Genomic DNA, 57,012 nt, shown 5'->3' with positions numbered 1-57,012 from the left:
CGTACCCGAGCAGCCAGGCCACGGGGAAGATGCGGCGGTGGTCGTAGGTGTCGGTGACGGAGTACGCGAGCGACGCCATGAGGAACCCGAGGAAGGTCATCGGCCCGACGAGCGACGTGCTCATCGCCATGAGCACCGACACGAGCGTGAGCATGACCATGACCTGGCGCCTGTGGTTGACCCCGAGGTTCGTGCTGATGTCGCTGCCGAGCGCGATCGTGTTGAGGCGGCGGGCCATGATCCAGATCGCGCCGCCGACGAGCGCGCAGACCGGGATCACGAACCACAGGAAGTCGGTGGTCGCGTTGCCGATGTTGCCGAAGAGCTTCGCGCGGAGCACGTCGAACTCGTTCGGGTCGAGCATCTGCTGCAGGAACGTGGAGAGCGCCCCCATGCCCACGCCGATGATGATGCCCACGAGCAGCATGACGTGCAGGTTGCCGAAGCGGCCCGACAGCAGCCACGAGTAGAGCAGCACCGCGAACAGCACCATCATCGCGACCTGCACGACGAAGCGCGCGAACGGCGGCATGTCGATGAGGCCGCCGGACCCGAAGAAGAACACGATCGCGGTCTGGATCAGGATGTACAGCGACTCGAACCCCATGATCGAGGGGGTGATGATGCGGTTGTTCGTGACGGTCTGGAAGGTGACGGTCGCGAGCCCCTGGCAGAACGTGACGACCGCGATCACGATGATCGAGGTCACCCGCATCGTGGTGATCCGCCACCACCGGTCGGAGAACGCCTCGAACGGGTTGTCCCAGCTCAGGAGCAGCACCGTGAGCAGGATCGCGGCCGCGATGAGCGCGGCGAGGATCAGTCGGTAGCGCACCTGGTGGGCGCGGTCGGGGAACGGGCCGACGCGGCGGGCGGCGGGTGGGGGAGGCGTGGTGCGCGATCCCGCAACCGGAGACACTGGCTCAGTGGGCACTGGTCCTCCGTGCGCGCAGCAGCATGAAGATGAACACGGCCGCTCCGATGATCCCGAGCACGAGTGAGATCGGCACCTCGAACGGCATGATGACCGTGCGCGAGATGAGGTCGCACACCGTGACGACCCAGATGCCGGTGAGGAACACCCACGGGATGTTCGAGCGGAGGTTGTCGCCTCGGATCATCGACACGAGGTTCGGCACGATGAGGCCGAGGAACGGGAGCGATCCGATGACCACCGTGACGACGCCGGTCACGAGCGCGACGAGGCCGACGCCGAGCAGCACCACGCGCTCGTAGTTGAGCCCGACCGTGGTCGCGATGTCCTTGCCGAGCCCCGCCACCGTGAACCGGTCGGCGACCACGACGACCGCGACCGCCGCGATCAGCACGACCCAGAGCGGCTCGTAGCGGCCGATCTCGATGTGGGTGAAGCTGCCCATGAACCAGCCGCCGAGCACCTGGAGCAGGTCGAACTGCAGGGCGAGGAACGTGGTGATCGAGCTGATGACCGCGCCGAACATGATGCCGACGATCGGTACGATGAGCGACGACTTCAGCGTGACGCGTCGCAGGAACGCGAAGAAGACGAGGGTGCCGAGGAACGCGAAGACGATCGCGATGAGCATCTTCACGAACACGCTCGACACCGGGAAGAGGATGTAGCAGAGCAACAACCCGAGACCGGCCCACTCGGTGGTGCCGACGGTGGTCGGTTCGACGAAGCGGTTCTGGGTCATGAGCTGCATCACGAGGCCGGCCATCGCCATGCTCGCGCCGGCCAGCACGAGGGCGATCGTGCGCGGGATCCGGGTGATGAAGAGGAATTCGGCGCCGCCGCTCGTGTCGGTGATGTCGGCGACGCCGACGAGCAGGGAGGCGGCGATCAGGCCGAGGGTGAGCAGGATCGCGAGCGCGAGCGGCCACGCGCGCGTCTTCGTGCGCGCCGCCGAGCGGGTGCGGGCTGCGGCACCGAGGGGATCGGTGCGGGTGACGCGGCGGGCTTGAGTGTGCACGCTACTTCGCGGGGAAGCTCTCGGCCAGTCCGTCGAGCACGGCGATGTAGGCGAAGACGTCCTCGGTGAGGTAGTAGTCGCCGGGCATCACGTAAATGGCGTCGTTGACGACGGCGGGCACGTTCGCGAGCGACGGCGACGCGGTGATGAGCTCGAGCGCGGACTGATCCTCCGCGCTCTCCGAGACGGCCGCCGAGCGGTCGAGCACCAGGAAGAAGTCGGCGTTCGCGCCGGCGATGGCCTCCAGGGAGATGTCGTCGCCCATGTGCCCCTCGGAGCCGCTCGCGTCGAGCGCCGGGGTCAGGTCGAGCAGGTCGAAGAAGATGCTCGAGCCGCGGCCGTCGGTCGGGTTCGAGTAGTTGATCTCCTTGCCGGTGGTCACGAGGCCCATCACGGTCGTCTCGGGATCGTACGAGGCCTTCGCGTCGTCGACGGCGGTGTGGAAGTCCTCGATGAGCGCCTCGGCCTCGTCCTGCTTGTTGAAGACCTCGCCCATCAGGGTGAGGCTCTCCGTCACGTACTCGTCGACCGGCTGCCCCTCGGGGCCGTTCATGTCCACGAAGGCGGCGTCGGGGGCGGCGTCCTGCATGCCGTCGGCGTTCTCCTCGCTGAAGCGGTAGCCGTTGATGATCAGATCGGGATCCGCCGCCACGACCTGCTCGAAGTCGGGCTCGCTGTGGGTGCCGATGTTCAGGATGTCCGTGGACTCGGCGAGGGGGTTCTGCGGGCTGAAGAGGTCGAGGGGTGCGGCCGTGACGGGCACGTCCCAGTCGGCGGCGACCTGGAAGAACCGGTTGTCGGTGATCGCGACGCTGTCGGCGCTCTCGATCGTGACCTCGTTGCCGGCCATATCGGTCACGGTGACCGGGTAGTAGTCGGCGTTCGCGGTGCCAGACGCGGCGGACGAGGAGTCTTCGGTCGTGGATCCGGAGCACCCGGCGAGGGTGATCGCGGTAGCAATGGCCAGGGAGCACGCAGCGAGAAGCCGTCGCGAAGTCATGGAGTTCTCCTCAGGAAATCGGGGATTGGTGGTGGCGAAGAACAGCGGCCTAACCATCAGATGATAGTTAGGCTGCCCTTAGCCGCTGCCCAGTATACCCAGACGCCTCGGAATAGGCGGGGTGGCGTCGTGGGTCGCCGAATCCTCGCGATCTCGCCGAGCGCCTGCGATCTCGCCGAGCGCTCGCCAAATCGCCGCCTGCAGCGTGGCATCTCGGCGAGATGAGAGGATCTCGGCGGGGTGCGGTGCGCGAGGTCAGTGTGGGTCCGCGGACCAGCGCGGGACGGCGCGGGCCCACCCACCTCACAGCAGGTCGAGCCGCTGCGCCGTCTCCTCGATGTGAGCGATGCGATCCCGCGCCGGATCGCCGATGCGCACGAGCAGCGCCTCGAACAGCGCCTCGATCATCGCCATCACCGGCACGACCGAGTCGAACGGTCCCCGCTCCGAGGCGACGCTCGTGAGCACCGCGTCGGCGTCCGGCGCGCAGGGGGAGAGCCACTGGTCGGTCACGACCACGACGCTCGCGCGCCGGGCCTTCGCGAGCTGCACGAGCTCGCGGGTCGCCGCCTCGTAGCGCCGGAAGTCGAAGGCGATGAGCACGTCCTTCGCGTCGAAATCAGTGAGTGCGGCCGCGCGGAGGCTCGCCATTTCCGGCACCATGCGCACGCCGGAGCGCAGCTGCTGCAGGCTGGCAGCGAGGTACTGGGCGAGGAACCCGCTGTACCGCCCGCCGACGATCCAGATCCGGTTGCGCGGCGCCGCCAGCGCGTCGAGCGTGGTGTTGAAGTCGTGCTCGGAGAGGCCGGCGAACGTCGTCTTCAGGTCCTCCGCCGGTGCGAACGCGAGATCGGCCAGCCGGTCGCCCCGTGCGGAGCGGCGCGCCGAGCTCGTGCGCTCGTAGAGCGCCGTCGGGGACGCGCCGCGCTGCTCGAGTTCGACGCGCAGCGCTCGCTGGAAGTCGGGGAAGCCCCGGTATCCGAGCCTGGTGGTGAAGCGCACCACGGTCGCCCCGCTCACGCCCGCGATCTCGGCGAGGCCGGCGACGGTCTCGAACCCGGCGCCGGGGTACGTCGCGAGGAGCGCCCGCGCCACCTTGCGTTCCGACGGGGTGCACTCGCCCATCCGCTCGCGGATGCGCGTGGCGACCGAATCCTCGGACTCCCGCTGCGCCGACGCGCGATGCGGTTCTGGGTTCACAGGGCGACCTCCGGGTGCGACAAGCGCGATCACTCCGACGCGACGGCGCGACGGGCCCCGACCGCTGCGGTGCCGACGGGGATCGCTGCGCCGAGTGTATCAATCAGCGCGGCCAGGAAGGCGACCCGCTGCGGCACGGTCGAGAGATCCAACCATTCCCCGGGGGTGTGATCGCCGCCCCCGACGGGGCCGAGGCCGTCGAGGGTGGGGATCCCGAGCGCCGACACCCGATTGGCATCGGAGACGCCCCCGTCGCTGCGAGGTGCGCCGTGAACCCGAGGGATGCCGCGACCTCCGTCGCGAGCGCTCCGATCCGGTCGCCCGCCGCCGTACGCTCCATCGGCGGGCACTCCTCGCGCTGGATGATCCGAGTGGACGTGCCGGTGACCACGGGCGCGGCGATGCGATCCCGGATCGTGGCCATCAGGTCGGTCAGCTGATCCTGCCGCGGCGCACGCATCTCGACCGAGAGCCGCGCGCGGTCGGGCACGATGTTGAGACGGTCGCCGGCGCGCAGGACCCCGACGTTCACCGTCACCCCCGCGGGCGGGTCGGCCAGTGACTGCAGAAAGACGGTGAGGTGCGCGGACTCGAGTCCGGCGTGGGCCCCGCGCTCGGGCTCGATCCCCGAGTGCGCGGCGACGCCCTGCACCTCGAGCTCGAGGTCGATCACGCCCTTGCGCGAACCGACGAGGTCGCCGTTTTCCCGGGCGCACTCGAGGCAGAGGGCGGCGTCGGCGTCGCGGACGGCGTCCTGCAGCACCCGACGGCCGAACGGCGACCCGATCTCCTCGTCGGGCGTGCACACGAGCACGAGCTCTCCGTAGCGCTCGCTCCCCTCGGAGATCAGGTGCTCGGCCGCGTGGATCCCGGCGACGAGGCCCGCCTTGTCGTCGGTGACCCCGGGGCCGTGGGCGAGTCCGGCGTCGTCGATCGAGAACGGCCGCGCCGCCGCGTCGCCCGCCGTGAACACCGTGTCCATGTGGGCGAAGATCGCGATCCGACCCCGTCCCGATCCCTTCCGTCGCGCGACGAGGGCATCGCCGACCAGCGCCGCCGTGCCGAGGTCCCCGGCGCCCGGGCTGTGCCGCGCCACGTCGAACCCGATGCTCCGAAGCCGGTCCGCGACCCAGTCGGCGACCCGGTTCACGCCCGCGCGGTCGTCGGAACCGGAGTCGATCCCGACGAGGGCACTCAGATCACTGATGTACCGCCCCTGGCCCTCGCTGGCCCGGCGTGACATCTCCTGTGCGAAATCCACATTGCTCCTTCACGTGACAGATTGCAACGAACATTACAGCTTTCGCATTCAGGTTTCCACGGGAAATGTTTATTGCAATTGACCATAACGGGCGTGATCCCTGTCAGGCATTGGTGTTCGAGGGGATCGAGGGCGACGAAACGCCGAAGAAACGAGCGTTTCACCAATTGCAGTTGCTCGGAAGTTGTGTAATGATTCGATCACTTCATCGAGGAGGATACCGTGGCCCGAACGCCGTCGCACGACCCCCGGACCCCGTCACGCCGTGACGCGGCGGCCGAGGGGTCGCTCGTGCTGATCGGCGGCGCCCTCGACGAGGATCCCGGGATCCTGCGACGCATCGTTGCGCTCGCGGCGGGCGAGAACGATCCGAGCCGCGCACCGCGCATCGCGATCCTCACCACCGCCTCGGAGCCCGCCGCCTCCGCCTCGGCCGCTGCATCGGCCTCCGAGGAGAACGATGAGGCCGACGGTCGCTACTACGCCGAGCTGTTCGCCCGGCACGGAGCCGTCGGCGTACCGATCCCGATCGGCGTCGCGCCGGAGCCGCTCTTCGCTGACGCGAGCTACCACCGCGGCGCAGCGGACGACCCGCGCATCGCGGAGCTCGTGCACTCCTGCGACGGGGTGTTCCTCGGGGCGGCGACCAGACGCACTACGTGCTGGCGCTCTTCCGCAGCGAGGATCCGGCGCGGCCGCCGTTCGAAGCGCGGCACGACACCGCCGTACTGACCGCGATCCGCGAGATCCTGGATCGCGGCGGGGTCGTGGCGGGCACGAGCGCCGGGCTCGCGGTGCAGCAGGCCGCGCCGATGGTGAGCGGCGGGACGAGCCGGGAGGCCTGGGCTCGCGATGCAGCAGCGGGCTACGCCGACGACGATGCGCTGCGGTACATTCCGGCGGGAGGCCTCGGCTTCTTCAGTGAGGCGCTGCTCGATTCCCACTTCACCGAGTGGGGTCGGGTGCCTCGGGCGATCCGTCTGGCGCAGGCGACCGGTGAGCGCCTCGCGATCGGTGTGGACGAGCACACCGCGCTCGTGGTCCGACGTACCGAGCGCACCGGTGAGGTCATCGGGACGGGCGGCGTGCACCTGCTGGATCTCGCGGAGGCGGAGTTCGCCGAGGGCACGAGCGGCCCCGGCGCGACCGGCGTGCGCTGGACCCACCTCACCGCGGGCGACCGTATCGACTTCGCTCGGGGCGTTACCACTCGTGCCGCCTCGATCCACGTCGCACCGGGCGACGGTCCGGCTCCAGAACGGGCGAACGATCTCTGGGGCGACACGGGCGGCCCGGTTCTGCTCGCGCTCGCGCAACGTCTGCTCGCCTCCCCGGAGCGGCTCGCGACCGCCGACACGAGCCGTTCGACCGCCGGCACCGGCGACGCTTCGGACCCCGCGCCCGGCCCCCGGTTCCGCCTCTCCCTGCACCGGGACGAGCGCACCACGTGGACGGATCCCGGTGGGTTCACCGATCTCCGTCTCTCGATCACCCCACTTCCATCCGCAGCTTAGAAAGGCACAGTATGCCCACCCCACACGCCAGTACCCCGGGCGCCCCCGCCCGGCACTCCCGACGCACGGGACGCCGTGTCGCCTCGGCGACCGCGCTCCTCGCCGCAGGTGCGCTGCTGCTCGCCGGCTGCGCCTCGGGCGGTGACTCGGGCGGCGGCGACGCGAGCAAGAACATCGTGAATCTCGTCACCCCCGCGCAGCCCGAGAGCATGGATCCGCAGATCTCGACGGACTCGATCATGGGCGAGATCGCCAGCCCGATCTTCGAGACCCTCGTGACCACGGACGAGAACCTGCAGGTCACGCCGATGCTGGCCGAGTCGTTCGAGGCCAACGCCGACAACACGGAGTACACCTTCGTGCTGCGCGAGGGCGTGACGTTCCAGGACGGCAGCGAGATGGACGCCGACGACGTCGTCGCGTCGATGAACCGCTGGCTGCGCGTCTCCGTGGCCGCGGTCGACGCGTTCGCGGGCGCCGAGTGGACGAAGGTCGACGACCGCACCGTCAAGCTGACGACGGCGTCCCCGAGCTTCCTGCACCTGCTCTACCTCGCCCAGGTCGGCACGGCGTTCCCGGCGGTGCTCCCGCTCGAGGTCGTCGAGAAGGTCGGCGACGCTCCGATCCAGGACGTCGAGGACATCATCGGCACCGGGCCCTACACGTTCGCCGAGTGGGAGGCGGACCAGAAGATCGTGATCGAGAAGTGGGACGACTACCAGTCGGTCGACGCGCCCTCGAGCGGTCGCAGCGGCGCGAAGGACGCGCAGCTCGACCAGGTCGTCTTCAATTTCGTCGCCGACGCCTCGACCCGCACCCTGGGCCTGCAGTCGGGCCAGTACGACGCCACGACCGAGCTGCCCTTCGACAGCCTCGACCAGTTCCAGGACGATCCGAACCTGGTGCTCGACACCTACATGGTCGGCCCGATCAACCTGGTCTATAGCGATGACCCGTCGAGCCCGTTCTCGAACGTGATCAACCGCCAGGCGATCAACACCGGCATCGACCGCGACCCGATCATGCTCGCGGCCGTGGGGTCGGAGGATCTCTACGACCTGGTGCACCACAACATGACCCTCGGCCAGAAGGCCATCTGGGACACCGAGGTCGGCAAGGCCGACTTCAACCAGGCCGATGTGGACGCGGCGAAGGAGATGCTCGCCGAGGGCGGCTACGACGGCAGCCCGGTGGTCGTGCTCGCGAACAAGGACTACTCCGAGGCCTACAATGCCGCGGTCGTGGTGGTCGAGCAACTGAAGGCCATGGGCGTCGAGGCGACGCTCGACGCGTACGAGTGGGGCGCCTTCAGCGAGAAGTACCGCGAGAACCGCGACGAGTGGGACCTCGTGGTCTTCCCGTTCGGTACGGAGCTCGATCCGACGCAGACGATCGGCTTCCTGCCGACGCGCGCCGGCTACTTCGACGGCCCGGAGCTGCAGGCGCTGCTCGCGAAGTTCCGCAGCGCCCCCACGCAGGCGGACGCCAGCGCGATCTACGATGAGATGCAGGAGTGGATCGAGGAGACCCGGCCCATGACCCGCATCGGCGACGCGCACAACGTGTACGCCGCGAACAAGGATCTGGAGCTGCCCTGGTTCGAGGGCCGCTTCGTCTGGTGGAACGCCCACTGGAAGTAGTCGTGCCACACCCCGGTGCGCGCCCGTGTCGTTGACACCAGCGCGCCCCGGGGCCCTGCACTGCCCCTCCACCCCGCCCGCTCGACGACCGGAAGTCCGATGCTCAGATTCATCCTCCGCAGACTGCTCAGCCTGATCCCCGTGCTGTTCGTGGTGTCCGTGGTGATCTTCTCGCTCATCCACCTGACCCCGGGCGATCCGGCGCGCCGCATCCTGGGGGAGAAGGCCTCGGACGAGGCCGTCGCCGCCCTGCACGCGAGCATGGGCCTCGACGCCCCCGTCGTCATCCAGTACCTGAACTGGGTCGGGGGTGTCTTCACCGGCAACCTCGGCAACTCCTACTTCCTGAACAAGACCGTGGTCGAGGCGATCGGCGACAACGCCGTGCCGACGATCCAGCTCGCGATCATCGCGATGCTCGTCGCCGTGCTGCTGGCCGTGCCCTTCGGCACGATCGCGGCCCGCTACCGCGACGGCGCCATCGACCGCTCCGTCACCGCCTTCACCCTCATCGGCATGACCGTGCCGAGCTTCGTGCTCGCACTCGCCATGATGCTGATCTTCGGGCTCAGCCTGCGGTGGCTGCCGATCTCGGGCTACATCAACCCCTTCGAGGACCTCGGGGAGGGGCTGCGGACCCTCCTCATGCCCGGCATCGCACTCGGCGCCATCACCGCGGCCCTCATCGCCCGGACCACGCGGGCCTCCGTGCTCGACGTGCTGAACGCGGACTACATCGACGCCGCCCGCTCGCGCGGGGTCACCGAGAAGCGGCTGCTCTTCGCGCACACCATCAAAAACGCCAGCCTGCCGGTGCTCACGATCGTCGGGCTCTCGCTCGGCTCGCTCGTCACCGGCGCCGCGGTCACCGAGACGATCTTCAACATCCCAGGGCTCGGACAGCTCCTCATCAACGCCATCTCCCGCCGCGACTATCCGGTGATCCAGGGGGTCATCCTCTTCATCACGCTCATCTACCTGCTCACCAACCTGCTCATCGACCTGCTCTACGGGATCGTCGATCCACGGGTCCGCGTCGGAAAGGCTCGCTAATGCCCCGCTCTGAGTCGCCGGCACCCGACGTGCCGAGCACCCACACGATCTCGATGCGCCCCGCGACCGCGTACCGGCGCGAAAGCCTCTGGCAGCGCATGCTCGGGAACACCCAGCTGATGGTCGGCACCCTCATCATCCTCGTGATCGTGGTCGTGTCGTACGTGATTCCGCCGCTCCTCCACCTCGACCCGCTCGCGGTCGATCCGGTGAACCGACTCGCGCCCCCGTCGGGGGAGCACATCTTCGGCACCGACCCCTTCGGGCGCGATCTGTTCGCCCGCATCGTCTCGGGCGCCTCGACCTCGCTGATCGTCGGGTTCGTGGTAGCCGCGGTGAGCGGGGTGCTCGGCACCATCATCGGGGTCGCCGCGGTGTTCAACAGCGCCCTCGACGCGGTACTCATGCGCATCTGCGACGGCCTGATGGCGATCCCGGCGATCCTGCTCGCGGTCGCGCTCGCCGCAGCCCTCGGGCCGAGCGTGACGAACCTGATCATCGCGCTCACCATCGTCTACACCCCGGGGCTCGCGCGCCTCGTGCGGTCCCGGGCGCTGGCGATCACGCAGGAGACGTTCGTCACCGCGAGCACCATGCAGGGCGCGGGCATGTTCCACATCATGTGGAAGCACATCCTGCCGAACACCCTCTCGGTGCTCGTGGTGCAGAGCACGTTCACCTTCGCGGAGTCGGTCATCACGGAGGCCGCCATGAGTTTCCTCGGGGCCGGCGTGCCCGCGCCCCAGGCCAGCTGGGGCAACATCCTCTACGACGGCAAAGCCGTGATCATGCAGTCGCCGCAGATGATCGTGCTCACGAGCATCTTCCTCATCGTGACCGTGCTGGCGCTCAACATGATCGGCGATGGCCTCCGCGACCTGGTCGACCAGCGCTCGCGAGCCCTGCTCGGCAAGCCCGGCATCTTCGCCCGCCTGTTCAGCACGATCGGTCCGCGCACCGTGGGAAAGGACACCCGCCGATGACCACGCACACGACCGAGCCGCTGCCGATCCGGATCGAGCGCCTCACGCTCGACATCGATACGCCGCAGGGCACCGTGCACGCGGTCACCGGGGTGAGCCTCGAGCTGCGCCCGCGCGAGATCCTCGCGGTGGTGGGCGAGTCGGGATCGGGCAAGACGCTGACCGCGCGCGCCGTGCTCGGCCTGCTGCCGCCGCGCACGACCACCGGTGGAGCCGTGCTGCTCTCCGGCACCGACGTGCTCACCGCCGATGCGAAGTCCCTGCGCGCGATGCGGGGCAGCGAGGCGGCGATGATCTTCCAGGAGCCGTCGACGGCCCTGAACCCGGTGTTCCGCGTGGGGTGGCAGATCGAGGAGGGCCTCCGCGCCCACGGCATGAGCCGCAAGGCCGAGCGGCGCCGGGTGGCGATCGACATGCTCCGCGCGGTCGGGATCCCGGACCCCGAGGTGCGCATCGACCACTACCCGCACCAGTTCTCCGGCGGGCAGAAGCAGCGCATCGTCATCGCGATGGCGCTCGCGCTGCGCCCCGAGGTGATCATCGCCGATGAGCCGACCACCGCGCTCGACGTCACGGTGCAGGCGGAGATCCTGCAGCTCCTGCGCGAGTGCCGGGATCGATTCGGCGCGTCGATCCTGCTCATCACGCACAACATGGGGGTCGTCGCCGACCTCGCCGACCGGGTCGCCGTGATGTACCGCGGCGATCTCGTCGAGGAAGCGCCGGTCGAGGAGCTCTTCCGCGCGCCCCGCGAGACCTACACGCAGGAGTTGCTCGCGGCCGTGCCGCGTCTCGGCAGCGGCCGCCAGGCCGGCGAGCGCACCGAGGTCCGCGTGGCTGAAGACCTCGAGATCGCGCCGGGCGAACCCGCGGCGGCCGACGCGTCCCCCGCGACCGTGCGGGTGGCCGACCTCGACATCGTCTACCGCTCCGGATTCGGCACGGACCCGGTGCACGCGGTGCGCTCGGTCAGTCTCGACATCGCTCCGGGTGAGGTCGTGGGGCTTGTCGGCGAGTCGGGATCCGGCAAGTCGACGATCGGCCGCGCGATCGGCGGCCTCGAACCCATCGCGAGCGGCACCCTCGAGGTGTTCGGGGAGGATCTCCGGAAGCTGCGCGGGCGTCGGCTGCGCGACCTCCGGCGCCGGATCGGGTTCGTGTTCCAGGATCCCGCGGCGTCGTTCAACTCGTTCATGACGGTCGAGGAGTGCATCGCCGAGCCGATGGGGATCCACCGCCTGCCGGGCGGCAAGGCCGCGTACCGGCGCCGCGCCGCCGAGCTGCTCGACGCGGTGGAGCTGCCCGCCTCGTACGCGCACCGCTACCCGTTCGAGCTCTCCGGTGGCCAGCGCCAGCGCGTCGGCCTCGCCCGAGCGCTCGCGCTCTCACCCGAACTGGTGATCGCCGACGAGCCGACCAGCGCGCTCGACGTCTCGGTGCAGGCCCGGGTGCTCGATCTGTTCGGGGCGCTGCAGCGCGAACTGGGCTTCGCATCGCTCTTCATCAGCCACGACCTCGCCGTCGTGGAGATGCTCGCGGACCGTGTGGGCGTGCTGTGCCAGGGGGAGCTCGTGGAGCTGGGCGAGACGGAGGCGGTGCTGCACGCACCTCGCCACCCGTACACGCAGCGCCTCATCGCCGCCGTGCCGGTGCCCGATCCCGAGATCCAGCGGCTCCGTCGCGAGCAGGCGGGCTCCGCGACCTCGCCGATCCTGATGCCGGAGGAGGCGCGGTGATGCGGCAGGGCGCGACCGCCGCGTCGCCGTTCGACCCCGCGGCCGTCCGTGCCGACCTCGTGCTGCTCGCCGGGCGCGTGCGCACCGGGCTCCCACGCGACGAGTCGCGGTCCGCGGACCCGGTCGGCGCCGACGTCGTGCCGACCGCGGTGGCCGTGAGCGGACGTCGCATCGTCGCCGTCGGTACCCGTGAGGACGCTGCGGCGTGGGACACGCGCGACGCCGAGGTGATCGAGCTCGGCGACGCGACCGTCACGGCCGGGTTCGTCGACGCGCACGTGCACCCGCTCTCGGGTGCGGAGTCGCGCCACCGGGCCCTCATGCTGCACGACTGCACCACGGTCGAGCAGGTGGCCGAGCGCATCGCGACGTTCGCGGCGGATCGCGGGCCCGACGAGTGGATCCGCGGCTTCGGGCTCTCCTTCGACATGTTCGTGGGCGCCGAGGTCAGCAACGCCCCGTTCGAGCGCGCATTCGGCGGCCGCCCCGGCTACCTGCTGCTCTTCGACGGCCACTCGGTCATCGCGAGCGACCGTGCGCTGGAGCTCGCGGGCATCGACGGGCCGCGCGACTTCGGCAACAACTCGTCGATCGAGGTCGATGCCGACGGTCGGCCGACCGGGTACCTCATCGAGAGCGACGCCGAGATGCTCGTCACCGAACTCTACCCCCGCATGCCATTCGCGCAGCGGGTCGCCGCGGTGCGCGACAAGCTCGTGGAGTTCGCGGCCAGCGGCTACACCTCGCTGCACCAGATGAACATGGAGGCCGGGGATCTCGACGTGCTGCGCGCCTTGGAGACGGAGGGAGAGTTGCCGGTGCGGATCCGGGTCTCGCCGATCTGGCGGGCGACCGACCCATGGGCGGAGACGCTGCAGCGCATGATCGCGCTGCAGGGCGTCGGCGGTCGGCGGTGGCGGGTCGAGGGTGTGAAGTTCATGCTCGACGGCAGCATCGACAACGGCTCCGCCTGGCTGTTCGACGCCGACACGCGCGGAGGCGGACTCGAGCCGTACTGGGTGCCGAGCGACACGTTCACGCGTACGATCCACGCGCTCTCGGAGAGCGGGGTGCCGACGGCGACGCACGCGATCGGCGACCGCGCGGTCGAGTTCGTGCTCGACACCGTGGCGTCGATCCCGAATCGAGCACCGCATGCAGCCCGGGCCAGCCGGGTGACGCACCGCATCGAGCACATCGAGACGATCCCGGATCACCTGATCCCTCGCTTCGCGGAGCTCGGGGTGCCCGCGAGCATGCAGCCGATCCACGCGTTCGCGCAGCGGCCCGACGGGCGCGACATGTGGACGACGCTCCTCGGGCGCGACTCCGAGCGTGCGCGGCACGGCTGGCGCATCGCCGACCTCGATGCCGCGGGCGCCTGCGTGGCGCTCGGCTCGGACTGGCCCGTCGAGGAGTTCGATGCGCGGCACGTGTTCGCCGCAAACGTCACCCGGCGACGGCACGGCAGTGCGGCCCCGGCCGTCGACCCGCACCAGGCCCTCCCGCCGGAGCGCACCCTCGCAGCGCTCACCCGTAATTGCTGGGACGCGATCGATCGCCCGGGGGAGGGGATGGTCGCCGTGGGGGCGCTCGCCGACCTCGCCGTCTTCGCCGACGACCCGGTGACGAGCGACCCCGACCGCTTCGCCGACACCGCCGTGCTGCTCACCGTGGTGAACGGGCGCGTCGCCCACCGCGCATGATCCGGAGGATCGAGCACGCGCGGTGCCTCGGGTCAAACGCGCTGGTTTCCATTGTCATTGCCGAAGATGGAACGATCGCCGAGGTCACTGTCGAGGGCGGGGCCGGTGCGGTCGGTGTATCCGGTGAGCTTCATGCTGCCGACACCATCGACGCCGCCGGACGGATCGTGACGTCCGGCCTGTGGGACGAGCACGTGCACTTCGGGCAGTGGGCGCAGCAGGCCTCACGGCTCGACTGCGGCGACTTGACGGACCCCGACGCCGTGCTCGAGCGGGTTCGGAGCGCGTGCGTCGACGGCGCGACCGAGGTGATCGCCGTGCGCGTGCGGGGCAGCGCCTGGGGACGGTCGCTCACCCGCGAACGGCTCGATGCCGCAGGCGGCGCGGTGCCCGTGGTGCTGATCGGGATCGATCTGCACGGCGCCTGGCTGAACACCGCCGCATTGCGCCGGTACGGTCACGACCCGGCCGGATCGTCGCACGTCGTCGAGGACGACTGCTTCGCGCTCGTGCGCGAACTCGATCGCATCTCCGACGCAGAACTCGATGTCCGCGTTGCCGACGCCGCGGCGGCCGCGGCCGCGCGAGGGGTCGTGGGGATCGTCGACTTCGAAATGCGCTGGGGCATCGAGGACTGGGTGCGCCGCGAGCGCTCGGGGTTCGACACGCTCCGCGTCGAGACCGCGGTCTATCCGCAGCACCTCGACCGGGCGATCGCCGAGGGCCTGCGCACCGGCGACGCCCTCGGAACGGGCGGTCGGCTGCGCGTCGGACCGCTGAAGATCATCACCGACGGGTCGCTCGGCACGCACACCGCCTGGTGCTGCGACCCGTACCCCGACGGTGACCACGGCCGCTCGCTCGTCGGGCCGGACGATCTCATCGCCCTGCTCGGGCGGGCGCGCGACGCCGGTTTCTCCGCGGCCGTGCACGCGATCGGCGATCGGGCGGGAGCCGCCGCGCTCGACGCCTTCGACGCCGTCGGTGTCGGCGGGCGGATCGAGCACGCGCAGTTGCTCCGCACTGCGGACCTCGCCCGGTTCGCCCGGCTCGGCGTCGAGGCGAGTGTGCAGCCGGAGCACCTCCTCGACGATCGTGAGGCCGTCGCCCGGCTGTGGCCGGGCCGAGCCGAGCGGACGTTCCCGTTCGCGTCCCTCTTGCGCAGCGGCGCCCGGCTCCGCTTCGGCTCCGACGCGCCGGTCGCGCCGCTCGATCCCTGGCGCGGGATCGCCGCCGCTGTGCACCGGTCGCTGCCCGGCGAGGCCGCGTGGGTGCCCGCGGAGCGGATCGGTGTCGAGGAGGCGCTGCGCTCGAGCATGCGGGGGTCGGTGCGACCGGCAGTCGGCGCCCCGGCGGATCTGATCCTGCTCGATCAGGATCCGCTGCGGGTCGAGCCCGCGGCGCTCACCGCGGTCGAGGTCGCTGCGACACTCGTCGGCGGTCACCTCACGCACGTGGCCCCCGGGGTGCGCTGAGGGGCTCGCGCTGCCTCGATCCCGCCGCGCCCGCGCCCCGCGGCCCGCACCGCCCTTGCGGCCCCGCCCGGGCGCACGTACGCTGGTGACGTGCAACAACTGACCTACCTCTAACGGCCGAGCAGGCCTTCCGCGCTCGTCGACGCCCCTGTGCGCGTCCGAGTCGGCGGCGGCCGCCTGCTCCAGGTCCCTCCGGGATCGCCGTTCGGTATGCCACCGGGTGTGCGAGGCACCTGCCTCGACGCGCCGCGGTGCAGTGTCATGAAGGACTCGTATGTTCACCCCCGCACCTCACTCTTCGGCGCGCCACAACGCGCAACTCATCGCCTCTGACCTCTCGATCATCCGCGGCGGCACCCGGATCCTCGACCGGGTCAGCCTCACGATCACGCCGACCTCCCGCGTCGCCCTCGTCGGCGAGAACGGACAGGGCAAATCGACCCTGCTCCACGCGCTCGCGGGCGAGCTTCCTCCGGACGCGGGAACGGTGCAGCGGATCGGCTCGCTCGGCCTCGCCGAGCAGGAGATGCCCGCGAACGATGGGCGCACGGTGGGCGACGCCGTCGCGGACGCGATCGCACCGTCCGTCGCCGCGCTCGCGGAACTCGATCGTGCCGCACTCGGGCTCACGGCGGGCTCGGAGCCGGACGCGGCGGCCGCCGAACACGGCCCGGACGCCGCAGCGCACGCCTACGCGGAAGCGCTCGAGCGCGCCGAGCAGCTCGACGCCTGGGACGCCGAGCGCCGCGTGCAGATCGCGCTCGAGGCGCTCGACGCGGTGTCGGAGCGGGCGCGCCCGCTCGCGGAGCTCTCCGTCGGACAGCGATACCGGGTGCGGCTCGCCTGCCTGCTCGGCGCGACGGACGACTTCCTGCTGCTCGACGAACCGACGAACCACCTCGATCGCAGCGGCCTCGATTTCTTGACCGCCGAGCTGCGGCGCCGGGCAGGCGGGATCGTCGTGGTCACCCACGATCGCGCGCTCCTCGCCGATCTCGCGGAGACCATCGTCGACCTCGATCCCACGCACGACGGCACGGTGCGGATCACCGGCGCGGGTTACACCGGCTACCGGGAGAGTCGTGCGGCCGAGCGCGAGCGCTGGGAGCAGGCGTACGCGCGGCAGCAGGCCGAGCAGACGCGGTTGCAGGACAGCCTGTCCGCGGCGCAGAACCGGCTCGAATCGGGGTGGCGCCCCGAGAAGGGCACGAACAAACACGGGCGGGCGACGCGGGCCGGCGGACTGGTGCAGAGCGTGCACCGGCGTCAGGATCAGCTCGACGCGCTCGCGGTGCGTGTGCCGGTGCCGCCGCTGCGGTTCCGATTCCCCGAGATCACGGCCCGGGCGAGCGGCGCGCTGCTCGAGGTCGAGGAGGTGCGGGCCGAGGGTCGGCTCGATGCGCCCGTGTCGTTTGCTCTTTCGCGGGGCGACCGCCTGCTCGTGACCGGGCCGAACGGCGCGGGCAAGTCGACGCTGCTCCGGATCGCGTCCGGGGATCTCGCGCCGAGCGACGGTCGGGTGCGCCGCGCGGCTGAGGCTCGGCTCGCGCTGCTCGCCCAGGAATCGGAGCTGCCCCTCGACCGGTCCGCCGCGGAGGTCTTCGCGGTGCATCTCGAGCGTGTCTCGGCTGCAAGATCGGCTGCAAGATCGGCTGCAGGATCGGCTACAGGATCGGCACCGGGTACGGCTGCGGGATCGGCCGGGGCCCTGCACGCCCCGTCGCTTGCGCAGCTCGGATTGCTGCGACCCGCCGAGGCGAACCGGCGGGTCGGTGAGCTGTCGATGGGGCAGCAGCGCCGGCTCGACCTGGCGCTCGTGCTCGCCGCGCGGCCGCACGTGCTGCTGCTCGACGAGCCGACCAATCACCTTTCGATCGCGCTCGTCGACGAGTTGACCGAGGCGCTTGGCGCGACCGAGGCGGCGGTGGTGGTGTCGACGCACGACCGGCAACTGTTGCGCGACGCTGCGGACTGGCAGCGGCTCCCACTGGCGGGCCGCTGACGGGTCGCTGACGGGAAGTCAGTCGACCGCTTCTCCCTGCGTGCGAATGAACTCCCGATCCTCGGGCGTCAACCGGGTGTCGGGGTCGACGGGCTCGCCCGTCAGCTGGCGGATCTCCTCCGCGACGGCAGCCGGAATGCTGCCGTCGCGAGAGGCCTCCAGCGCATGCTTGGCGTCGATGGTCAGGTGCGGCCACCACTCATGGATCTCCGGCATGGGTGCTTCTCCTGTTCACTCGTACTGGCCTCCAGTCTGACGTGCTCGGGAGGCACTGGGCAGCGCCTTGACAGCCCCGGTTCCGACCGGGAAGATCCCTGTTCCGCTCGCACCCTGTCACACTGGAACGCGTGAACAGTCAAGAGGGATCCGGAACCGAGCCCACCCGCACGCCCCCGAGCGCCGCCCGTCCCGGGGGCCGGGCCGCCGATGTCGCCCGGCACATCGCGCGCGGGATCAAAGGGATCGCGCCCTCCGGAGTGCACCCGGCGTTGATCCCCGGCGTGGGCGTCGAGCAGACGCGGCGCACCTACCGCACCGACTGGCTGGTCTTCGGGGTCGCCGCGGCGTTCACCGTGGTGTTCATCGGCTGGGGGGTGATCGACGGCGACAGCCTCTCGACCACCGCGCAGTCGACGCTGAACTGGATCATCGAGTACACGGGGGTGTTCTTCACCTCAGTGGCGACGGCGATCCTGCTGTTCATGCTCTTCCTCGGGGTGAGTAAGTACGGCAGGATCCGCCTCGGTCGCGACGACGAGGAGCCGGAGTTCTCGATGTTCTCCTGGATCTCCATGCTGTTCGCCGCCGGCATGGGGATCGGCCTCGTGTTCTGGGGCGCCGCCGAGCCCCTGACGTTCTTCGAGTCCCCGCCCCCGGGCACGGTCGAGGGCGGCACCCTCGAGGCGATGCAGACCGCGCAGGCCCAGGTGCTCTACCACTGGGGCCCGCAGGCCTGGTCGTTCTACGCGCTCGTCGGGGTCGCAATCGCGTACGGCTCCTTCCGCCGCGGGCGCACCCCGCTCATCTCCTCGGTCTTCGCACCGCTGCTGGGGGAGCGCAAGACGACCGGACCGCTCGGCAAGACGATCGACATCTTCTCAATCCTGGTCACCCTGTTCGGTACCGCGGCGTCACTCGGCCTCGGCGCACTGCAGATCGGGCACGGCGTCGAGATCGTCGCCGGTATCGGCCAGGTCGGCAACGGGGTGCTCATCGCGGTGATCGCGGTGCTCACGGCGTGCTTCATCGCGTCGGCCGCGTCGGGGGTATCGAAGGGGATCCAGGCGCTGTCGAACATCAACTCGGTCGCGGCGATCGTGCTCTCCCTCTTCGTCTTCTTCGTCGGCCCGACCCTGCTGATCATGAACATGATCCCGACCATCGCGTTCGAGTTCATCAACGACCTGCCGCAGATGATGGGCCGATCGAGTGCGCAGGGCGAGGCGACCGAGCAGTTCCTCGCGAGCTGGACCATCTTCTACTGGGCCTGGTGGATCTCGTGGTCGCCGTTCGTCGGCATGTTCATCGCGAAGATCTCGCGCGGCCGCACGATCCGCCAGTTCGTGCTCGTGGTGATCCTCGTGCCCTCGCTCATCTCCCTCGTGTGGTTCGCGATCTACGGCACGACGGCGATCGACCAGCAGATGCGCGGGGCCGATCTGCCGACGTCGCCTCCCGAGAACGTGCTCTTCGGGGTGCTCGGCAATCTGCCGCTCACTGAGATCACGAACATCGTGCTGATGCTCCTGATCGCGATCTTCTTCGTCACCGGCGCCGACTCCGCGTCGCTCGTGATGGGCACGATGTCGCAGCAGGGGCGACCGACTCCGCAGCGCTGGGTCACGATCATCTGGGGTACGCTCGTCGGGTTCATCGCCGCGGTGCTGCTCGTCTCCGGGGAGGAGGGGAGCGGGCTGCGAGCGTTGCAGAACGTGACGATCATCGCCGCGCTGCCGTTCGCGGTGATCCTGGTGCTCATGATGGTCGCGCTAATGAAGGACCTGCGCCGCGACCCCCTCATCTTGCGCGACCAGTACGCCCGGCAGGCGATCCGGCACAGCGTGCGCACCGGGCTCGAGGAGTACGGCGACGACTTCGCGCTGATCCCGACCGAGTACGACCACTCGCGCGACGATCACCCGTGGATCGACGAGCCGACGGACGAGACCTTCGTCGAGGTGTTCGAGACCGCGGCCCTGCCGACGATCGACGAGCACCAGGACGGCACGGCGCCCGGTGCCGAGGAAGCGACGGAGGAGGCGGAGGCGTTCGCCGACGTCGACGAGGCGATCGCGGACGAGCGTGGTGAGGAGACTCCCCACCGCTGACCCGCACTGACTACGCTGAGGGCATGACGGCGCACCCCGAGAATCCGGTTCCCTCCTCGCACGAGCCCGAGCTGGGGCACCCCGACGAGAGTGTCGTCTCGACGGGGCACCTGCCGAGCGCGGAGTTCGTCCGCGAGATCATGCGTGAGACGCATGCCCGCTACGCCGGGCTCACGGACGGCGCGGTCGCCGATTACATCCCGAAGCTGGCGGAGGCGGATCCCGACTGGTTCGGCATCAGCCTGGCGTCGGCGACGGGCCGATCCTTCAGCGTCGGCGACGCGCAGCAGGAGTTCTCGATCCAGTCGATCTCGAAAGCCTTCGTGTACGCGCTCGTCTGCGAGAGCCTGGGTCACGACCTGATGCGCGAGCGGATCGGCGTGAACAACACGGGGCTGCCGTTCAACTCGGTGATGGCGATCGAGCTCAACGGCGGCCACACGATGAACCCGATGGTGAATGCCGGAGCGCTCGCCACCACCGGGCTCGTGCCGGGCGACTCCTGGGAGGAGAAGTGGGACTACATCCACCGCGGACTCTCGGCGTTCGCCGGCCGTGACCTGGAGCTCGACGAGGAGGTCTTCGCCTCGGAGATGGAGACGAACCTGCGCAACATGGGCATCGCCCGGCTGCTGCAGAGCTACGGGCACATCTCGATCGACCCGATGCGGGTCACGGAGCTCTACACCCGGCAGTGCTCGCTGCGCGTGACGACGGAGGACCTCGCGCGCATGGGCGCCACCCTCGCCGACGGCGGCACGAACCCCGTGACGGGGGCGGAGGTCGTGAGCCCGGCGGTGAGCCGCGACGTGCTCGCGGTCATGGCGACGACCGGGATGTACGAGGCGAGCGGGGATTGGCTGTTCGAGGTCGGCATGCCCGGGAAGAGCGGGGTGGCGGGCGGGATCGTCACGATCGCGCCGGGCAAGGGCAGTCTCGCCACGTTCTCGCCGCCGCTCGACGCGGCCGGGAACAGCGTGCGCGGGATCCGGGCCACCCGCCACCTCTCGCACATGCTCGGCCTGAACCTCTTCTCCTCAACGGCCCAGCCCGGCACCGCCGCGGTATAGTGCCTCGCGCCCCGCGGTCCGGGATCGGAGCGCACCCCCTGGTACGCTATTCATCTGATGAATTCGTATCGGCAGGTGGATTGGGAGGCCAGCGGGGTGCACCCCTCTTCGGTGGTCGCCCCCTACCTCATGGGGACCGGGGTCGTCGCGAGTAATGATTCTCACCCCACCCGCCCGCTGTCGCCGCCCCACAGCCACCCCGATCCCATGCTCGCGTGGTGCTACCGCGGCACCGTGTGGGTGTATCTGCAGGATGCGATGTGGCGGCTCGCGCCGGGCCAGGGGATCTGGATCCCGGCCGGCACCCCGCACACCGCGCTTCACGAACGCGACTCGACGGGGTGCTACACCTACGTACCCGACGCCTCGCTCGCGACCTCGATCGACGAGGTCACCCGCGTGCTCGTGCCTCGAGCGGTGCAGGAGATGATGCTGCACCTCGGCGTCAATGACATGGAGGACGGGCTGAGGATCCGGATCCAGGCGGTCCTGATCGAGATGCTGCAGCAGACCGTGCCCGATCCGGTGGAGGACCGCGCCGAGGTGCCGCTGCCCGGCGACGAGCGGGTGAGCGGGCTCGTACAGGCGGTCCTCGACGAGCCCGGCGACCCCCGCACCGCTCGCGAGCTGTTCGCCGCGCACGGCCTCCACGAGCGGAGTGTGCTGCGCGTCTTCAGCAACGACATCGGCATGAGCTTCGGACAGTGGCGCACCGGCGTGCGCATGACGGTCGCGGCCCGGATGATGGTGGACGGCACCCCCATCGGGGCCGCGGGCAGCAAATGCGGATATGCCTCGACGAGCGCGTTCTCGGCGGCCTTCAAGGAGCGCTTCGGCATGACGCCTCGCCGATACGTGGCCCGCGCGCAGGCCGACCACGCTCGCGACGACTACTGGCGATAGGTCAGATGAATGTCGGGATCTCGGCAAAAGTCGTCCCTTTGACGACACATACGGGCCGGTTCTCGTCCTAGCATCGTTCTGTTAGGTGAGGCTTCCCTAATCGCATGCCGTGTCGTCGCGGCCCCATTCCCACTCTTCTCGATCGGAGAACCATGTCGCAGACCTCTGTGCGCCCTCGGGCGCGACGCGTGTCCGGGCTCGCCGCCCTGCTCGCCGCCACCGCCCTCGTGCTGACGGGCTGCGGCGCATCCGGCCTGGACGCCGAGAGCGCCGCCGCCGCGGACGGGGTCGTCATCGAGCACGGCCACGGTTCCACCACCATCACCGAGAAGCCGAAGCGGATCGTCGCGCTCGGCTGGATGACCCCCGACATCGTCGCCGCCCTCGGCGAAAACCCGGTCGGTATCGAAGAGGTCTGGGGTGCGGGCGAGAGCGGCTACCAGCCGTGGTTCGAGGAGTTCGTCACTGCCGAGTACGGCGAGACCCCCGAGATCATCCCGTACGCCGAGGAAGGCCCGAACTACGAGGCGATCAAGGAGCTCGAGCCGGATCTGATCCTCGGCCTCTACACGGGCATCTCCGACATCGAGTACGAGCGCCTGAGCGAGATCGCCCCGACCGTGCCCTACATCGAGGCCCCCTGGGATCCGAGCACCTGGGAGGACATGACCCGCACGGTCGGCGCGGCCATGTGGGAGAACGAGAAGGCCGAGGAGCTGGTCTCGGAAACCGAGGAGCTCGTGACCTCCCTCGCGGACGCCCACCCCGAATTCGACGGCAAGAGTTTCGTCTGGGGCCTGACGCTGAACGAGGGCGGCACCGATCTCGGGGTCTACCTCGAGTACGACCCGCGCGTGCGGATCACCGAGTCGCTCGGGTTCGAGTCCACCTCCGCCATGGACAGCTTCCTCGCGACCGCGGAAGGCGACAACTGGTACACCGGCGTCAGCCTGGAGAACCTGTACGACGTCGACGCCGAGCTGTTCGCCGCCTGGGGCGCCAGCGTCGCCGAGGGCGAGTACACGGTGCAGAACAAGGTGGTCTCGCGCTGGCAGCCGATCGAGGCGGGCTCGTACGTGATCTACGCGAACGACGCCGAGGCCTCGGCGATCAGCGCGCCGACCGTGCTGTCGCTGCAGTACATCCTGCCGACGTACGTCGAGGATCTCGCCGCGGCGCTCGCCGGCGAACCGACCATCGCCGGATAGTGACCGAACCCGCGCCGCGCACCGACTGGGGAGGACGCCCCGCCCGGGCGATCCTCCCGCGCGGTCGCGGCGTGCTCCGGAGCGGCGGGCCGGGCACGACCCGGCACGGTGCTCGCACCATCGGATTGCTCGTCGCGGGCGCCTGCCTGGTGCTGGCCACGATCGCCTCCCTCGCGGTCGGGAGCCGCGCGATCGACCCGGCGACGGTGATCACCGCGATCACCGCCACGGACGACGCGAACCCCCTGCACCTCCTGGTGCTCGAGCTGCGCGTGCCGCGCACGGTCCTCGGGATCCTGGTCGGCGCCGCGCTCGCGGTGTGCGGCGCGCTCATCCAAGCCTTCACACGCAACCCGCTCGCCGACCCCGGAATCCTCGGAGTGAACGCGGGGGCCTCGTTCGCCGTCACCTTCGCCGTGGGGGTGCTCGGGCTCACGACGCCGGGGGGCTACGTGCCCTTCGCCCTAGCCGGGGCGTTCGTGCTCACCGTGCTCGTCTACGCCCTCGGATCCTTCGGGTCGTCCGGCGCAACGCCCATGAAGTTGACCCTCGCGGGGGTCGCCCTCGGGGCCGCGTTCACCGGGTTCACCACGGCCATCGTGCTGCAGAATCACAGCACCCTGCAGGTCATGCGTTTCTGGGGTGTCGGATCGGTCGGAGGCCGCACGCTCGATCAGCTCCAGTGGGCCCTTCCGCTCATCGCCGCGGGACTGCTCATCGGGCTCGGCTGCGCGCGCTCCCTGAACGCCCTCGCGCTCGGTGACGACCTCGCGCAGGCGCTCGGCGCTCGCATCCGCATCACCCGTATCCTCGTGATCGTCGCCGTGACGCTGCTGGCGGGCACGTGCGTCGCGGCGGCCGGTCCGATCGCGTTCGTCGGCATCATGATCCCGCACATGGTGCGCTGGTTCACGGGGCCCGACCAGCGCTGGGTGCTCGCGTACTCGATGGTCATCGGGCCCGTCTTCCTCCTCCTCGCCGACGTCCTTGGACGCGTGGTGCTCCCGAACGGTGAACTGCGGGTCGGGATCGTCACGGGCATCCTCGGCGCACCCGTGCTCATCGCGCTCGTGCGGCGTCGGCAGGTGAGCGGTCTGTGAACGCTCGCCGCACCCTCCGAATCGACACCCCCTGGGTCTCCGGCCGCATCCCGGTACGCTCGGTGGTCGTCTCACTCGTGCTCGCGGGGGTGATCATCGCCGCCGGGGCCGCGACGATGACGATCGGGGCCTACGACGTGAGCGTCGTCGAGGTGCTCCGCGCGCTCGTCGACCCGAGCACCGACATCGACACCCGCCAGGTCGTCTTCGAATGGCGCCTGCCGCGGGTGCTCTTCGCAATGCTCTGCGGCGCGGCGCTGGCGCTGTCGGGCGGCATCTTCCAGTCGCTCACTCGCAACCCGCTCGGGTCGCCCGACATCATCGGGTTCGGCATCGGCGCCCAGTTCGGCGTCACCCTCACCATGATCGTGCTGGAGCTGAACACGTACCTGTTCAAGGCGGCGGGCGCGCTCGTCGGCGGGCTCATCACCGCACTGGTCGTGTACTTCCTGGCGATGAAGCACACGATGTCGTCGTTCCGCCTCATCATCGTCGGCATCGGCGTTTCGGCCGGCCTCGGCTCGCTGACGTCCTGGATCCTCATCTCCGTCAGCGTCGAGAAGGCGATGATGGCCGCGACCTGGGGCGCGGGATCCCTCGCGTCGCTCGGCTTCGATCAGCTCCTGCCCGCGGCCGCCGTGTTCGCGCTCGTGGTGCTCTTCGCCGTGCCGCTGCACCGCACCCTCCCGGTACTCGAGATGGGCGACGACGCGGCGACGGCGCTCGGCGTGAGTCCGGCGCGCACCAGCCTCTCCGCCATGGTGATCGGGGTCGCGCTCGTCGCGCTCGTGACCGCGGCGGCGGGCCCCATGTCGTTCATCGCGCTCGCTGCGCCGCAGATCTCCCAGCGGCTCACGCGCTCGAACACCCCCATGGGTCTCGTTCCGGTCATGCTCACCGGGGCCGCGCTGGTCGTCGCCTCCGACGGTGTCGCCCAGCTGCTCCTGGTGCCTGTCGGGGTCGTCACGGTGTCGATCGGCGGGCTCTACCTGGCGTGGCTGCTCGCGGCCCAGTACGGACGTCGCTCATGAAAGGAACCCGCATGACCGCATCGCTCGTCGCACGCGACATCACACTGAGCTACGGGGACACCCGCATCATCTCCGATCTCACCCTCGAGGTGCCGGATCGCTCATTTACGATCATCATCGGCCCGAACGCCTGCGGCAAGTAGACCCTGCTGCGCGGCTTCGCCCGGCTGCTCCGCCCGAGTTCGGGAGCGGTCCTGCTCGATGGCGAGGAGCTGCATCGCCGGAAGCCGAAGGAAGTGGCCCGGAAGCTCGGGCTGCTGCCGCAGAGCTCCATCGCGCCGGACGGCATCACGGTCGCCGACCTCGTCGGGCGCGGGCGCTTTCCCCACCAGAATGCGATGCGCACCTGGAGTCGCGAAGACGAGCACGCGGTTGCGGAGGCGATGGCGGCGACGTCGATCACCGATCTCGCCGCGCGCCTGGTCGACGAACTCTCGGGCGGCCAGCGCCAGCGCGTCTGGGTGGCGATGGCTCTGGCGCAGCAGACCGGCCACCTGCTGCTCGACGAACCGACCACGTTCCTCGACATCGCGCACCAGATCGACCTGCTCGAGCTCTTCGCCGACCTCCACCGCAGCGGCACCACCCTGGTCGCCGTGCTCCACGACCTGAACCATGCCGCTCGCTACGCCACGCACCTCGTCGCGATGCGCGACGGCGCGATCGTTGCGCAGGGCGACCCCCGAGAGGTCATCACCGAGGAACTGGTCGAGGCCGTCTACGATCTGCCGTGCCGGGTCATCACGGATCCCGTCTCCGGGACCCCGCTGGTGCTGCCGCTCGGGCGGAGGACCCCGTGACCGTCACCCCTGGCACCCTGTTCCGCATCGCACTCGCGGGGGAGCGTCGGGGGACGGCGCTCGCCGCGGCGACGCTGCTGCTCGTCCTGCACGCCCTCTCCGAGGCCGCGATCCCGGTGATGATCGGTCTCACCATCGACCGCGCCGTGCTGCCCCGCGACCCCGCCGATCTCGTGCTGTGGCTGGGATTGCTGCTCGGGGTCTTCCTCGTGCTCACGACCTCGTACCAGACCGCGTCGCGGCTCATGGTGTCGGTCTACGGTCACGGGGAGCAGGCGCTGCGGCACCTCACGTTGTCGCGTATGCTGCGACCGCGGCTCTCCCGGCTGCCGCTCTCGGCGGGTGAGGCGCTCACCTACGCGACCTCCGACACGTACCGGGTTGCGGGGGTCGCCTGGTCGGTGGCGCAGCAGTGCGCGACGCTCGCGGCGATCCTCGGATCGGGGCTGGCGATGCTCGTTATCTCGCCCGTCGCGACCGCCGTGGTCTTCGGAGCGACCATCGCCATGATGGCGGTGATGCGCGCGGTCTCGCGGCCGCTCGAACGGCGAGGCCTCGTCGAGCAGCGAGCCGCGACCGAGGCTGGCGCCGTCGCGGCCGACTTCATGACCGGGTTCCGCGTGCTCGTCGGAATCGGCGCGCGCCGCGAGGCGGTGCGGCGATACGAGACCGCGAGTGATCGGTCGCGCATCGCCGCAACCGCGGCCGCCCGCACACTCGCCGGGTACGAAGCGGTGAGCGCGATCCTCGCGGCGGTGACCATCACCGGGCTCGCGGGGGTCTCCGCCTGGTTCGCCGCGGACGGCCAGATCGGCATCGGCGAGCTCGTGACGGTGCTCGGGCTCGCCCAGTTCGTGAGCGGCTCGCTCGCGTTCGCGGGCTCGTTCCCGTCGAACTGGATCCACAAGCTGGCCTCGGCGAAGCGGCTCGCCGAGGTCATCAACGCGGGAGATCTGATCGAGGCTCCGACCGCGCCGACCCCGGGGCCTGCGAGCGACCGGGAGCGCTCGGGCGTGCTGTCGTTCCAGGTCGGGGCGGGCGACCGCATCGACGTACGACGGGGCGAACTCGTGGGAATCCGGCCCACCGACCGCGACGCCGCCCGCGCCCTGTCCGACCGACTCGGGTTGCGGATCCCCGTCGACCCCGGCGCCGTATCGCTCGAGGTCGACGGTGTGCACCGCGACGTCCGAGAGCTCGATCCGAGTGCCGTGCGCGCCCGGGTGGTCGCGATGCCACACCACCACACCATGATGAGCGGCACGCTCCGCGATGCGATCGGGGGCCCGCAGCGGGACCGGCACCCGGGGAGGCCCGAGGATCGGACGGACCCCGACGGCATCGACACGACCGCCGTGCGTGCCGCGGCCCTCCACGACACGGTCGATGAGATCGGCGGCTGGGATGCCGAGGTGGGGGAGGCCGGGCGCCGGCTCTCGGGCGGGCAGCGCCAGCGGATCGGGCTCGCGCGAGGACTGCACGCGGGTGCGGAGGTGCTCGTGCTCGACGAGCCGACCTCGGCCGTCGACGCGATCACCGAGGCCCGTGTCGCCGCGGGTCTCGCGGAGCACGACGGCACCGTGGTGGTCATCACGTCGTCACCGGTGCTGCTCGCGGCCTGCGACCGCGTCGTCGACCTGCGGTCGGCCGGGGCGGAGGTCGGGGCGGCGGCCAGGGCGGAGTCCGGGCATGACTGACCCGATCGCCGGCACCACCCTGCCCATCGCCAGCGCATCCGAGGTGCGGCGAACCCTGGCGCGCCTGCTGCGCCGGCATCGCGCGCGGACCGCACTCGTGGCGGTGCTCTTCCTCGGAGCATCCGGGCTCGGCCTCGTGCTCCCGCTCTGCCTGGGCCGCATCGTCGATGCGGTGTCGACCGGGGCGGGCACGCCGACCATGGCGGCCTGGGTCGGCGGGGTGGCGCTCGGTGCCATCAGCGCCGCGCTCGTCGCGCTCTGGGGTGCGCGGATGCTCGCGGGGCTGGTGCAGGACGTGCTCGCGGGATTGCGCGAGGACGTCTTCTCCGCAGCGATGCGACTCCCGGTGAGCACGATCGACGACGGCGAGAGCGCCGACCTGCTCTCGCGCGTCACCGGCGACGTCGATGCGGTCGCCGAAGCCGGTGGTTCGGTCGTGCCGACCCTGCTCTCCGCCGGGTTCGCCGTGGTCGTGTCGCTCGGGGCGCTCACGGCGCTGAACCCCTGGCTCGCCCTCGCCGGGGTGGCCTGCCTGCCCTTCTACGTGCTCGGCACCCGGGCGTTCCTCCGCCGCTCGCGCGTCGTGTTCCGCGAGATGCGCGCTCGCGAGGCATCGCGGAGCCAGGCGGTCATGGAGGCGGTGTCGGGTCGCGACACCCTGACCGCACTGAACGAGCAGAGCCACGCGCTGCGCAGGGTCGAGGATCGCGCCGCGGCATCGATCCGGATCCAGATCGACGCCGTGCGCGTGCGCAATCGCCTGTTCCGCTGGATCAACGGCGGGGAGGCGGTCGGACTGATCGCCCTGCTCGCCACGGGATTCGTCCTGGTGTCATCCGAGGCGATCTCCGTCGGGATGGCGACCGCGGCCGCACTCGTGTTCCATCGGCTCTTCGACCCCATCGGGCAACTGATCTTCGGGCTCGACGACATCCAGCGGGCCACGATCGGGCTCGCGCGACTCGTCGGGGTCATCGAACTGGCGCCGTCCCGCCCCCCTGCGGACGTGCCCGCGGCCGGTGCGCCCGTCGGCGTCACGGTCGACGACGTCGCCTTCCGCTACGCGACGACCGGCCGGGGCCTGTCCGGCATCTCGCTGCGCGTTGATCACGGCACCACAGTGGCCTTCGTCGGGAGCTCGGGATCGGGCAAGAGTACGCTCGCGCGAGTGATCGCCGGGCACCATCCGCCCGACACCGGCACAGTGCGTCTCGATCACGACACAGCGCCGTATTACATCTCGCAGGAACTGCATCAGTTCCGCGGGGGGATCGCCGAGAATCTGCGACTCGCGGCGCCCGGGGCGAGCGACCGGGATCTCGCAGAGGTGCTGCGGGCCGTCGGCGCCGACTGGGCGCTCGCGGGGGACGCCGCCGATCCCGCCGCCGATCTCACCGCCGCATCCAGTCCCGAGCACTCGCTCGACGAGGGCCGAATCCAGCAGCTCGCGATCGCGCGTGCGCTGCTCGCGGACGCCCCCGTCGTGATCCTCGACGAGGCGACCGCCGATGTCGGGCTCCAGCACCGCGACGCCGTCGAACGGGCGATCGAGGTGCTCCGTCGCGACCGGACCACGATCCTCATCGCGCATCGGCTCCAGTCGGTGTCGAACGCCGACCGGATCTTCGTGCTCCAGGGCGGCGAGATCGTGCAGCAAGGGACGCATGACGGGCTGCGCGCCCGCGCCGGGGCCTACCGAGAATTCTGGGACGCGCACTCGGCCTCCGCGCCGCACCCGCCGGATCCTGCACTGAGCCCCGGTGCCGACCCAGATCCAGATCCGCGCCACGAACCGCACTCCGACCATTCCCCCGAACCGCACTCCGACCGGGTCTCCGGTCCGTGCCCAGACCCCGAAACGGAGACCCCGTGAAGATCCACCGCGGCACTGTCACCCGCGTCACCCCGCTCACCGCCACGCTCACCCGGGTCACCCTGGGGGGTGACGGCATCGCCGACTTCCTGAGCACGGGCATCGGCGACGAGTACGTGCGCGTCTTCTTCCCGCACGGCGACGACCCCACCGACGTCTCGTTGCCGGTCCCGGACGGTGACTGGTGGGCGACGCCCGAGGGTGCACCGGACGCTCCGATGCGCACGTACACGATCCGGGAGGCGCGCCCGGCAGCGGGGGAGATCGACATCGACTTCGTGCTCCACGACGCCGGGGTCGCTGGTCCCTGGGCCGCGCGGGCCGCTCCGGGGCACGTGCTCGGCCTCAACTCGCCGACGGGCCTCTACGATCCACCGCCGGGCACGACCTGGCAAGTGCTCGTGGCCGATCTCACCGGGTTGCCGGCCGCGGCGCGCATCGCTGCCGCAGTGCCGCCCGGGGTGCTGACACGGGTGGTGCTTGAGGTCGCGACGGAGGCGGATCGCGTTCCGCTCGAGTTCGGAGCGGACGTTGACGTGACGTGGGTGATCGGCGGCAACGGCCACGGCCCGAGCACGCTCGGCCAGATCGTGCGCACCATTGTGGACGCGCGACTGCCGCTGGACGAGGGCTACATCTGGGTCGCGGGGGAGACCGTCGCGCTCCGCGATGTGCGCAAGTACGTGCGTCGGGAGCTCGGCTTGCCCGCGACCCACTTCAAGGTCGTCGGGTACTGGACCCCGATCGTCGACTGGGAGTCGAAGTACGCGGCGCTGCCCGCGTCCGTGCAGCGGGAACTCGACGCGATCTGGTCCGAGAGTGACGGTGCCGAACCCGAGGACGTCCAGGTGCGCTTCGAATCGCGGCTTGATCAGCTCGGGCTGTGATCGGCGCGCCGCGAAACTCGTCGGAATAGTTGCAGCTACAAGCATGTTGGGCTGTGCAGGGAGCATCCTCCCGCATTCGCATCACGAAAGGCACGCACTGGACATGGCACGTATCGGCATCATCATCGGCAGCACCCGTCCCGGACGCAACGGCGCCGCCGTCGCCCAGTGGATCGCCGAGCGCGCGCAGCAGCGCGACTCCGCGGAGTACGAGCTCATCGACCTCGCCGACTTCGGCCTGCCGCACCTCGACGAGGCCCTGCCGTCGGCCATGGGCCAGTACGAGCACGCGCACACCCAGCGCTGGGCCGAGACGGTCGCGCGCTTCGACGGCTTCATCTTCGTGACGCCCGAGTACAACCACTCCACCTCCGGTGCTCTGAAGGACGCGATCGACTTCCTCGGTTCCGAGTGGCATAACAAGGCCGCCGGCTTCGTCGGATACGGCGTCTACGGGGGCGTGCGGGCGATCGAGCACCTGCGGCTCGTGCTGTCGCAGCTGCAGGTCGCGACCGTGAGCGCCGCGGCGACGTTCAACCTCATGACCGACTTCGAGAACATGAGCAGCTTCCAGCCGGCCGAGTACCACGGCCCGTCGGTCACCGCGCTCTTCGATCAGGTCGAGGCCTGGTCCGAGGCGCTCATCGAGGTGCGCGGCGGCGGCGCTGCTGAGGAGCGCGCCGCGGCCTGATCCGGAGGCGGGGCGGAGCCCGCAGGCCGCGTGCTAGCCTGACCGCATGAATCGGAACCGAGCCACTCTCGTGTCCCTGGTCGTCGCGATCCTCGTCGGGATCGGCGCGCTGCTCTGCAGCTTCGCCTCGCATCTCGCCGTGCTCTGGGGAGTCTCGGCGCTCCCGCGATCGCTCGTGGTGCAGGATCCGCTCGGCTGGGCGCTCCGCCCCGGGGTCCCGCCCCTCGCGGTCCTCGGCATGCTCCTCGTGCTCGTGCTGCTGGTCGGGTTGACCTGGCTCTTCGTGCGGCTCGTCGTGAGGGCGGCGCTCCCGGGGCGCGGCGCGGCGGTGTTCTTCGGCACCTGGGGTGCGCTGATTGTTGCCGCCATGGTCGCGGGGATCGTGCGGGCGGTCGTCATGATGGCGACGCTCCGCATTCCCTCCGACAACACCGAGCTGTACCTGGCGCAGTTCCAGCAGTTCAGCTTCGTCGCCGCCACCTGGGCGCTCATGTGGGGCTGGATCGTCGCGCTCGTCGCCGCGCTGATCCACCGCTCGGCGAGTGGCCGGCCCGCCGCGCCGGAGGGAGCGTATCCGCAGCCGGTCGGTCAGCAGCAGCAGTTCGCTCCGCAACCGCAGGTCGCCCAGCAGCAGTACGCGCCGCAGCCGCAATATGCACCCCAGCCGCAGTACCAGCCGCCCCAGCAGGTCGCACCGCCGCAGCACCCGGGTCACACCGCGTAGGATCGAGCACTATGGCTATTGGCTCGACGATCCACACGTTCGCGGTACAACTGGCAGATGTGGATCGGGGAGTCTACGAGGATCTCACGCTGCGGGTCGCCCGGCACCCCTCCGAGACCGACCTCTACATGGTGACGCGCCTGCTCGCCTACTGCCTGGAGTACCAAGAGGGGATCGAGTTTGGCGGCGGCGTCTCCACGACCGATGAGCCCGCCGTGCTCGTGAGGGATCTCACGGGCGCCATCACCACCTGGATCGAGATCGGCGCGCCCGACGCGGCGCGACTCCACTCCGCGAGCAAACACGCCGAGCGCACCACCGTGTACACCCACCGCGATCCGGAGCGAGTGCTCGGGCTCTGGCGGGGCAAAACGATCCACAACGCCGACGCGATCACGCTGCAGAGCTTCGATCCGCGCTTCATCGAGGACGCCGCCGCGCGGCTCGAGCGCCGCAGCACCTGCTCGGTCTCCGTGACCGAGCAGCAGCTCTACCTGGAGATCAACGGCGCGAACCTCACCACGGCGGTGCACACGCAGCCGATCCAGTAACGCGCCGGCCGCACCATTCGCTGGGCGTTCGCCCACTGACAGTCGGCGCCAACCCTGCCACACTGGAGGGGTGACTGACACTCAGAACGGCCGCGTCGCCGTCTATCTCGACTTCGACAACATCGTGCTCTCCTGGTATGACCGGGTGCACGGTCGAAACTCCTACGCGCGCGACCGGCAGCGCATCGCCGAGGACCCGACGCACCCCGAGACCGCCGCCCGGCTCGCCGCCGCGCGCGTCGACGTCGGCGCGATCATCGACTACGCCTCCTCCTTCGGCACCCTCGTGCTCACGCGCGCGTACGCCGACTGGTCCGCTCCGGTCAACGCCGACTACCGCTCGCAGCTCGTCGCCCGCGCGGTCGATCTCGTGCAGCTCTTCCCCGCGGCGGCCTACGCCAAGAACGGGGCCGACATCCGCCTCGCGGTCGACACGGTCGAGGACATGTTCCGGCTCTCCGATCTGACCCATGTCGTCATCGTCGCGGGGGACTCCGACTACGTGCCGCTGGCGCAGCGCTGCAAGCGCCTCGGGCGGTACGTGGTCGGGATCGGCGTGGCCGGATCCACCGCCAAGGCGCTGACCGCGGCGTGCGACGAGTTCGCCTCCTACGACTCGCTCCCCGGCGTGGAGCTGCCGAAGCGCGAGCAGCCCGCGAAGCAGCAGAAGCGCGAGAAGGCGGCATCGCGCGAGAAGGTGACGCTGAAGCCGGTCGAGGATCTCGCACCGTCGGGCCTCGCGGATCTCACCGACCTCGCGGACTTCCGGGGGACCGGCGACCTCGCGCCCTTCGATCTCGAGGGCCCGGACGACGCGCACGTCGGCGACGACGAGGAGACGCACGACGATCCCGAGATCGCCGTGACGGGGCTGCTGATCCGGGCGCTCTGGCTCGGGCAGGAGAAGGACGACTCGGGGTGGCTCCACAGCTCGGCCGTGAAGCAGCAGATGCGGCGCATGGACCCGTCCTTCAGCGAGAAGGCGCTCGGCTTCCGGTCCTTCTCCGACTTCCTGAAGTCCCGCTCCGACGTCGCCGAGTTGGAGGAGACCGGTCACGAGCGGCTCGTGCGGCTGCGGGATCAGGGCCAGGAGGGCTAGGGCGACGCACGGCGACGGCCTCGCGGAAGTCCCGGCTCACTCACAGCTGGATCCCTATCGCTCGCGCACTCAACGATATATCGTTAACTATCGTTGAGGGGTTCGAGGAGGACATCATGAGCAGTGCATTCCCCGCCGGCGGCTTCGGATCCGGCGCCCACACCGACACCGTCTGGCAGGCGCTCGACCACCTGCGCTCGAAGTTCGAGAAGCGCGCGGGCTCGCGCGTCGGCCGCGGCGACGTCCGCATCGCCGTGCTCGCACTCCTCGCGGAGCGCCCGATGCACGGCTACCAGATCATCCGGGAGATCGAGGAGCGCAGCGGCGGCAGCTGGAAGCCGAGCGCGGGATCGGTGTACCCGACCCTCCAGCTCCTCGCGGACGAGGGCCTCATCGAGGCCGAGGAGGAGCACGGCCGCAAGACCTACGTGCTCACCGAGGCGGGGCGCGAAGTCGCCGCCGAGGACTCCGCCGATCTGCCGTGGGGTGCGACGGCCGCCGGGTCCGGCGCGCGTGCGACCGGCGGCGACGGTGAGGATCTCGGGTTCGGAGCGCTCCCGAAGGCCGGCGTCGAGTTCGCGCAGGCCGCCGCCCAAGTGCACCGCTCGGGCTCGCCGGAGCAGGTGCAGCAGGCCATCACGGTGATCGACGAGGCGCGCAAGCGGCTCCACGCGATCCTCGCGCAGGACTGACGCGAGTGCCGCCCGTCGATCCTGAGCCGAACCGACCGGCGCCGAGCGAAAACGCTGGAAGCCGTGAGTCCCGGGCGCGCTACCGTCGAATCCTCCGGTTCGCGAGCTGGAACCTCGCCGTCACCTGGTGGTTCGAGCTGCTCCTGCCGCGCCTCGGCCTCGCCGCGGTCGCGGAGCGCACCCGCGCCCGGCGTATGCAGCGCTTCGCGCGGCGCTTCCACGTGCTCGCGGTCGACCTCGGCGGGCTGATGATCAAGGTCGGTCAGTTCATGTCGTCGCGACTCGACGTGCTGCCGCCCGAGATCACGAAGGAGCTCGAGGGACTCCAGGATGAGGTGCCGGCCGAGCCGTTTGACGCGATCCGGGCCCGCGCTGAGTCCGAGCTCGGCATGCCGCTCGAGCGCGCCTTCGCGTGGGTGGATCCCGAACCCATCGCCGCCGCGTCGCTCGGACAGGCGCACCGCGCGCACCTCGCACCGCGTGATGCGGAGGAGACGGGCCTCGACGCGGTGGTGCTCAAGGTGCAGCGACCCAATATCGACACCGTCGTGGAGATCGATCTCGCCGCGCTGCGGCGGGTGGGCGGGTGGCTGAGCCGCGTCCGGATCGTCTCCCGGCGCGTCGACATGCCCGCGCTCGTCGAGGAGTTCGCGCAGACGAGCCTCGAGGAGATCGACTACCTGCACGAGGCCGCGAACTCGGAGCGGTTCAGCGCCGACTTCGCGGGGGATCCGCGGGTCGCCGTGCCGGCGGTCGTCTGGGAGCGCACGACCCGACGCGTGCTCACACTGGAGGACGTGACCGCGATCAAGATCACGGACGGCCCGGCGCTCCGAGCGGCCGGCATCGATCCCGCGCGCGTGGCCCCGGTCTTCGCGGCGGTCATGTTCGATCAGCTCTTCACCCACGGGTTCTTCCACGCGGATCCCCACCCCGGCAATATCTTCGTGACGCCGACCGGGGCACTGCCGTCGGTGCCCGCTGAGACCGCCACCGAGGAGCCGCCTCCCTGGAGGCTCACCTTCATCGACTTCGGCATGATGGGGGAGGTGCCGGCGTCGACCCGCTCGGGCCTGCGCAAGCTGCTCATCGCCGCGGCCTCGCGCGACGGCCGGGGACTCGTCGACGCGATCCAGGACGTGGGGGTGCTGCTCCCGTCCGCCGAGACGACCGAGCTCGAGCGTGCCATGACCCAGCTCTTCGCCCGCTTCGGCGGCATGGGCTTCGCGGAGCTGCGCGATGTCGACCCCCGCGAGTTCCAGGAGTTCGCGGTGCAGTTCGGGGATGTGATCCGCTCGCTCCCCTTCCAACTGCCCGAGAACTTCCTGCTCGTGATCCGCGCGATGTCGCTGACCTCCGGGGTCTGCAGCGCGCTGGATCCCGAGTTCAACCTGTGGGACTCGGTGGAACCCTACGCCGCCCAGCTCATCGCGGACGAGCGCGGCAACGTGGTGCGGGACTTCGCGACGGAGGCTCTCGAGATCGCCGGGGTGGCGCTCCGGCTGCCGAAGCGCCTCGACGCGATGGTGTCGCGGCTGGAGGACGGGTCGGTGGCCGTCTCCTCGCCCCGGCTCGAGCGGCGGGTGGCGCGCCTCGAACGCACCGCGCGGCGGCTCATCTCGGCGGTGCTGTTCGGCGGGCTGCTCGTGGCGGGCGCCATCGTTCGCCCGGACGACCCGGTGCTCGGCACCGTGCTGCTCGTGGGCTCGGGGCTGCCGCTGCTGCACGCGCTGTTCGGCGGCCGCCGAGGGTAGGTGGACCGCCGACGGCAGGCGCGAGCGCGCACCCCGTCAGTCGGCTGAGATCTCCGGCAGGCGCCGCGGCCCCGGGCCGTCGGCCGCGAGGGCGTCGCCGGGGTTGAAGACCCGGCAGGTGCTGAGCGAGAGGCAGCCGCAGCCGATGCACCCGGTGAGTTCCCGCTCCATGCGCTCCAGCTCCCGCCGACGTGCTTCGAGTCGGCCGCGCCAGTGGCGGCTGATCCGCTCCCAGTCCCGGGTGCTCGGCATGCGGTCGGCGGGCAATCGGGCGAACTCGTCGGCGACCTCGGTGAGGGGGATCCCCATGCGCTTGGCGACCTGGATGATGGAGACGCGGCGGAGCACGTGGCGCGCGTAGCGGCGCTGATTGCCGGCGGTGCGACTGGCCGAGATCAGTCCCTCGCGCTCGTAGAAGTGCAGCGCCGAGATCGCGACGCCGGTGCGGCGGGCGACCTCACCCGCGGTGAGGAGGTCGGTGGGGGCCGGGCCGGGCATGCGAGCTCGCCTTCGGTCGTGGGACGGGAACTTGACCTCAAGTTTACTTGAGGTTTTAGCGTGGAGGCATGACCCCGCACACCGCCGAGATCCCGCTCCCGCGAGAGCAGTCCGCGCTCGATCCGCAACCCGCCTCGCGCCGGCGGGGGCGTCGCACCCCGATGCCCCCGACACCCGGGAGCTGGGGCGAGCTGCTCAGCCCCGACCACCTTCCCGCCGCACTGGTGCTGGCCGGCGGCGTGGCGATGTACGCGACCAACGTCTATGTGACGGCGGCCCTCCTGCCCTCGGCGATCACCGAGATCGGCGGCGCGCAGTACTTCGCGTGGGTCGCGACGGCGTTCCTCACGGCATCGGTCGTCTCCTCGATGCTGGTGACGCGTGTGCTCGCGAGATTCGGCGCGGCACGGGCGTACACGGGTGCGTTCCTCCTGTTCGCCCTCGGGACCCTCGGCAACACGGTGGCGCCGAGCATGGAGGTGCTGCTGGTCGGGCGTGCGATCCAGGGGCTCGGCGGCGGGCTGCTGGCGGGGCTCGGTTACGCCGTGATCCGGAGCGCGCTTCCCGAGCGGCTGTGGACGCGCGCGGCGGGCCTCGTCTCGGCGATGTGGGGTGTGGGCAACCTCGTCGGCCCCACCCTCGGCGGACTGTTCGCGCAGTGGGGGATCTGGCGCGGGGCCTTCGCCCTGCTCGCGGTCGTCGCGCTGCTGCTCGCCTGGGTGTCGCGGCGCGCGGTCCCCGGGAGCACCGCGGAGGCGGGACACCTGCCGCCGATCCCGGTGCTCTCCCTCGTGCTGCTGAGCGCGGCCGCCGCGGCCTTCAGCGTCACGAGCGTCGTGCCGCGTGGGATCCCCACGGTGGTGGGCTTGGCCGCGGCCGTCGGACTGCTGCTGGGGTTCGTGCTGCGGGAGCGCGTGGCGCGGGCCACGGTACTGCCGCGCGCCACGTACCGTCGCGGCAACCCGCTGAAGTGGATCTATCTCACGCTCGGGCTGCTGAGTGCCGGGGCGATGGCGGAGGCGTTCGTGCCGCTCTTCGGGCAGGAGCTCGCGGGCTTGCCGCCGCTCGCGGCTGGATTCCTGGGCGCGTCACTCTCCGTCGGGTGGACCGCGGCGCAACTCGTGAGCGTCACCATCGAGCGTCCGCCGGGTCGACGCCTCGTGATGCTCGCGGGACCGGCGTTCCTGGCACTCGGACTCTTCGCGTATGCGGCGCTCGTCACCGAGGGCGCCGCACTCGTCCGGGTCGCGGCCTGGGCTGCAGCGCTCTTCGCCGCGGGCGCCGGCATCGGCATGGCCTTCCCGCACCTGAGCGTGGCGGCCATGCGGAGCTCCCTCGACCCCGCGGAGGGCCGGCAGGCTGCCGCCGGCGTCAGCACGACGCAGCTCATCGCGAACAGCGTGTCCTCGGCGATCGTCGGCATCCTCGTCGCTGCGGGAGGCCCATCCGCGCTGGGGTCCGCGCAGGCGATGTCGATCGGGATCGGAGTGCTCGCCGTGCTCGGGATCGGCACGGCGCTGCTCGCGTCACGTGGCAGTCGCCAGGGCTGATTCGGAGGTGTGGCTGATCCCGCGCCGCGCGCCTACACCGTCGAGTTCAGCACGATGATCCCGGCGTTCAGGCTCGACGCGAAGAGCAGCCACAGCAGGTAGGGGATCAGCAGCAGAGTCGCGACGCGCGACCACTTCGCGGCGGAGGCCATCAGCCAGATCACGGTGGCGACGAGCGCGAGGATCACGCCCATGGCCACCCACCAGGCGGGCTGCCCGAAGACCGGGTAGCCCGCGAAGAAGATCGGCGTCCACGCGGCGTTGAGCACGAGCTGGAACGCGTAGATACGAAGGGTGCGTCGTGCCGCGTTCGGACGGCCGCCGCCGACGTACCCGGCGCGCCAGATCAGGAACCCGACGAGGGCGATCAGCACGTAGAGCACGGTCCAGGCGGGCCCGAAGACCTCGTTCGGCGGGTTCCACGGCACCTTCTCGACTTCGAGGTACCAGCCCTCGGTGTTCGAGGCCGAGGCCAGTGATCCGCCCACCGCGATCGCCGCGACGAGCACGAGGCAGAGCGCGGCGACCGCGACCTGCCGGCCGACAGACAGCGGGGCGACGGGGGTGTGGTCGATCTCGACGGTCTCGTCCGGGCGATGGATGTGCACGGTCCCTCCTTCGGCGTCCGCGGAGCCGTCGGGATGCTGACGGGGCGTGCGGTCACGCCGGCTCGCGGTGTTGGTTCGACGGTAACAGGGACCGGCCGGCCGCTGCAGGGGGTGGAGATCGTCGGAAGATCCCGATATGGGAAGCGCACCCGCATCGATCAGGTTTCGAGAAGTGCCCCCGGGTGCCCGCCGGTAGCGTATGGCTCAGCACGGCACCGTGCGGCCCGCCCGATCCCACCCGATCGATATCCGAAGGAGCATGATGAGCGCAGCAACGACCGACACGACCGGCGGAGGGTTCTCGGAGGAGGAGCGGCAGGCGATGCGCGACCGCGCGGCGGAGCTGCGCGCCGAGAGCTCGCGGGCCAAGGGCAGCGCCAAAAAACAGGCCGCCGAGGAGCTCGACGCGCTCGAGAAGATCGCCGCGATGGCGGACGGAGACCGTGAGCTGGCCGAGCGGGTCCACGCGCTCGTGACCACGCACGCGCCCGATCTCCGGCCGAAGGTCTGGTACGGACAGCCCGCCTACGCGCGCGACGGCAAGGTCGTGTGCTTCTTCCGCAGCGGGATCGGCGACAAGGAGCGGTACTCCACACTCGGCTTCTCGTCGAACGCCGCCCTCGACGACGCGAGCGGTCTCTGGCCGACCTCGTACGCGCTCACGGAGATCACCCCCACGGCCGAGGCGCGGATCATCGAGCTCGTGACGCAGGCGATGAGCTAGAGCCCGAGCTCGTCCAGCCAGGTGTTCACCGCGGGGATCGCGAGGTACGCGATCGTGCTGTGATCCGCGATCTCGACGGTGTGGTACGTCACGTCCATGCCGAGCTGCTCGGTTCGCTCGACGAGACGCTCCGTGTCCGCCGGTCGGACCAGCTGGTCGTCGAGCCCCTGGGCGATGAGCAGCGGAGCGTCGAACGCCACGCTGCCCGCCGAGTTCTCCTGCAGCAGGCGCGCCCAGGGCTCGACCTTCGTGGGATCCTGCGAGACGAACTTCCCGATCACGGGCGTCGCGATCGTGTGCAGCTGATCGATGTGGGTGAGCAGGCAGAGCTTGTTCATCTCGGGCAGGATCTGCTGCGCCTCGGGGGTGAGGATCGTCGACAGCTCGGCACCCTGGTCGGCGTAGACGCCCGCGAACGACTGGAAGGCGTACGAGCCGATCGTGACGCCCGAGACGTCGTCGAGGTGGGTCTCCATGAGCGCCGAGAGGTCGGCCGCCGGGGCCGCGACAGCGACCGCCCGCACGGTCAACTCGGGGGCGTACTCCGACGCCCGCTCGGCCGCGAAGAGCGCGGCCTGCCCGCCCTGCGAGTGGCCCCAGAGCACCACGTCGCTGCCCGCCGCCGCCTCGGGGATCGCCTGCGCCGCCCGCACGGAGTCGAGCACGCTGTTGCCCGCGGTGATCCCGACGAGGTAGGAGTCGGTGCCCGCGGTGCCCATGCCGACGTAGTCGGTCGCGACGACGGTGTAGCCGCGATCCAGCATCGGACGCATGCCCTCGATGCCGATGAACGGATCGAAGCCGCGTGACGGTGCGCAGTCGACCGCCGAGCCGGTGGTGGGGTGCCCCCACGCGAGCACCGTGCGACCGTCGGCCGGTGGCGCACCCAGTGGGGTGATCACGACGCCGGTGGCGACCGCGGGGTCGCCGTTCAGATCCGTGGTGCGATACATGATCCGCCACGCCTCGGTGTCGACCGGAACGCCCTCGAGTCGTTCGCTCTTGATGATCGATCCGGGATCCCCCTCGGCCGCGTTCTCCGGCTGCTCGTAGAAGGCGGCGAGCCCCGGTTGCTCATTGGCGTCGCCGAGCAGGCGGAACCCCACCACGGCCCCCACGGTGACGAGGAGGATCGCGACCACGGCGAGCACCGCGATCCGGAGCATCGGTCGCTGTGTTCGCTGATCGTCAGTGCGCATGGCCGCCCCCCGGGGTCCGTCGCTCGAGCACCTCGAAGCGGCTCGCTGCAGCCATCATAAAACGTCCGAGGCGGCACGGGCGGCCGATGCCGTGACGCCACGCCGGTGCGGCCACGGCGGGATTCGGGGAGACGCAGGCGGCCCCCGGCGATTCGCGGGATAATGGAGGGTGGCGACCGCCTCCGGTCGCCCACGGGATCGCCGAGAAGGGAGCAGGACGTGGAGTCTGCTGTATCCTCGGCCCCGGACGTGCCTGCCACCGATCGCGCGTCACTTGTCATGCGCCTGCTGCGCGAGATCCGCAGCTTCGGCGACGCTCACGACCGCATGAGCGGCGGCATGAAGCACGGCATGCGGATGAACACGTCCGATCTCGCTGCACTTCGCCTCATCATCATCCGCGAGGAGCAGGGCCGCCCGGTCAGCCCGCGCGAGATCGCGAGCCACCTGCGCATCTCGACCGCCTCGACGACGAAGCTCGTCGATCGCCTCGCCGACTCGGGTCACGTGCGCCGGGCCCCGCACCCCACGGACCGGCGGGCCCGGGTGATCGAACTCACCGATGTCGCCCGCGGTGCGTTCTTCCGGCTCTTCGGCCCGCAGCTCACGGCCATGCGCGGGGCCTTCGAGGAGTTCTCCGACGAGGAGCTCGACGCCGCCGTGCGGGTGCTCGCGGCGGTCAGCGCGGCAATCGATCCGGAAGCGCGCTGAGCGAGACCTCCGTGCCGAGCACGTGCTCGGCCGCGCGGTGGCCCGACATGAGCGCCGCCGTCACGGTGGCCGGATCGTCGGTCCAGGTCGCCTCGCCCGCGAGGTGCAGCACGCCGCCGACCGGGGTTGCCAGCACGTCGTGGTCCTCGGGGACCGAGCCGACCGTCATGTACGCGTAGGAGCCGCGGGCGAACGGGTCGTCCTGCCAGTCGGTGCGGTGGATCGCGACCGGCTCGGGCACGCGCTCGCCGTAGAGCTCCCGGAGTGACGCGAGCACCGACGCGGCGACCTCCGCGTCGCTCCAGTCACGGGTCTCGAGCGCGGTCGGCCCCGCCGCGAAGGTGAGCAGGGTGGGCGTGCCGTGCAGCGCAGAGAGGTCGTACCAGGAGTGCCAGCGCAGAGCCGCCGGGCCCTGCCGCCGGATCGCGTACACGTTCTCGTCCCAGAACCTCTCAGGGAACTCGAGGAACACCTTCTCGAAGCGGTTCATCGCGAGGCGACCGAGCGCACCCGCGACGGGCTCCGGCAGCGTCGGATCGATGCGGAATTCGGGCGACTGCAGGACGCCGACGGGCACGGTCACAACGGCGCGGTCCGCGGTGAGTTCCCCGACGGAATGCGCGACCCGCACCCCGGACTGCGCACCGTCGCCCGACCACTCGACCCGCGAGACGACGTGCTCCAGGCGCACGTCGAGCCCCTCGGCGAGGCGGGTCGCGAGCACGTCGTAACCGTCGGGGAAAACCACCTCGTCACCCTCGATCGAATCGTCGTCGAGTCCGTGGGCGTCGAGCTCGTCGATCCACACCCCGTACTGCTCCTCCGAGCGGTGCCGGAGGTACTCGCGCACCCGCTCGGTGCGCTCGGCGTCCCAGCGCTGGTCGGCCAGCGCCGTCTCCGCGACGTCGCCGTAGGAGCTGCCGGGCGCGGAGGCCGCGATCACCTCTGCGAGGCGCGCGTCCACGGTGTGGATGTCGGCCGCGAACGCGGCGGCCGCCGCGTCGCTCAGCCGTTCGCCGTCGGGTCCGTAGTACGCGATCGGGCGACTGTCGGGCTGGTACCCGCCCACGGTGAACTCGATCTTGCGCATGCCGAGGGCGGTGGTGATCTCGTCGAGCGGGCTGTCGGTGATGCCGTGGATCCAGGAAGCGCCCCGGTCGGTGGCGCTGCCCGAGCTCCGGTCGGTCCAGGTGCGACCGCCGACGCGATCCCGCGCCTCGAGCACCATCACGCGCTGGCCGGCCTGCGCGAGGAGCCGGGCGGCGGTGAGGCCGGAGACTCCCGCTCCGATGACAACGGTGTCGACGTGGGTCACGGGATCCTCCTGGGGGCCTCGAGGGTGCCGCGGAGCGACCGGGTGCGCGCATCGGTGCGGCGCTCCGTTCCGCTGCACGACCTCAGGATAGCGCGCCGCGGCCCCCGCCATTCCCGTGCAGCGCCGCAGCTCGTGCGTCGAGTGCGGCGTGCAGGCTCCGCTCCTGCCGGGCGTGGTCCCGCCGGTACTGCAACCACGGACGCAGCACCCGCGTCACCGTCGGCATCATGATGAAGGTCATGAGCGGCGCGAGGATCGACACGACGATGGCCGAGCGGGCGGGCAGTGCGACGTCGCCCCACCACGGCAGCATGGTGATCACCCAGGTGGTCGTCACGTTCACGGGGAACATGCCGATCCAGATCGCGAACGCCTGCTTCCACCGGACCGGCCGGTGCGGCGGGGGAGTGGGGGTGGCCATGGGCCCATTCCACCCCACCGACGTATCGGCCCCGTTACACCCGGGTCTCGCGGTGTAACGGGGCCGTGACGATTCGGTTGCGCGGGCGGGGCCGGGTGCGCCGACTCAGTGCCCGATCAGCGCCGCCTCACTCGTCGGGGACGAGCACCGGGGTGTCGCGGTTCAGGCTCTCGCCGCGGAAGTAGACCTTCGAGTTCGGGCGCAACCACCAGATCCCCATCAGCACGAAGCCGAAGAGCAGCGCGCCGACGCCGATCACAAACGCGCCGCCGATGCCGAAGAGCACGGTGTAGCTGTAGTCCACGCTGATCATGTCGATCGCGGACTGCACGAAGGCGTACGTGAGCATCAGGCCGCCGAGTGCCGGGAGGATCCCTCGCATCCAGAGGTTCCGCGCACTGTCGCGCAGGGTGTCGCGGAAGTACCAGACGCAGGCGAAGGAGGTGATCGCGTAGTAGAGCGCGACGGCGAGGCCCATCGAGGTGAGGGAGTCGGCGAGCATGTCCTCCGACAGGATGGACATCGCGACGTAGTAGACGATGGCGGCGGCGCCCATGACCGTGGTCGAGAACCAGGGGGTCTTGAACTTGGGGTGCAGCTCGGCGAACTTGGCGGGCAGCGCCCGGTACACGGCCATCGACAGCGTGCCGCGTGCGGTGGGCAGGATCGTCGTCTGCGTCGACGACGCCGCCGAGAGCATGACGCCGAGGAGCAGGAACCAGCCCCACGGTCCGAAGAGCACGCCGCCGAGCACCGAGAAGACGTCGTCGAGGTTCGCCTCGTTGGTGAGGCCCGTGCCGGTGTCGCCGAACCCGGCGAACATCATCACGGCGACCGAGATGCCCACGTAGAGCACGATGAGCACGACGATGGTCGAGATCGCGGCGCGGCCCGGGGTGGTGCGCGGGTTCTTCGTCTCCTCGTTCAGCGCCAGGCAGGTGTCCCAGCCCCAGTAGATGAAGAGCGCGAGCAGCACGGCCTCGATGAAGCCCGACCACGAGCCGAGCTCGGCGGGGTTGAACCACTGCCAGTCGAAGGCGATCGATCCCGCGTTGCTGCCGTCGAGGGCGTGCCACAGGGCGAGCACGCCGAACAGCACCATCGCGACGATCTGGATCGTCATCAGGATCATCTGCATGCGCTCGCCGATCTGGACGCCGACCGTGCTGACGAAGGTCATGATCGCCATGAAGACCACCGAGGTGGCCACGACGACGACCCGGTTCGACGCGAACTCCTCGTTGCCGAGCAGCAACCAGAAGTACTTGCCGGTCACCTCGCCCACGTTCGCGAGCACCATGATCGCGGAGACGGCGACCGCCCAGCCGCCGATCCAGCCGACCACCGGACCGAAGGCCTTCGCGCCCCACACGAAGGTGGTGCCGCAGTCGGGCATCTCGCGGTTGAGCTCCTGATAGGCGAACGCCGCGAAGACCATCGGGATGCAGGCGACGACGAACACGAGCGGGGCCTGGGCGCCGACCGCGACGATCACGTAGCCGAGGGTGGCGGCGAGCGAGTACAGCGGCGCCGTGGAGGCGAGACCGATGACCGTCGAACCCACCACGCCGAGCGTGCCGGAGTTCAGTCCCTTGCCGACGTGGATGTGTCCCGTGTCGGTGGCATTGGCCAGCGTTTTCTTGGACATAGCGGTGGTCTCCCCTGTGAGTTCCGATGTCGAACGTTGATCATCCTACTCACGGGCGCGGATCGGCGCGCGACGGGTGCGCGCCGCGCGCGTTACCGCGGTTCGGCGAGTGCCGCGGCGATCGCCGAACCGGCCGTGGGGTGCTGGAAGGTGAAGCCCGAGGCCTCGAGCGCGGTCGGCGCGGCATCGGCGTCGGGGAGCAGCAGCGAGTCGGCGGCGTCGCGGCCGAGGCCGAGGCGGAGTGCCCAGGCCGGCGCGGGGAGGAGGAAGGGGCGGTGCATCTGCGACGCGAGAGCGCGGCCGATCTCCGAGGCGGTGGCCCGGGTCGGACCGGCCAGGTTGACCGGCCCCGAGACCGGGTGGTCGATGAGGTGCCGGATCGCGCGGACCTCGTCGTCGAGCGAGATCCAGGGCCACACCTGCGTGCCCCGCCCGAGCGGGCCGCTCACCCCCAGTTGCGTGAGGGCGACGAGGGGCTTCAGGACCCCCTGCCGGTGCAGGAGCGGTGCCGTGCGGAGCAGCACAACGCGAGTGCCGGGGCCCGCCTCGCGCGCGGCGCGCTCCCACTCGACGCAGAGCTCCGCGAGGAAGGTGTCGCCGGGGGTGCTCGCCTCGGTGAGGCGCTCGCCGGGGCGATCGCCGTAGAAGCCCGTCGCCGAGGCCGACAGGAACGCCGGGGCGTCGGTGCAGAGTTCGCGGAGTGCGGCGGCGAGCGTGCGTGTGGGCGCGAGCCGAGACGAGCGCAGGGTGCCCCGGTACCCCGGGGTCCAGGGCAGTCGGCCGATGCTCGCGCCGTTGAGCGCGACCACGGCATCGGCCCCGGCGAGCACGTCCGGGTCCAGCGGCGCGTCGTCGGTGAGCCACTCCACCTCGTCCGGGGCCTGCGCGGGCCGCCGCACGAGCCGGGTGACCCGCACCCCGTCCGCGCGGAGCGACCAGGTCAGCGCGCCGCCGATGAGGCCCGAGGCCCCGGCGACCACGACGTGTGCTGCGGTCATGCTGTGCTCCGCTTCTCTCGGTGCCTCGAGTCTCTCACGCGTCGGTGTGTGTTGCTCCGCTCGCAGCGCCGCTCGCGTCGGCGTGCGCGGGCGCGCGGTGCCCGCCCGACAGCGCGGCCGGTTCCGCGTCCTTCCGACCCAGCTTCGAGGGCCACCAGATCGCACGGCCGATGTCGGTCGTGAGCGCGGGGACCAGGAGCGAGCGCACGATGAAGGTGTCGAGCAGCACACCGAACGCGACGATGAACGCGATCTGCACGAGGAACAGGATCGGGATGATCGACAGCGCCGCGAAGGTCGCCGCGAGCACGAGGCCGGCCGAGGTGATGACGCCGCCGGTGATCGTGAGGCCGCGCAGGATCCCCTCGCGGGTGCCGTGGAGCTTCGACTCCTCGCGCACACGGGTCATGAGGAAGATGTTGTAGTCGATCCCGAGCGCGACCAGGAACACGAAGCTGTAGAGCGGCACCGCCGGATCCGCACCCGGGAACTGGAAGATCCCGTTGAAGACGAGGGCGGCGACCCCGAGCGCGGTGCCGAAGGACAGCACCGTGGTGAGGATCAGCAGCACCGGGGCGACGATCGAGCGCAGCAGCAGCATCAGGATGAGCAGGATCACGACGAGGATCAGCGGGATGATCAGGTTGCGATCGTGGATCGAGGCCTGGTTCGTGTCCACCGACGTCGCCGTCACGCCGCCCACGATGGCGCCGGTGCCGGAGAGCTCGGAGCGCAGGCTCGTCACAGTCTCGGCGGCGGCATCGGAGTCCGCGGCGTCCGACAGGGTGGCCTGCAGCAGCACCTTGCCGTCGCGGACGGTCGGCTCGGGCGCCGGCGTGCCGGGAGGCCCGAGGGGCTGCACGCCGTCCGCGGTGACCGGCGCGCTGCCGCTCGGCGAATCCTCGCTCGTGACCGAGACACTGTCGATGCCCGCGTGGTCGAGCAGCGTGTCCGCGGTCTCCTGCAGCGAGTCCTCGTCGGCGAGCACGTAGGCCGGGCTGCCGGAGCCTCCGGGGAAGTGCTCGCCCAGCACGGCCTGGCCGTCGCGCGCCTCGGACTGCCCGATCACGAGGTCCGACTGCGGTACGCCCTGCGCGTTCAGCTGCGTCACGCCGACGGCCCCGATCGCGAGCACGATCGTGGTGATGATCCAGATCGGGCGGTGGCGCTTCCGGATCACCCCGGCCAGCCAGTGCCACAGCCCCTTCGAGGGCATGCCGTTCTCCTCCGCCACGAGCTCGGGCTCGTAGTGCGGCCGGCGCGGCCAGTAGGCGGCGCGACCGAACGCGAAGAGCAGCGCGGGCAGCAGGGTCAGTGCCGCCAGCATCGAGAAGACGATGCCGATCGAGGCGACCGGGCCGAGCGTGCTGTTCGACTTCAGGTCGCTGAGGAGCAGGCAGAGGAGGCCCGCGATGACGGTGCCGCCCGACGCGAGGATGGGTTCGAACGACCCCTTGATCGCGGCGAGCACGGCGGCGCCCTTGTCGTGCGTCACGCGCAGCTCCTCGCGGAACCGGGCGACGAGCAGCAGGGAGTAGTCGGTGGCCGCGCCGATCACCAGGATGAAGAGGATGCCCTGAGTCTGCCCGCTGAGGAGCAGCACCCCGGCGTCGGCGAGGTGCCAGACCGTGAAGAGTGCGACGCACAGCGCGAAGAGGCTCGTCGCGAGCACCACCACCGGGAGCAGCAGCGAGCGGTAGACGAAGATCAGGATCACGAAGACCGCCAGCAGGGCGACGAGCAGCAGGATGCCGTCGATGCCGGCGAAACCGGCGACGAGGTCGGCGGTGAATCCCGCGGGCCCCGTGACGTGCACGGCGACGCCGCTCGGAGCGGTGTCGCGCAGTTCGTCGCCCAGCTCGCGCACCGCGTCGGCCACCTCGGCCTCCGCGTCGATCGGCACGAACACCTGCGCCGCCAGCCCGTCCTCGGAGGGGATGACGGGCGAGACGTCGCTCTCGATCCCGGGGATCGAGGAGGCGTCCTCGACCGCCGCGGTGATCGACTCCAGCTGCTGGTCGTCGAGCGTCGTGTCGGAGGAGAACACGACGATCGCGGGGATCTGATCGTCGCCCAGGAAGTCGCCGAGGGCGCCCTGCACCGCGGTGGCGTCGGCGGACTCCGGCAGGTACGAGGTCTGGTCGTTCGACGACACCTCGTCGATCTTGCCGAAGAGCGGACCGCCCATGCCGGCGATGGTCACCCACACGATGATGAGCACGGCGGGGAGGAGAATCCGGAGCCACCGCGGCCCCGTCCTGCCCGACGGTGCGGGCGCGGTGCGCGGGGCCTGTGCGGCGTGCGCGGGGTGGGAGGCGGGATCGTCGGACGCGGGATCGCGGGGTGCCGAATCCGCGGGTGCCGTGGAACCTGTGTTCCTGCGATCGCCTCTGGTGCGCTCGTTCATCTGCATCCCCTTCGCGGTGCCGAGATTTAGCTAGATAAGCTAGTTAAATGTAGCAGGAAGCGATCTCGATTGCGAGCGGGATGAGCGCCGAGTCGGGCCCGTCACGCGGATGCTGCGCGTCACGCGGCCGAACCTGCCCGGATCCGACCGCGTGAACTGCGAGAGCCGCGCGGCGGGCTCCGATCCCGCACTTCCCACCCGATGCATCACCGCAGCGCCTACAGTGAAAGGGACGCCGCGGGGAGCGGCGAGAACGGGGGAGATGCGTGATCCTGCCGAATTGGGCCGTGCCCGCACTGCTGAAAGTCATGCGCGCGAACCGCGCCTTCGTCACGAGCGCCGGTGCGGAGCAGCGGATCGCGGAGCGGGAGATCCGTCCGCGATCCTTCGCCCCGCCGCGGCTGCGCTCCGATGTCCGGGTGTCGGTCGATCGGCGCACCGGCTGGCCGGTGTACACCGTCGCCCCCGTCACCGCGACCCCGGTCGGCAGCGTCGTCTACGCGCACGGCGGCGGCTGGGTCAACGAGATCGCCGGCCCGCACTGGCGGCTGATCGCCGACATCGCCGCCGATGCGCGCACGACCGTCATCGTGCCGATCTACCCGCTGATCCCGTTCGGCTCCGCGCTGGAGGTCCGAGACGGCGTCGTCGAGCTCGCGATGCAGGCGGCGCACGACCACGGGTCGGTGGTGCTGGCCGGCGACTCCGCGGGTGGGCAGATCGTGCTGTCCGCGGCGTTCGAGCTGCGGGATCGCGGCGTGGTCTCACCCCGCACGATCGTGATTTCGCCGGCTCTCGATCTGACCTGGAGCAACCCGCGGATCCCCGACGTGCAGCCGAGCGACCCGTGGCTGGCGGTGCCCGGGGGCAAGGTGCTCGCCGATGCGTGGCGCGGCGATCTGCCGCTCACGGATCCCGCGGTCAGTCCGCTCTTCGGCGACTTCTCGGATCTCGGGCCCCTCGACGTCTACACCGGCGTGCGCGACGTGCTCAACCCCGATGCGCACGTCCTCGTCGAGCGAGCGGCGGCGGCGGGCGTCGACGTGACCCTCCACGAGCGCGCGGGGCAGGTGCACGTGTATCCGCTGCTGCCGACGTCGATCGGGCGCGACGCCCGGGCCGAGATCGTGGCCCGGGTCGGCGAGGCCGTGCGGAGTGAGGAGGACCGTGTACCCGCTGAGTGACGACTTCGCGCGGCTGCTCCCCGAGCTGTCGGTGCCGTGGCAGGCCGAAGCGCCGCTGCAGCCGGAGTTGCTGATGCTGTCCGAACCGCTCGCCCGCGATCTGGGCTTCGATCCCGTGGCGCTGCGCAGCGACCGCGGCATCCGCTTCCTCCTCGGAACGGAGCTCGATGACGCGGCGCATCCCGTCGCGCAGCTGTACGCCGGCCACCAGTTCGGCAGTTACGTCTCCCGCCTCGGTGACGGCCGGGCCCTGCTGCTCGGGGAGCGGCGGGGATCCGACGGCCGGCTGCGAGATCTCCACCTGAAGGGCTCCGGCAAGACGCCGCTCGCGCGCGCCGACGGGCGCGCGGCGGTCGGTCCGATGCTTCGCGAGTCGCTCATGGGTGAGGCCATGCACGCCCTGGGGGTGCCGACCACCCGGGCGCTCGCGGTCATCGCGACCGGACGGCGGGTGATCCGGGACGACGCCCTGCCCGGCGCCGTGCTCGTGCGGGTCGCCGACAGTCACCTGCGGGTCGGAACCTTCCAGTACGCCCGCTCGACGGGGGACCTCGAGCTGCTGCGGCGCCTCGTCGACTTCGCGGTCGCGCGACATGTCCCGGAGGCCGTCGAGGCGCCGGATCCCGCGCTTGCGCTCCTCCGTCACGTCGTCGCGGCGCAGGCCCGCCTCGTGGCGTCGTGGATGCTGCTGGGATTCGTGCACGGGGTGCTGAATACCGACAACGTGACGATCTCGGGGCAGACGATCGACTACGGGCCCTGCGCGTTCATCGACGCCTACGATCCCGCCGCGGTCTTCAGCTCGATCGATCACGCCGGCCGCTACGCCTTCGGCACCCAGCCGGCGATCACGCTGTGGAACCTCACGCGCCTCGCCGAGATGCTGCTGCCGCTGCTGAGCGAGGACGAGTCGGCCGCCACGGCACTCGCGACTGAAGTGCTCGAGGGGTTCGCTCCCGCCTATGAAGCGGCGTGGATCGCGGGAATGGCGGCGAAGCTCGGGCTGAGCGGCGCCGATGGATCCGGGCACGCCTCTGGCGAGGTCGCGGAGCTCGCGGGGGAGTTCCTCGGCGCGCTGCAGCGGCATCGGCTCGATTTCACGAGCAGCTTCCGGGCGCTCGGGGGCATCGCTCGCGGCGGCGCGGCCCGGTTCGGCGAGCACTCCGCCGCCGACCTGGGCCTCGACGAGTGGGTCGCGCGCTGGCTCGACCTGACGCCGGACGCGGAGCGGATGGACGCGGTGAACCCGATCTACATTCCGCGCAACCACCTGGTGGACGAGGCGCTCGACGCGGCGAGTGACGGCGACCTGTCGCTGGTGGAGCGGCTCGCCGGGGTGCTCGCGCGGCCGTTCGAGGAGCGGGCGGGCCTCGAACGGTACGCGGCGGGGCCGCCGGAGGGGGCGCCTCCGCATCGCACGTTCTGCGGCACATGACGAGCCGCTCCCGTCGGCAATAGTGCGGAATCAGTTGCAGAAGTTCGTCTTGACAACTGAAAGCGTTGATGTATGCTCGAAACACCGGCGCTTTCGCGTGTGTTGAGGACGGCGATTCCAGCCCCTCCGCGGCGTCGGTCACCAGGAGTGATACCCGTGACCACCTCAGGCCACACTGCGCAGCTCACTGCGCCCCTGTCCATCGCCACCGGCAGCATCGCCGTGGGCCACCCGGCGCACACGCGCCCCACCGACGCCGACGAACGGTTCTTCCAGGCGCGGCCGGTGCTCCGGCGCGTGGTGTTCGTGCTCGGGTACGAGTCGCTCAGCGTGCTGTTCACCGTCGTCGTGCTGAGAGGGCTGCTCGGCCACGGCGGCGGCGCGTCCACCGTCACCGCGATCCTCGTCTCCACCGTGGCGACCGCGTGGAACTACGTCTGGAACACCATCTTCGAGGCGCTCGAGCGGCGCTTCGGGGCGACCGGACGCGGTGCGCGATCCCGTGCCCTCCACGCCATCGGTTACGAGGGCGGGGTGCTGCTCGTCACGATCCCGTTGGTGGCGCTGATGCTCGGCGTCGGCTTCCTCGAGGCCCTCGCGATCGAGGCGGGGCTGCTCGTGTTCTTCCTCGTCTTCACGCTGCTCTACACCTGGGTGTTCGACCGCATCTTCGGGCTGCCCGCGTCGGCGCGGTGACCGGAGGCGGTGTCGGCTGTCGCTGTTACGCTGAACTGCATGAGCGTTCCCGAGGCCTGGATCCCGCACCGTCGTGAGGACGGCGAGCTCGTCGGGTGGATCGTGCCCGAGGGGGAGGGGTTCGTGCCGATCGACCTCCTCGGTCGGCCGCGCTCCGCAGAGCCGGTCGACTGGGTCGCGGCCGAGGAAGTGCTCGAGGAGCTCGGCATCGGCTACCTCGCCGACATCTACGCCTACCGGGTGTCGGCGGAGGATTGGGCGCGCGTGCGCATCGTGGAGGTCTCGACCGACGGGGTGACGGTGAAGGAGGACGACTACGGTGACGTGGCCGCGGATCTGCCGCGCTACCGCCTCGCCTTCCCCGCGGACGACGGCCTCCGGCCGCTCGCGGACGCGCCGGGCCCCGTGCGTGGGCAGTTCCAGTGAGCAGCTCCGAGCCGGCGGCTCGAGCGAGCAGCAGTGCGCGGGTCACCGCGGACTGGTTGACGGCGCTCGCGCGCGACTTCCCCGGAGCCGAGGCGGGCGTGAAGCCGGAGTGGGACGTCTGTGTGCTCTCGGTGGAGGGCAAGATCTTTGGTCTCTTCAGCGAGAACTCCGGGGAGCAGCTGCTCACGCTGAAGGGAGACCCGCTCGAGAATGAGGCGCTGCGGCAGACGTATCCCGAGGTGATCCCGGGCTACCACATGAACAAGCGGCACTGGAACTCGGTGCGGCTCGGGGTCTCCAGCCTCCCGCTCGATCACGTTTCAGAACTCGTGGAGGCATCCTACGATCTGGTGTTCGCGAGCCTCACGAAGCCCCTGCAGCGGGAGCTGCGCGAGCGGCACGTGATCCTGCGCGCTCAGTAGTCTCCGCGGGTGCCGTCAGGCGGCGGTTGTTCCCGGCCCGACCAGGTGGTGCTCGGCCTGCAACCAGGGCTTCACCCACACCATGTCGTCGGGGGTGAGGGGCAGCCCGCACGCACTGCAGCGCTCGCCCGTGAGCGTCTCTTCGCCGCAGCGCTCGTGGATCATCGCCATGTGCTCGCCGCCCGCGGGCATGGCGGTGTGCTTCTCGCCCCACAGGGCCAGCATCTGGAGGATGGGCAGGAGGTCCGCCCCCGCCTCGGTCGCGTGGTACTCGTCTCGGCTCCGGCCGCCCTCCTGGTACGGCTCGCGGCGGAGCAATCCGGCCGCGACCATCTCGTCGAGGCGCCGGCTGAGCACGGCATCGGAGATCCCGAGATTCGCGCGCATGTCGGTGAAGCGGTGCCGACCGTGCAGCACGTCGCGAATGATGAGCAGCACCCACGGGTCGCCGAGCACGTCGAGTCCGCGGCGGACGGGGCACAGCTCCTCGGACCAGTCGGATCGCAATGCCATGCGCCGAGTCTACTCTCTTGACGAAAGTCAGGCTAGAGTATCCCCATGCCCGCTTCGCAGGAGAAAGCCAGCTCGCCCGCCGCACCCGCCTTCCGGCGCTCCCACCTCGCCTGGGGCGTCGCCGCGGCGGCCTTCATCGCGCTCATCGGTGCCGCCGGGTTCCGCGCCGCACCGGGTGCGCTCATGATCCCGCTGCACGAGGAGTTCGGCTGGTCCATCAGCGTGATGAGCCTCGCGGTGTCGATCAACCTGGTGCTCTACGGGCTCATCGCCCCGTTCGCCGCCGCGCTCATGGATCGCTGGGGGGTGCGGCGCATCGCCGCGATCGCCCTGCTGCTCGTCGCCGCGGGATCCGGTCTCACCGTCTTCGCGACCGCATCGTGGCAGCTGCTCCTCACCTGGGGTGTGCTCATCGGAGCGGGCACCGGGGCGATGGCGCTCGTCTTCGCCGCGACGATCGCGCAGCGCTGGTTCGTGGAGCGCCGCGGCCTCGTGATGGGCATCCTCACGGCCGGAAGCGCCACCGGTCAGCTCGTCTTCCTGCCGATCGTGGCGCACTTCGCCGAGACCGCCGGCTGGCGCGAGGCCTCGCTCGTGGTCTCCCTGGCGGCCCTCGCGGTGGTGCCCATCATCGTCTTCGTCATGCGCGATGCCCCGGAGCAGGTCGGGGTGCGTCCCCACGGTGCGCCGGAGTCCTGGCAGCCGCCGACGCGCAGCACGGGCGGCGCGGCGCGGAACGCACTCGGGGCCCTGCGGGAGGCCTCGCGCAGCAAGGCGTTCTGGGCACTCGCCGCCGCGTTCGCGATCTGCGGCGCGACGACGAACGGGCTCGTCGGCATCCACTTCATCCCGTCGGCGCACGACCACGGCATGGCCACGACCACGGCGGCGGGACTGCTCGCGGTCGTCGGCATCTTCGACGTGGTCGGTACGATCGCCTCGGGGTACCTCACCGATCGTTTCGACCCTCGGATCCTGCTCGGCGTGTATTACGGGTTCCGCGGCATCGGGCTGCTCGTGCTGCCGTGGCTGCTCGCCGACAGCGTGCACCCGAGCATGATCGTCTTCATCGTGGTCTACGGTCTGGACTGGGTGGCGACCGTGCCCCCGACGGTCGCGCTCTGCCGCACGTACTTCGGAGACCGCGGCACCATCGTGTTCGGCTGGGTCTTCGCCTCGCACCAGGTCGGCGCCGGGATCGCGGCGCTCCTGGCCGGGTGGATCCGCGATGAGTCGGGATCGTACTCGCTCGCGTGGTTCGGGGGCGCGGCACTGTGCGGGATCGCGGTGGTGCTCTCCCTGGCGCTGCGTCCCCGATCGCGCGCGAGCGTGCCGGTCGCGGGCTAGCCCGCCGGTGGCAGGTTAGCCCGCGAGTCGCGCGGTGATCTCGGCGAAGGTGTCGCGGATCCCGGCCTCGTTCCACGACCAGATGTCGTCGCCGCGCAGCACCGCGTCGGCACCGCCGTCGCAGTAGATCGTCTGACCGCAGCAGTGCGAGTTCTCGACCGAGGTCAGCCAGATGAGCAGGTGCGCGATGCTCTCCGGGCTCTGGTGCGAGTTCAGGGGCATGGGCACGACGGCGTCGACCATCGCGGTGCCCTCCGGGGTGGCGAGCAGGTCCTGGGTCATCGGGGTGATGACGGTGCCCGGGCCGACCGCGTTCAGCGGGATCCCGGCACCGGCCCAGCGCGCGCCCGGTGCTTCGCGGCGCACCCAGCGCGAGATCGCCTGCTTCGACGAGGAGTAGATGAGGTTGCCCGTCTGCGGGTCGGCCTCGAGCTCTGCGGCGATGGCGAGCGCGGCGGCCTCGTCGCCCGCGAGGAGCGCGTCGACGAGCGGTGGTGCGACCGGCTGCAGGGAGGCCATCGACGAGATGAGGGCGACCCGCGGGGCGGCTGAGGCCGTGAGGGCGGGCTGCATGGCCTCGAGGAACTCGGTCATGCCGAAGTAGTTGACGGCCGCCGTGATCCGCTTCGGGATCGCGAGACCGGCGCAGGCGATGACCGCGTCCACGGTGCCGCCGGCGAGTCGGGTCGCCTCCGCCGCGGCCGCGACTCGGCCGTCAGCGGTCGACAGGTCGCCGACCACGTCGGCTCCGCGGAGGTCGACGCCGATCACGGTGTCGCCGCGGTCGCGGAGGATCTGGGCGGTGGTCTTGCCGATGCCGGATCCGGCGCCGGTGATGACGAACGTGCGAGACATGGTGGGTCCTTTCAGTGGGTGGACGGGGAGGTATCTGAGGCGGTGAACTGGGCGCCGATGTCGTCGAGGAATCGCTGCATGAGGGTGCTCAGCGTGGCGACATCCGCGGCGCTCCAGCGTGAGGTCGCGTCGGCGACCATGGTCACGCCGGCGTCGATCAGGAGTCGGAAGACGCGCTGCCCCTGCGCCGTGAGCGCCACGGTCGCTGCGCGTCGATCCCGCGCGTCCGCAGATCGCACGACGAGGCCGGCCTCCGACATCCGTGCGATCAGCTTCGACGCCGAGGGGCGGCTCAGGTGCAGCGCGTCGGCGATCGTACTCGGTCGCACGTCTCCGCCCCGGAGCCCCAGGGTGTACACGGCGCTCACGGCGACGGGGTCGAGTGTGAGGCCGCACTCCGCCGTGATCCTGCGCTGCAGCTCCAGCGAGGACCAGCGCGACATGAGCCCGGTCAGCGAGGCGAGAAGGGTTTCGTGCGGTGGGGAATCGGTGCCCGGCATACCCCTGACTCTACGCCCACTAGTTGCCCGAGGCAACTACTTGAAATGCACGCCGAATGCCCCTGATCTCGCCGAGCGCCTATGATCCGAGCGTGATCGAGGTGGCATCTCGGCGAGATCAGAGGCTCTCGAGGTCGATCTCGAGGTCGATCTCGCGGTCGATCTCGTAGTCACTTGCGACCGCTAGGCATCCGTCCAGGCCGTGCTCCCGTCGGCGATGGCCGCCACGATCGCGTCGTTGAACGCGGGCAGGTCGTCGGGCGTGCGGCTCGTGACGAGACCGCGATCCACCACCACCTCCTCGTCGACCCACGTGGCACCGGCATTCTGCAGGTCGGTGCGGAGGCTGGGATAGGACGTGACGGTGCGATCGCGCAGCACGTCGGCGTCGGCGAGGATCCAGCCGCCGTGGCAGATCGCGGCGACCGGCTTCTGCTGCGCGAAGAAGTCGCGGGTGAGGGCCACTGCGTCGGCGTCGAGGCGGATCTGGTCGCCGTTCGCGACGCCGCCCGGCAGGATCAGCGCGTCGAAGTCGTCCGCGCTCACCTCCGAGGATCGCCGATCGACCCGGGTCTCCACGCCGTTCTTCCCGGTGATGGAGCCCTCGTCGGTGGAGACGACCGTCACCTCTGCGCCGTGCTCCTGGACGGCGGCGATGGGCGAGGTGAGTTCCGAGTCTTCGAAGCCGTTCGTTGCAAGGACGGCCACGCGTGTTCCGGTCAAGTGCGTCATGCGGTGTTCCTCCTTCGGTTCGGGTGCACCGCGAGCCCTGCGGTGTCCCTCCATCCCATCGTGGGTCGCTGCGTGGCGCCACCGGGTTGCGGACGAGGCGCGCAGCGGCTATCCCCGCTGAGTGCGCGCTGGACGCGCGCTCGGGATCGGCCCCTAGGGTGGGGAGCATGGCACGCATCATCATTTTCGGAGGACACGGCAAGATCGCTCTGCTCGCGGAGCGGCATCTCGCGGAACGGGGGGACGAGGTCACCGCGGTGATCCGGAACCCCGATCACGCGGAGGAGGTGAGCGCGACGGGTGCGACCCCGGTGGTCGCGGACATCGAGCAGCTCGACGAGGCCGGCCTGGCCGAGCTCATCGCGGGGCACGACGCGGTGGTGTGGTCGGCGGGTGCCGGCGGCGGCAACCCGGCCCGCACCTGGGCCGTGGACCGGGATGCGGCGATGCGGTCGATGGCGGCGGCGGAGCGGGCCAGCGTCTCGCGCTACGTCATGGTGTCGTACTTCGGGGCATCGCTCGACCATGGCGTCCCCGAGGATCACTCGTTCTTCGCGTACGCCGAGGCGAAGGCTGCGGCGGACGAGCAACTGCGCGCCTCCGCGCTCGAGTGGACGGTGCTGGGGCCGAGCTCGTTGACGCTCGATCCGGGCACCGGCACCATCGACGCCGCGGCCGAGGAGGGCACGAGCGTGTCGCGCGAGAACGTCGCGCAGGTGATCGCCGCCACCCTCGTCGACGACTCGACGATCCGCCGCACCATCCGCTTCAACGACGGCAGTACCGCGATCGCCGAGGCCATCCGCGCGACGGACTGACGCCGCACACGCGAAACGGCTCGGGACCACCTGCTGGTGATCCCGAGCCGTTTCGTCGTCCCGGCCGTGCTACGCG

General features: G+C 70.6%; 53 protein-coding genes and 1 pseudogene (2 of these 54 only partly in view). 35 read left to right on the top strand and 19 right to left on the bottom strand.

What is annotated here, in order from left to right; genetic code table 11:
• The 5 genes from MUN76_RS05775 to MUN76_RS05755 form a co-directional block, all read right to left on the bottom strand.
• Positions 1-934 carry the 5' portion of an iron chelate uptake ABC transporter family permease subunit gene (locus tag MUN76_RS05775; RefSeq protein ID WP_244687967.1) on the bottom strand. Its footprint begins 128 nt before the window's first position, so the window shows 934 of its 1,062 coding nt (coding positions 1-934); its start codon is at positions 932-934; the stop codon falls past the left edge of the window.
• Complete coding sequence (locus MUN76_RS05770) at positions 924-1,952, bottom strand: ABC transporter permease (protein ID WP_244687965.1); 1,029 nt, start codon at positions 1,950-1,952, stop codon at positions 924-926. The genes MUN76_RS05775 and MUN76_RS05770 overlap by 11 nt, the downstream gene beginning before the upstream one ends.
• Position 1,953: 1 nt before the next feature.
• Positions 1,954-2,952 carry an ABC transporter substrate-binding protein gene (locus tag MUN76_RS05765; protein ID WP_244687963.1) on the bottom strand — a complete coding sequence of 333 codons (999 nt, stop codon included), beginning with the start codon at positions 2,950-2,952 and terminating at the stop codon, positions 1,954-1,956.
• A gap of 303 nt (positions 2,953-3,255) precedes the next feature.
• Positions 3,256-4,152 carry a MurR/RpiR family transcriptional regulator gene (locus MUN76_RS05760; RefSeq protein WP_244687962.1) on the bottom strand — a complete coding sequence of 299 codons (897 nt, stop codon included), beginning with the start codon at positions 4,150-4,152 and terminating at the stop codon, positions 3,256-3,258.
• Between the two features lie 103 nt (positions 4,153-4,255).
• Positions 4,256-5,413, bottom strand: a complete 1,158-nt coding sequence (locus MUN76_RS05755; RefSeq protein ID WP_244687960.1) for a M20/M25/M40 family metallo-hydrolase — start codon at positions 5,411-5,413, stop codon at positions 4,256-4,258.
• Between the two features lie 222 nt (positions 5,414-5,635).
• On the opposite strand from MUN76_RS05755, the gene MUN76_RS05750 reads away from it, so the two are divergent.
• From MUN76_RS05750 to MUN76_RS05710, 9 genes are all read left to right on the top strand, one after another.
• Positions 5,636-6,145 (top strand): type 1 glutamine amidotransferase family protein, encoded by a 510-nt coding sequence (locus MUN76_RS05750; RefSeq protein ID WP_244687958.1) that lies wholly within the window; start codon positions 5,636-5,638, stop codon positions 6,143-6,145.
• Complete coding sequence (locus tag MUN76_RS05745; RefSeq protein ID WP_244687956.1) at positions 6,073-6,927, top strand: type 1 glutamine amidotransferase family protein; 855 nt, start codon at positions 6,073-6,075, stop codon at positions 6,925-6,927. The genes MUN76_RS05750 and MUN76_RS05745 overlap by 73 nt, the downstream gene beginning before the upstream one ends.
• An 11-nt stretch (positions 6,928-6,938) precedes the next feature.
• On the top strand, positions 6,939-8,567 hold the full coding sequence (locus MUN76_RS05740; RefSeq protein ID WP_244687954.1) for an ABC transporter substrate-binding protein: 1,629 nt from the start codon (positions 6,939-6,941) through the stop codon (positions 8,565-8,567).
• A 99-nt stretch (positions 8,568-8,666) separates the two neighbouring features.
• Positions 8,667-9,620, top strand: a complete 954-nt coding sequence (locus MUN76_RS05735; protein WP_244687952.1) for an ABC transporter permease — start codon at positions 8,667-8,669, stop codon at positions 9,618-9,620.
• Positions 9,620-10,603: an ABC transporter permease gene (locus MUN76_RS05730; RefSeq protein WP_244687951.1), complete on the top strand. Its 984-nt coding sequence runs from the start codon at positions 9,620-9,622 to the stop codon at positions 10,601-10,603. Before MUN76_RS05735 ends, MUN76_RS05730 begins: the two co-directional genes overlap by 1 nt.
• Entirely contained in the window at positions 10,600-12,339 is a 1,740-nt protein-coding gene (locus tag MUN76_RS05725) for a dipeptide ABC transporter ATP-binding protein (RefSeq protein WP_244687949.1), read from the top strand. Before MUN76_RS05730 ends, MUN76_RS05725 begins: the two co-directional genes overlap by 4 nt.
• On the top strand, positions 12,339-14,045 hold the full coding sequence (locus MUN76_RS05720) for an amidohydrolase (protein ID WP_244688677.1): 1,707 nt from the start codon (positions 12,339-12,341) through the stop codon (positions 14,043-14,045). The genes MUN76_RS05725 and MUN76_RS05720 overlap by 1 nt, the downstream gene beginning before the upstream one ends.
• Before the next feature lie 146 nt (positions 14,046-14,191).
• Positions 14,192-15,520, top strand: coding sequence for an amidohydrolase (locus MUN76_RS05715; protein ID WP_283248156.1), 1,329 nt, complete (start codon positions 14,192-14,194; stop codon positions 15,518-15,520).
• 274 nt (positions 15,521-15,794) lie between these two features.
• Complete coding sequence (locus MUN76_RS05710; RefSeq protein ID WP_244687945.1) at positions 15,795-17,522, top strand: ABC-F family ATP-binding cassette domain-containing protein; 1,728 nt, start codon at positions 15,795-15,797, stop codon at positions 17,520-17,522.
• Between the two features lie 18 nt (positions 17,523-17,540).
• Here MUN76_RS05710 and MUN76_RS05705 read toward each other — a convergent pair whose 3' ends face one another.
• Positions 17,541-17,738, bottom strand: a complete 198-nt coding sequence (locus MUN76_RS05705) for a hypothetical protein (RefSeq protein WP_244687943.1) — start codon at positions 17,736-17,738, stop codon at positions 17,541-17,543.
• 131 nt (positions 17,739-17,869) lie between these two features.
• On the opposite strand from MUN76_RS05705, the gene MUN76_RS05700 reads away from it, so the two are divergent.
• The 16 genes and pseudogenes from MUN76_RS05700 (at position 17,870) to MUN76_RS05625 (ending at position 35,929) form a co-directional block, all read left to right on the top strand.
• Positions 17,870-19,849 carry a BCCT family transporter gene (locus MUN76_RS05700; protein ID WP_244687941.1) on the top strand — a complete coding sequence of 660 codons (1,980 nt, stop codon included), beginning with the start codon at positions 17,870-17,872 and terminating at the stop codon, positions 19,847-19,849.
• A 23-nt stretch (positions 19,850-19,872) separates the two neighbouring features.
• The gene (glsA, locus tag MUN76_RS05695; protein ID WP_256451807.1) at positions 19,873-20,919 is read left to right on the top strand and encodes a glutaminase A; all 1,047 of its coding nucleotides are present in this window, start codon (positions 19,873-19,875) and stop codon (positions 20,917-20,919) included.
• A 57-nt stretch (positions 20,920-20,976) separates the two neighbouring features.
• Positions 20,977-21,822 carry a helix-turn-helix domain-containing protein gene (locus tag MUN76_RS05690; protein WP_244687939.1) on the top strand — a complete coding sequence of 282 codons (846 nt, stop codon included), beginning with the start codon at positions 20,977-20,979 and terminating at the stop codon, positions 21,820-21,822.
• Positions 21,823-21,974: 152 nt separating this feature from the next.
• Complete coding sequence (locus tag MUN76_RS05685; RefSeq protein WP_244687937.1) at positions 21,975-23,030, top strand: ABC transporter substrate-binding protein; 1,056 nt, start codon at positions 21,975-21,977, stop codon at positions 23,028-23,030.
• Positions 23,030-24,130, top strand: a complete 1,101-nt coding sequence (locus MUN76_RS05680) for a FecCD family ABC transporter permease (protein ID WP_244687935.1) — start codon at positions 23,030-23,032, stop codon at positions 24,128-24,130. Before MUN76_RS05685 ends, MUN76_RS05680 begins: the two co-directional genes overlap by 1 nt.
• On the top strand, positions 24,127-25,161 hold the full coding sequence (locus tag MUN76_RS05675; RefSeq protein ID WP_244687933.1) for a FecCD family ABC transporter permease: 1,035 nt from the start codon (positions 24,127-24,129) through the stop codon (positions 25,159-25,161). The genes MUN76_RS05680 and MUN76_RS05675 overlap by 4 nt, the downstream gene beginning before the upstream one ends.
• Before the next feature lie 11 nt (positions 25,162-25,172).
• Positions 25,173-25,961, top strand: a pseudogene (locus MUN76_RS05670) (ABC transporter ATP-binding protein).
• On the top strand, positions 25,958-27,658 hold the full coding sequence (locus MUN76_RS05665; protein WP_244687931.1) for an ABC transporter transmembrane domain-containing protein: 1,701 nt from the start codon (positions 25,958-25,960) through the stop codon (positions 27,656-27,658). Before MUN76_RS05670 ends, MUN76_RS05665 begins: the two are co-directional and overlap by 4 nt.
• Positions 27,651-29,531 carry an ABC transporter ATP-binding protein gene (locus MUN76_RS05660; RefSeq protein ID WP_244687930.1) on the top strand — a complete coding sequence of 627 codons (1,881 nt, stop codon included), beginning with the start codon at positions 27,651-27,653 and terminating at the stop codon, positions 29,529-29,531. Before MUN76_RS05665 ends, MUN76_RS05660 begins: the two co-directional genes overlap by 8 nt.
• On the top strand, positions 29,528-30,418 hold the full coding sequence (locus MUN76_RS05655; protein ID WP_244687928.1) for a siderophore-interacting protein: 891 nt from the start codon (positions 29,528-29,530) through the stop codon (positions 30,416-30,418). Before MUN76_RS05660 ends, MUN76_RS05655 begins: the two co-directional genes overlap by 4 nt.
• A 103-nt stretch (positions 30,419-30,521) precedes the next feature.
• Positions 30,522-31,109: an NADPH-dependent FMN reductase gene (locus MUN76_RS05650; RefSeq protein WP_244687926.1), complete on the top strand. Its 588-nt coding sequence runs from the start codon at positions 30,522-30,524 to the stop codon at positions 31,107-31,109.
• Between the two features lie 46 nt (positions 31,110-31,155).
• On the top strand, positions 31,156-31,833 hold the full coding sequence (locus tag MUN76_RS05645; RefSeq protein ID WP_244687924.1) for a hypothetical protein: 678 nt from the start codon (positions 31,156-31,158) through the stop codon (positions 31,831-31,833).
• Between the two features lie 11 nt (positions 31,834-31,844).
• On the top strand, positions 31,845-32,384 hold the full coding sequence (locus MUN76_RS05640; protein WP_244687922.1) for a YaeQ family protein: 540 nt from the start codon (positions 31,845-31,847) through the stop codon (positions 32,382-32,384).
• Positions 32,385-32,454: 70 nt separating this feature from the next.
• The gene (locus tag MUN76_RS05635; RefSeq protein ID WP_244687920.1) at positions 32,455-33,483 is read left to right on the top strand and encodes an NYN domain-containing protein; all 1,029 of its coding nucleotides are present in this window, start codon (positions 32,455-32,457) and stop codon (positions 33,481-33,483) included.
• 116 nt (positions 33,484-33,599) lie between these two features.
• Positions 33,600-34,175, top strand: a complete 576-nt coding sequence (locus tag MUN76_RS05630; protein ID WP_244687919.1) for a PadR family transcriptional regulator — start codon at positions 33,600-33,602, stop codon at positions 34,173-34,175.
• Between the two features lie 5 nt (positions 34,176-34,180).
• Positions 34,181-35,929 carry an ABC1 kinase family protein gene (locus tag MUN76_RS05625; RefSeq protein ID WP_244687917.1) on the top strand — a complete coding sequence of 583 codons (1,749 nt, stop codon included), beginning with the start codon at positions 34,181-34,183 and terminating at the stop codon, positions 35,927-35,929.
• A 36-nt stretch (positions 35,930-35,965) separates the two neighbouring features.
• On the opposite strand, the gene soxR is transcribed toward MUN76_RS05625, so the two are convergent.
• Entirely contained in the window at positions 35,966-36,427 is a 462-nt protein-coding gene (soxR, locus tag MUN76_RS05620) for a redox-sensitive transcriptional activator SoxR (RefSeq protein ID WP_244687915.1), read from the bottom strand.
• A gap of 68 nt (positions 36,428-36,495) precedes the next feature.
• On the opposite strand from soxR, the gene MUN76_RS05615 reads away from it, so the two are divergent.
• Complete coding sequence (locus MUN76_RS05615) at positions 36,496-37,977, top strand: MFS transporter (RefSeq protein WP_244687913.1); 1,482 nt, start codon at positions 36,496-36,498, stop codon at positions 37,975-37,977.
• 32 nt (positions 37,978-38,009) lie between these two features.
• Here the strand turns inward: MUN76_RS05615 and MUN76_RS05610 are convergent, their stop codons facing one another.
• Positions 38,010-38,585 carry a TspO/MBR family protein gene (locus MUN76_RS05610; RefSeq protein ID WP_244687911.1) on the bottom strand — a complete coding sequence of 192 codons (576 nt, stop codon included), beginning with the start codon at positions 38,583-38,585 and terminating at the stop codon, positions 38,010-38,012.
• Positions 38,586-38,847: 262 nt separating this feature from the next.
• On the opposite strand from MUN76_RS05610, the gene MUN76_RS05605 reads away from it, so the two are divergent.
• Positions 38,848-39,309: an iron chaperone gene (locus tag MUN76_RS05605; protein WP_244687910.1), complete on the top strand. Its 462-nt coding sequence runs from the start codon at positions 38,848-38,850 to the stop codon at positions 39,307-39,309.
• Here MUN76_RS05605 and MUN76_RS05600 read toward each other — a convergent pair.
• Entirely contained in the window at positions 39,306-40,475 is a 1,170-nt protein-coding gene (locus MUN76_RS05600) for an alpha/beta fold hydrolase (protein WP_244687908.1), read from the bottom strand. The two genes, MUN76_RS05605 and MUN76_RS05600, sit on opposite strands and share 4 nt — an antisense overlap.
• Before the next feature lie 252 nt (positions 40,476-40,727).
• Between MUN76_RS05600 and MUN76_RS05595 the strand changes: the two genes are divergently transcribed.
• A complete protein-coding gene (locus MUN76_RS05595) occupies positions 40,728-41,219 on the top strand; it encodes a MarR family winged helix-turn-helix transcriptional regulator (RefSeq protein ID WP_244687906.1) in 492 nt (163 codons plus the stop codon).
• Here the strand turns inward: MUN76_RS05595 and MUN76_RS05590 are convergent.
• From MUN76_RS05590 to MUN76_RS05570, 5 genes are all read right to left on the bottom strand, one after another.
• Positions 41,188-42,534: a flavin monoamine oxidase family protein gene (locus MUN76_RS05590; protein WP_244687904.1), complete on the bottom strand. Its 1,347-nt coding sequence runs from the start codon at positions 42,532-42,534 to the stop codon at positions 41,188-41,190. The genes MUN76_RS05595 and MUN76_RS05590 overlap by 32 nt on opposite strands.
• Positions 42,535-42,616: 82 nt before the next feature.
• Positions 42,617-42,955, bottom strand: coding sequence for a putative antibiotic biosynthesis monooxygenase (locus MUN76_RS05585; protein WP_244687902.1), 339 nt, complete (start codon positions 42,953-42,955; stop codon positions 42,617-42,619).
• 127 nt (positions 42,956-43,082) lie between these two features.
• Positions 43,083-44,603 carry an APC family permease gene (locus MUN76_RS05580; protein ID WP_244687900.1) on the bottom strand — a complete coding sequence of 507 codons (1,521 nt, stop codon included), beginning with the start codon at positions 44,601-44,603 and terminating at the stop codon, positions 43,083-43,085.
• Between the two features lie 92 nt (positions 44,604-44,695).
• Positions 44,696-45,601: a TIGR01777 family oxidoreductase gene (locus tag MUN76_RS05575; RefSeq protein ID WP_244687898.1), complete on the bottom strand. Its 906-nt coding sequence runs from the start codon at positions 45,599-45,601 to the stop codon at positions 44,696-44,698.
• Positions 45,602-45,635: 34 nt separating this feature from the next.
• Complete coding sequence (locus MUN76_RS05570) at positions 45,636-47,789, bottom strand: MMPL family transporter (protein ID WP_244688673.1); 2,154 nt, start codon at positions 47,787-47,789, stop codon at positions 45,636-45,638.
• Between the two features lie 485 nt (positions 47,790-48,274).
• Between MUN76_RS05570 and MUN76_RS05565 the strand changes: the two genes are divergently transcribed.
• From MUN76_RS05565 to MUN76_RS05545, 5 genes are all read left to right on the top strand, one after another.
• Positions 48,275-49,192: an alpha/beta hydrolase fold domain-containing protein gene (locus MUN76_RS05565; RefSeq protein WP_244687897.1), complete on the top strand. Its 918-nt coding sequence runs from the start codon at positions 48,275-48,277 to the stop codon at positions 49,190-49,192.
• Positions 49,176-50,627: a protein adenylyltransferase SelO gene (locus tag MUN76_RS05560; RefSeq protein WP_244687895.1), complete on the top strand. Its 1,452-nt coding sequence runs from the start codon at positions 49,176-49,178 to the stop codon at positions 50,625-50,627. The genes MUN76_RS05565 and MUN76_RS05560 overlap by 17 nt, the downstream gene beginning before the upstream one ends.
• Before the next feature lie 156 nt (positions 50,628-50,783).
• The gene (locus MUN76_RS05555; protein ID WP_244687893.1) at positions 50,784-51,323 is read left to right on the top strand and encodes a PACE efflux transporter; all 540 of its coding nucleotides are present in this window, start codon (positions 50,784-50,786) and stop codon (positions 51,321-51,323) included.
• Positions 51,324-51,362: 39 nt separating this feature from the next.
• The gene (locus tag MUN76_RS05550; protein WP_244687892.1) at positions 51,363-51,749 is read left to right on the top strand and encodes a hypothetical protein; all 387 of its coding nucleotides are present in this window, start codon (positions 51,363-51,365) and stop codon (positions 51,747-51,749) included.
• The gene (locus MUN76_RS05545) at positions 51,746-52,171 is read left to right on the top strand and encodes an MmcQ/YjbR family DNA-binding protein (protein ID WP_244687890.1); all 426 of its coding nucleotides are present in this window, start codon (positions 51,746-51,748) and stop codon (positions 52,169-52,171) included. The genes MUN76_RS05550 and MUN76_RS05545 overlap by 4 nt, the downstream gene beginning before the upstream one ends.
• A 15-nt stretch (positions 52,172-52,186) precedes the next feature.
• On the opposite strand, the gene MUN76_RS05540 is transcribed toward MUN76_RS05545, so the two are convergent.
• Positions 52,187-52,684: a winged helix-turn-helix transcriptional regulator gene (locus MUN76_RS05540; protein ID WP_244687888.1), complete on the bottom strand. Its 498-nt coding sequence runs from the start codon at positions 52,682-52,684 to the stop codon at positions 52,187-52,189.
• A 45-nt stretch (positions 52,685-52,729) separates the two neighbouring features.
• Between MUN76_RS05540 and MUN76_RS05535 the strand changes: the two genes are divergently transcribed.
• Positions 52,730-54,031, top strand: a complete 1,302-nt coding sequence (locus tag MUN76_RS05535; RefSeq protein ID WP_244687886.1) for an MFS transporter — start codon at positions 52,730-52,732, stop codon at positions 54,029-54,031.
• Between the two features lie 15 nt (positions 54,032-54,046).
• Here the strand turns inward: MUN76_RS05535 and MUN76_RS05530 are convergent, their stop codons facing one another.
• The 3 genes from MUN76_RS05530 to MUN76_RS05520 form a co-directional block, all read right to left on the bottom strand.
• Complete coding sequence (locus tag MUN76_RS05530; protein WP_244687884.1) at positions 54,047-54,886, bottom strand: SDR family oxidoreductase; 840 nt, start codon at positions 54,884-54,886, stop codon at positions 54,047-54,049.
• Positions 54,887-54,897: 11 nt separating this feature from the next.
• A complete protein-coding gene (locus MUN76_RS05525) occupies positions 54,898-55,386 on the bottom strand; it encodes a MarR family winged helix-turn-helix transcriptional regulator (protein ID WP_244687882.1) in 489 nt (162 codons plus the stop codon).
• Between the two features lie 183 nt (positions 55,387-55,569).
• Entirely contained in the window at positions 55,570-56,118 is a 549-nt protein-coding gene (locus MUN76_RS05520) for a type 1 glutamine amidotransferase domain-containing protein (RefSeq protein ID WP_244687881.1), read from the bottom strand.
• A gap of 167 nt (positions 56,119-56,285) precedes the next feature.
• On the opposite strand from MUN76_RS05520, the gene MUN76_RS05515 reads away from it, so the two are divergent.
• Complete coding sequence (locus MUN76_RS05515; protein WP_244687879.1) at positions 56,286-56,936, top strand: NAD(P)-dependent oxidoreductase; 651 nt, start codon at positions 56,286-56,288, stop codon at positions 56,934-56,936.
• 69 nt (positions 56,937-57,005) lie between these two features.
• On the opposite strand, the gene MUN76_RS05510 is transcribed toward MUN76_RS05515, so the two are convergent.
• On the bottom strand, positions 57,006-57,012 hold the 3' portion of the coding sequence (locus MUN76_RS05510) for a glycine betaine ABC transporter substrate-binding protein (protein WP_244687877.1). 884 nt of this gene lie beyond the right edge of the window; 7 of the gene's 891 nt are visible here — the last part of the coding sequence; its start codon lies beyond the right edge, outside the window; it ends in the stop codon at positions 57,006-57,008.

Origin of the sequence: Leucobacter rhizosphaerae, from assembly GCF_022919175.1 — a bacterium.
Lineage (GTDB): Bacteria > Actinomycetota > Actinomycetes > Actinomycetales > Microbacteriaceae > Leucobacter > Leucobacter rhizosphaerae.
This window is presented reverse-complemented; position numbering and strand designations above follow the sequence as displayed.

What these genes read in the sequence shown, in the direction of transcription:
- MUN76_RS05765 (WP_244687963.1), bottom strand. Translation starts at nt 2,952, where the DNA reads ATGACTTCGCGACGGCTTCTCGCTGCGTGCTCCCTGGCCATTGCTACC.
- MUN76_RS05740 (WP_244687954.1), top strand. Translation starts at nt 6,939, where the DNA reads ATGCCCACCCCACACGCCAGTACCCCGGGCGCCCCCGCCCGGCACTCC.
- MUN76_RS05735 (WP_244687952.1), top strand. Translation starts at nt 8,667, where the DNA reads ATGCTCAGATTCATCCTCCGCAGACTGCTCAGCCTGATCCCCGTGCTG.
- MUN76_RS05730 (WP_244687951.1), top strand. Translation starts at nt 9,620, where the DNA reads ATGCCCCGCTCTGAGTCGCCGGCACCCGACGTGCCGAGCACCCACACG.
- MUN76_RS05725 (WP_244687949.1), top strand. Translation starts at nt 10,600, where the DNA reads ATGACCACGCACACGACCGAGCCGCTGCCGATCCGGATCGAGCGCCTC.
- MUN76_RS05720 (WP_244688677.1), top strand. Translation starts at nt 12,339, where the DNA reads ATGCGGCAGGGCGCGACCGCCGCGTCGCCGTTCGACCCCGCGGCCGTC.
- MUN76_RS05710 (WP_244687945.1), top strand. Translation starts at nt 15,795, where the DNA reads ATGTTCACCCCCGCACCTCACTCTTCGGCGCGCCACAACGCGCAACTC.
- MUN76_RS05705 (WP_244687943.1), bottom strand. Translation starts at nt 17,738, where the DNA reads ATGCCGGAGATCCATGAGTGGTGGCCGCACCTGACCATCGACGCCAAG.
- glsA (WP_256451807.1), top strand. Translation starts at nt 19,873, where the DNA reads ATGACGGCGCACCCCGAGAATCCGGTTCCCTCCTCGCACGAGCCCGAG.
- MUN76_RS05690 (WP_244687939.1), top strand. Translation starts at nt 20,977, where the DNA reads ATGAATTCGTATCGGCAGGTGGATTGGGAGGCCAGCGGGGTGCACCCC.
- MUN76_RS05685 (WP_244687937.1), top strand. Translation starts at nt 21,975, where the DNA reads ATGTCGCAGACCTCTGTGCGCCCTCGGGCGCGACGCGTGTCCGGGCTC.
- MUN76_RS05660 (WP_244687930.1), top strand. Translation starts at nt 27,651, where the DNA reads ATGACTGACCCGATCGCCGGCACCACCCTGCCCATCGCCAGCGCATCC.
- MUN76_RS05650 (WP_244687926.1), top strand. Translation starts at nt 30,522, where the DNA reads ATGGCACGTATCGGCATCATCATCGGCAGCACCCGTCCCGGACGCAAC.
- MUN76_RS05645 (WP_244687924.1), top strand. Translation starts at nt 31,156, where the DNA reads ATGAATCGGAACCGAGCCACTCTCGTGTCCCTGGTCGTCGCGATCCTC.
- MUN76_RS05640 (WP_244687922.1), top strand. Translation starts at nt 31,845, where the DNA reads ATGGCTATTGGCTCGACGATCCACACGTTCGCGGTACAACTGGCAGAT.
- MUN76_RS05630 (WP_244687919.1), top strand. Translation starts at nt 33,600, where the DNA reads ATGAGCAGTGCATTCCCCGCCGGCGGCTTCGGATCCGGCGCCCACACC.
- soxR (WP_244687915.1), bottom strand. Translation starts at nt 36,427, where the DNA reads ATGCCCGGCCCGGCCCCCACCGACCTCCTCACCGCGGGTGAGGTCGCC.
- MUN76_RS05615 (WP_244687913.1), top strand. Translation starts at nt 36,496, where the DNA reads ATGACCCCGCACACCGCCGAGATCCCGCTCCCGCGAGAGCAGTCCGCG.
- MUN76_RS05605 (WP_244687910.1), top strand. Translation starts at nt 38,848, where the DNA reads ATGAGCGCAGCAACGACCGACACGACCGGCGGAGGGTTCTCGGAGGAG.
- MUN76_RS05600 (WP_244687908.1), bottom strand. Translation starts at nt 40,475, where the DNA reads ATGCTCCGGATCGCGGTGCTCGCCGTGGTCGCGATCCTCCTCGTCACC.
- MUN76_RS05585 (WP_244687902.1), bottom strand. Translation starts at nt 42,955, where the DNA reads ATGGCCACCCCCACTCCCCCGCCGCACCGGCCGGTCCGGTGGAAGCAG.
- MUN76_RS05580 (WP_244687900.1), bottom strand. Translation starts at nt 44,603, where the DNA reads ATGTCCAAGAAAACGCTGGCCAATGCCACCGACACGGGACACATCCAC.
- MUN76_RS05575 (WP_244687898.1), bottom strand. Translation starts at nt 45,601, where the DNA reads ATGACCGCAGCACACGTCGTGGTCGCCGGGGCCTCGGGCCTCATCGGC.
- MUN76_RS05570 (WP_244688673.1), bottom strand. Translation starts at nt 47,789, where the DNA reads ATGGGCGGTCCGCTCTTCGGCAAGATCGACGAGGTGTCGTCGAACGAC.
- MUN76_RS05550 (WP_244687892.1), top strand. Translation starts at nt 51,363, where the DNA reads ATGAGCGTTCCCGAGGCCTGGATCCCGCACCGTCGTGAGGACGGCGAG.
- MUN76_RS05540 (WP_244687888.1), bottom strand. Translation starts at nt 52,684, where the DNA reads ATGGCATTGCGATCCGACTGGTCCGAGGAGCTGTGCCCCGTCCGCCGC.
- MUN76_RS05535 (WP_244687886.1), top strand. Translation starts at nt 52,730, where the DNA reads ATGCCCGCTTCGCAGGAGAAAGCCAGCTCGCCCGCCGCACCCGCCTTC.
- MUN76_RS05530 (WP_244687884.1), bottom strand. Translation starts at nt 54,886, where the DNA reads ATGTCTCGCACGTTCGTCATCACCGGCGCCGGATCCGGCATCGGCAAG.
- MUN76_RS05525 (WP_244687882.1), bottom strand. Translation starts at nt 55,386, where the DNA reads ATGCCGGGCACCGATTCCCCACCGCACGAAACCCTTCTCGCCTCGCTG.
- MUN76_RS05520 (WP_244687881.1), bottom strand. Translation starts at nt 56,118, where the DNA reads ATGACGCACTTGACCGGAACACGCGTGGCCGTCCTTGCAACGAACGGC.
- MUN76_RS05515 (WP_244687879.1), top strand. Translation starts at nt 56,286, where the DNA reads ATGGCACGCATCATCATTTTCGGAGGACACGGCAAGATCGCTCTGCTC.